The organism is Roseateles sp. P5_E8, from assembly GCF_054177665.1.
Window position 1 is genome coordinate 109,443 of record NZ_JBGCUM010000007.1, and the last position, 56,195, is coordinate 165,637.

General features: G+C 67.3%; 51 protein-coding genes (2 of these 51 cut by a window edge). 20 read left to right on the plus strand and 31 right to left on the minus strand.

Features of this window, described 5'->3' with window-relative positions:
* Both ACXRVZ_RS06180 and ACXRVZ_RS06185 read right to left on the minus strand, forming a co-directional pair.
* Positions 1-461: the 5' portion of a helical backbone metal receptor gene (locus ACXRVZ_RS06180; RefSeq protein ID WP_457418729.1), read on the minus strand. The gene continues 322 nt to the left of window position 1, outside the view; the window shows 461 of its 783 coding nt (coding positions 1-461); the start codon lies at positions 459-461; its stop codon lies beyond the left edge, outside the window.
* Positions 458-1,357: a hypothetical protein gene (locus ACXRVZ_RS06185; protein WP_457418731.1), complete on the minus strand. Its 900-nt coding sequence runs from the start codon at positions 1,355-1,357 to the stop codon at positions 458-460. Before ACXRVZ_RS06185 ends, ACXRVZ_RS06180 begins: the two co-directional genes overlap by 4 nt.
* A gap of 220 nt (positions 1,358-1,577) precedes the next feature.
* Here ACXRVZ_RS06185 and ACXRVZ_RS06190 point away from each other — a divergent pair, with 220 nt between their 5' ends.
* Positions 1,578-2,168, plus strand: a complete 591-nt coding sequence (locus ACXRVZ_RS06190; protein ID WP_457418733.1) for an RNA recognition motif domain-containing protein — start codon at positions 1,578-1,580, stop codon at positions 2,166-2,168.
* Between the two features lie 215 nt (positions 2,169-2,383).
* Here the strand turns inward: ACXRVZ_RS06190 and ACXRVZ_RS06195 are convergent, their stop codons facing one another.
* The 5 genes from ACXRVZ_RS06195 to ACXRVZ_RS06215 all read right to left on the minus strand — a co-directional run bounded on the left by ACXRVZ_RS06195 (position 2,384) and on the right by ACXRVZ_RS06215 (position 7,867).
* Positions 2,384-4,660, minus strand: a complete 2,277-nt coding sequence (locus ACXRVZ_RS06195; protein WP_458232244.1) for a DUF5916 domain-containing protein — start codon at positions 4,658-4,660, stop codon at positions 2,384-2,386.
* Between the two features lie 220 nt (positions 4,661-4,880).
* Complete coding sequence (locus ACXRVZ_RS06200) at positions 4,881-5,654, minus strand: SDR family oxidoreductase (RefSeq protein WP_457418737.1); 774 nt, start codon at positions 5,652-5,654, stop codon at positions 4,881-4,883.
* Positions 5,651-6,307, minus strand: coding sequence for an LPS export ABC transporter periplasmic protein LptC (gene lptC / locus ACXRVZ_RS06205; RefSeq protein ID WP_457418739.1), 657 nt, complete (start codon positions 6,305-6,307; stop codon positions 5,651-5,653). The genes ACXRVZ_RS06200 and lptC overlap by 4 nt, the downstream gene beginning before the upstream one ends.
* Entirely contained in the window at positions 6,304-6,879 is a 576-nt protein-coding gene (locus tag ACXRVZ_RS06210; RefSeq protein ID WP_457418741.1) for a KdsC family phosphatase, read from the minus strand. Before ACXRVZ_RS06210 ends, lptC begins: the two co-directional genes overlap by 4 nt.
* Before the next feature lies 1 nt (position 6,880).
* On the minus strand, positions 6,881-7,867 hold the full coding sequence (locus tag ACXRVZ_RS06215; RefSeq protein WP_457418743.1) for a KpsF/GutQ family sugar-phosphate isomerase: 987 nt from the start codon (positions 7,865-7,867) through the stop codon (positions 6,881-6,883).
* A 131-nt stretch (positions 7,868-7,998) separates the two neighbouring features.
* On the opposite strand from ACXRVZ_RS06215, the gene ACXRVZ_RS06220 reads away from it, so the two are divergent.
* The 7 genes from ACXRVZ_RS06220 (at position 7,999) to ACXRVZ_RS06250 (ending at position 17,114) form a co-directional block, all read left to right on the plus strand.
* Positions 7,999-8,703, plus strand: a complete 705-nt coding sequence (locus tag ACXRVZ_RS06220) for a phosphatase PAP2 family protein (protein WP_457418745.1) — start codon at positions 7,999-8,001, stop codon at positions 8,701-8,703.
* Positions 8,704-8,809: 106 nt separating this feature from the next.
* On the plus strand, positions 8,810-10,591 hold the full coding sequence (locus tag ACXRVZ_RS06225) for an FAD-dependent oxidoreductase (RefSeq protein ID WP_457418747.1): 1,782 nt from the start codon (positions 8,810-8,812) through the stop codon (positions 10,589-10,591).
* On the plus strand, positions 10,588-12,423 hold the full coding sequence (locus tag ACXRVZ_RS06230) for a 2-oxoacid:acceptor oxidoreductase subunit alpha (protein ID WP_457418749.1): 1,836 nt from the start codon (positions 10,588-10,590) through the stop codon (positions 12,421-12,423). Before ACXRVZ_RS06225 ends, ACXRVZ_RS06230 begins: the two co-directional genes overlap by 4 nt.
* Positions 12,420-13,472: a 2-oxoacid:ferredoxin oxidoreductase subunit beta gene (locus ACXRVZ_RS06235; protein ID WP_457418751.1), complete on the plus strand. Its 1,053-nt coding sequence runs from the start codon at positions 12,420-12,422 to the stop codon at positions 13,470-13,472. The genes ACXRVZ_RS06230 and ACXRVZ_RS06235 overlap by 4 nt, the downstream gene beginning before the upstream one ends.
* A 515-nt stretch (positions 13,473-13,987) precedes the next feature.
* Positions 13,988-14,947 carry a reverse transcriptase family protein gene (locus ACXRVZ_RS06240; protein WP_458232245.1) on the plus strand — a complete coding sequence of 320 codons (960 nt, stop codon included), beginning with the start codon at positions 13,988-13,990 and terminating at the stop codon, positions 14,945-14,947.
* A gap of 38 nt (positions 14,948-14,985) precedes the next feature.
* Positions 14,986-15,483: a hypothetical protein gene (locus tag ACXRVZ_RS06245; RefSeq protein WP_457418755.1), complete on the plus strand. Its 498-nt coding sequence runs from the start codon at positions 14,986-14,988 to the stop codon at positions 15,481-15,483.
* A 128-nt stretch (positions 15,484-15,611) separates the two neighbouring features.
* Positions 15,612-17,114: a sulfatase-like hydrolase/transferase gene (locus tag ACXRVZ_RS06250; RefSeq protein WP_457418757.1), complete on the plus strand. Its 1,503-nt coding sequence runs from the start codon at positions 15,612-15,614 to the stop codon at positions 17,112-17,114.
* A gap of 7 nt (positions 17,115-17,121) precedes the next feature.
* On the opposite strand, the gene ACXRVZ_RS06255 is transcribed toward ACXRVZ_RS06250, so the two are convergent.
* A complete protein-coding gene (locus tag ACXRVZ_RS06255) occupies positions 17,122-17,460 on the minus strand; it encodes a hypothetical protein (RefSeq protein ID WP_457418759.1) in 339 nt (112 codons plus the stop codon).
* A 96-nt stretch (positions 17,461-17,556) separates the two neighbouring features.
* Here ACXRVZ_RS06255 and ACXRVZ_RS06260 point away from each other — a divergent pair, with 96 nt between their 5' ends.
* Positions 17,557-19,956, plus strand: a complete 2,400-nt coding sequence (locus ACXRVZ_RS06260) for an ATP-binding cassette domain-containing protein (protein WP_457418761.1) — start codon at positions 17,557-17,559, stop codon at positions 19,954-19,956.
* Here ACXRVZ_RS06260 and ACXRVZ_RS06265 read toward each other — a convergent pair.
* Positions 19,953-20,948, minus strand: a complete 996-nt coding sequence (locus ACXRVZ_RS06265) for a formylglycine-generating enzyme family protein (RefSeq protein WP_457418763.1) — start codon at positions 20,946-20,948, stop codon at positions 19,953-19,955. The genes ACXRVZ_RS06260 and ACXRVZ_RS06265 overlap by 4 nt on opposite strands.
* A gap of 167 nt (positions 20,949-21,115) precedes the next feature.
* Here ACXRVZ_RS06265 and ACXRVZ_RS06270 point away from each other — a divergent pair, with 167 nt between their 5' ends.
* Complete coding sequence (locus ACXRVZ_RS06270) at positions 21,116-21,349, plus strand: hypothetical protein (RefSeq protein WP_457418765.1); 234 nt, start codon at positions 21,116-21,118, stop codon at positions 21,347-21,349.
* Positions 21,350-21,357: 8 nt separating this feature from the next.
* Here the strand turns inward: ACXRVZ_RS06270 and ACXRVZ_RS06275 are convergent, their stop codons facing one another.
* Positions 21,358-22,293 carry an NAD(P)-dependent oxidoreductase gene (locus ACXRVZ_RS06275; RefSeq protein ID WP_457418767.1) on the minus strand — a complete coding sequence of 312 codons (936 nt, stop codon included), beginning with the start codon at positions 22,291-22,293 and terminating at the stop codon, positions 21,358-21,360.
* 89 nt (positions 22,294-22,382) lie between these two features.
* Between ACXRVZ_RS06275 and ACXRVZ_RS06280 the strand changes: the two genes are divergently transcribed.
* Entirely contained in the window at positions 22,383-24,431 is a 2,049-nt protein-coding gene (locus ACXRVZ_RS06280) for a M13 family metallopeptidase (protein WP_457418769.1), read from the plus strand.
* Positions 24,432-24,474: 43 nt separating this feature from the next.
* Here ACXRVZ_RS06280 and ACXRVZ_RS06285 read toward each other — a convergent pair whose 3' ends face one another.
* The 5 genes from ACXRVZ_RS06285 to ACXRVZ_RS06305 form a co-directional block, all read right to left on the minus strand.
* Positions 24,475-24,789: a helix-turn-helix domain-containing protein gene (locus ACXRVZ_RS06285; protein ID WP_457418771.1), complete on the minus strand. Its 315-nt coding sequence runs from the start codon at positions 24,787-24,789 to the stop codon at positions 24,475-24,477.
* Positions 24,773-25,084: a type II toxin-antitoxin system RelE/ParE family toxin gene (locus tag ACXRVZ_RS06290; protein ID WP_457418773.1), complete on the minus strand. Its 312-nt coding sequence runs from the start codon at positions 25,082-25,084 to the stop codon at positions 24,773-24,775. Before ACXRVZ_RS06290 ends, ACXRVZ_RS06285 begins: the two co-directional genes overlap by 17 nt.
* Before the next feature lie 184 nt (positions 25,085-25,268).
* A complete protein-coding gene (locus tag ACXRVZ_RS06295; protein ID WP_457418775.1) occupies positions 25,269-25,550 on the minus strand; it encodes a hypothetical protein in 282 nt (93 codons plus the stop codon).
* A 137-nt stretch (positions 25,551-25,687) separates the two neighbouring features.
* Positions 25,688-26,848, minus strand: a complete 1,161-nt coding sequence (locus ACXRVZ_RS06300; protein ID WP_457418777.1) for a diguanylate cyclase domain-containing protein — start codon at positions 26,846-26,848, stop codon at positions 25,688-25,690.
* Positions 26,845-28,035, minus strand: a complete 1,191-nt coding sequence (locus ACXRVZ_RS06305; RefSeq protein WP_457418779.1) for a GGDEF domain-containing protein — start codon at positions 28,033-28,035, stop codon at positions 26,845-26,847. Before ACXRVZ_RS06305 ends, ACXRVZ_RS06300 begins: the two co-directional genes overlap by 4 nt.
* 52 nt (positions 28,036-28,087) lie before the next feature.
* On the opposite strand from ACXRVZ_RS06305, the gene ACXRVZ_RS06310 reads away from it, so the two are divergent.
* Positions 28,088-28,834, plus strand: a complete 747-nt coding sequence (locus ACXRVZ_RS06310; protein ID WP_457418781.1) for an SDR family oxidoreductase — start codon at positions 28,088-28,090, stop codon at positions 28,832-28,834.
* Positions 28,835-28,837: 3 nt separating this feature from the next.
* Here the strand turns inward: ACXRVZ_RS06310 and ACXRVZ_RS06315 are convergent, their stop codons facing one another.
* Both ACXRVZ_RS06315 and ACXRVZ_RS06320 read right to left on the minus strand, forming a co-directional pair.
* Positions 28,838-30,040: a S41 family peptidase gene (locus ACXRVZ_RS06315; protein ID WP_457418783.1), complete on the minus strand. Its 1,203-nt coding sequence runs from the start codon at positions 30,038-30,040 to the stop codon at positions 28,838-28,840.
* Between the two features lie 65 nt (positions 30,041-30,105).
* A complete protein-coding gene (locus ACXRVZ_RS06320; RefSeq protein WP_457418785.1) occupies positions 30,106-30,927 on the minus strand; it encodes a septal ring lytic transglycosylase RlpA family protein in 822 nt (273 codons plus the stop codon).
* Positions 30,928-31,027: 100 nt separating this feature from the next.
* Between ACXRVZ_RS06320 and ACXRVZ_RS06325 the strand changes: the two genes are divergently transcribed.
* Complete coding sequence (locus ACXRVZ_RS06325) at positions 31,028-31,726, plus strand: fumarylacetoacetate hydrolase family protein (protein WP_457418787.1); 699 nt, start codon at positions 31,028-31,030, stop codon at positions 31,724-31,726.
* Positions 31,726-32,589, plus strand: a complete 864-nt coding sequence (nadC, locus tag ACXRVZ_RS06330; RefSeq protein ID WP_457418789.1) for a carboxylating nicotinate-nucleotide diphosphorylase — start codon at positions 31,726-31,728, stop codon at positions 32,587-32,589. Before ACXRVZ_RS06325 ends, nadC begins: the two co-directional genes overlap by 1 nt.
* A gap of 149 nt (positions 32,590-32,738) precedes the next feature.
* On the opposite strand, the gene ACXRVZ_RS06335 is transcribed toward nadC, so the two are convergent.
* Genes ACXRVZ_RS06335 through ACXRVZ_RS06345 form a run of 3 tightly spaced genes read right to left on the minus strand, consistent with a single transcriptional unit; the run spans position 32,739 to position 36,301 of the window.
* Positions 32,739-33,476, minus strand: a complete 738-nt coding sequence (locus tag ACXRVZ_RS06335; RefSeq protein ID WP_457418791.1) for a peptidase — start codon at positions 33,474-33,476, stop codon at positions 32,739-32,741.
* Between the two features lie 49 nt (positions 33,477-33,525).
* Positions 33,526-35,259 carry an IlvD/Edd family dehydratase gene (locus tag ACXRVZ_RS06340; RefSeq protein ID WP_457418793.1) on the minus strand — a complete coding sequence of 578 codons (1,734 nt, stop codon included), beginning with the start codon at positions 35,257-35,259 and terminating at the stop codon, positions 33,526-33,528.
* A 34-nt stretch (positions 35,260-35,293) separates the two neighbouring features.
* Positions 35,294-36,301 carry an NAD-dependent epimerase/dehydratase family protein gene (locus tag ACXRVZ_RS06345; protein ID WP_458232246.1) on the minus strand — a complete coding sequence of 336 codons (1,008 nt, stop codon included), beginning with the start codon at positions 36,299-36,301 and terminating at the stop codon, positions 35,294-35,296.
* Positions 36,302-36,393: 92 nt separating this feature from the next.
* On the opposite strand from ACXRVZ_RS06345, the gene ACXRVZ_RS06350 reads away from it, so the two are divergent.
* Positions 36,394-37,284: a LysR family transcriptional regulator gene (locus tag ACXRVZ_RS06350; RefSeq protein ID WP_457418797.1), complete on the plus strand. Its 891-nt coding sequence runs from the start codon at positions 36,394-36,396 to the stop codon at positions 37,282-37,284.
* 9 nt (positions 37,285-37,293) lie between these two features.
* On the opposite strand, the gene ACXRVZ_RS06355 is transcribed toward ACXRVZ_RS06350, so the two are convergent.
* Positions 37,294-37,803: a DUF4142 domain-containing protein gene (locus tag ACXRVZ_RS06355; protein WP_457418799.1), complete on the minus strand. Its 510-nt coding sequence runs from the start codon at positions 37,801-37,803 to the stop codon at positions 37,294-37,296.
* A 192-nt stretch (positions 37,804-37,995) separates the two neighbouring features.
* Here ACXRVZ_RS06355 and ACXRVZ_RS06360 point away from each other — a divergent pair, with 192 nt between their 5' ends.
* A complete protein-coding gene (locus ACXRVZ_RS06360) occupies positions 37,996-38,517 on the plus strand; it encodes a pyridoxamine 5'-phosphate oxidase family protein (protein WP_457418801.1) in 522 nt (173 codons plus the stop codon).
* Positions 38,518-38,672: 155 nt separating this feature from the next.
* Here ACXRVZ_RS06360 and ACXRVZ_RS06365 read toward each other — a convergent pair whose 3' ends face one another.
* Together ACXRVZ_RS06365 and ACXRVZ_RS06370 are read right to left on the minus strand one after the other, a co-directional pair.
* Positions 38,673-41,966 (minus strand): ATP-binding protein, encoded by a 3,294-nt coding sequence (locus tag ACXRVZ_RS06365; RefSeq protein ID WP_457418802.1) that lies wholly within the window; start codon positions 41,964-41,966, stop codon positions 38,673-38,675.
* 185 nt (positions 41,967-42,151) lie between these two features.
* Entirely contained in the window at positions 42,152-42,769 is a 618-nt protein-coding gene (locus tag ACXRVZ_RS06370; RefSeq protein ID WP_457418804.1) for a Crp/Fnr family transcriptional regulator, read from the minus strand.
* Positions 42,770-43,471: 702 nt separating this feature from the next.
* On the opposite strand from ACXRVZ_RS06370, the gene ACXRVZ_RS06375 reads away from it, so the two are divergent.
* The 3 genes from ACXRVZ_RS06375 to ACXRVZ_RS06385 all read left to right on the plus strand — a co-directional run bounded on the left by ACXRVZ_RS06375 (position 43,472) and on the right by ACXRVZ_RS06385 (position 44,987).
* Positions 43,472-44,050 (plus strand): competence protein CoiA family protein, encoded by a 579-nt coding sequence (locus ACXRVZ_RS06375; RefSeq protein WP_457418806.1) that lies wholly within the window; start codon positions 43,472-43,474, stop codon positions 44,048-44,050.
* Positions 44,026-44,469 carry a hypothetical protein gene (locus ACXRVZ_RS06380; protein WP_457418808.1) on the plus strand — a complete coding sequence of 148 codons (444 nt, stop codon included), beginning with the start codon at positions 44,026-44,028 and terminating at the stop codon, positions 44,467-44,469. The genes ACXRVZ_RS06375 and ACXRVZ_RS06380 overlap by 25 nt, the downstream gene beginning before the upstream one ends.
* 284 nt (positions 44,470-44,753) lie before the next feature.
* A complete protein-coding gene (locus ACXRVZ_RS06385; protein WP_457418810.1) occupies positions 44,754-44,987 on the plus strand; it encodes an MbcA/ParS/Xre antitoxin family protein in 234 nt (77 codons plus the stop codon).
* A 1,103-nt stretch (positions 44,988-46,090) separates the two neighbouring features.
* Here ACXRVZ_RS06385 and ACXRVZ_RS06390 read toward each other — a convergent pair.
* The 8 genes from ACXRVZ_RS06390 to ACXRVZ_RS06425 form a co-directional block, all read right to left on the minus strand.
* Positions 46,091-46,381: a hypothetical protein gene (locus ACXRVZ_RS06390; RefSeq protein ID WP_458232247.1), complete on the minus strand. Its 291-nt coding sequence runs from the start codon at positions 46,379-46,381 to the stop codon at positions 46,091-46,093.
* A 30-nt stretch (positions 46,382-46,411) separates the two neighbouring features.
* Entirely contained in the window at positions 46,412-46,735 is a 324-nt protein-coding gene (locus ACXRVZ_RS06395) for a hypothetical protein (RefSeq protein WP_458232248.1), read from the minus strand.
* A gap of 67 nt (positions 46,736-46,802) precedes the next feature.
* A complete protein-coding gene (locus tag ACXRVZ_RS06400; protein ID WP_458232249.1) occupies positions 46,803-47,930 on the minus strand; it encodes a Fic family protein in 1,128 nt (375 codons plus the stop codon).
* Positions 47,931-48,020: 90 nt separating this feature from the next.
* Positions 48,021-48,581: a tetratricopeptide repeat protein gene (locus ACXRVZ_RS06405; protein WP_458232250.1), complete on the minus strand. Its 561-nt coding sequence runs from the start codon at positions 48,579-48,581 to the stop codon at positions 48,021-48,023.
* Positions 48,582-48,657: 76 nt separating this feature from the next.
* The gene (locus ACXRVZ_RS06410) at positions 48,658-49,053 is read right to left on the minus strand and encodes a hypothetical protein (protein WP_458232251.1); all 396 of its coding nucleotides are present in this window, start codon (positions 49,051-49,053) and stop codon (positions 48,658-48,660) included.
* Between the two features lie 77 nt (positions 49,054-49,130).
* On the minus strand, positions 49,131-49,511 hold the full coding sequence (locus ACXRVZ_RS06415) for a hypothetical protein (RefSeq protein WP_458232252.1): 381 nt from the start codon (positions 49,509-49,511) through the stop codon (positions 49,131-49,133).
* Between the two features lie 125 nt (positions 49,512-49,636).
* A complete protein-coding gene (locus ACXRVZ_RS06420; protein WP_458232253.1) occupies positions 49,637-50,014 on the minus strand; it encodes a lysozyme inhibitor LprI family protein in 378 nt (125 codons plus the stop codon).
* Positions 50,015-50,528: 514 nt separating this feature from the next.
* A complete protein-coding gene (locus ACXRVZ_RS06425) occupies positions 50,529-50,915 on the minus strand; it encodes a hypothetical protein (protein ID WP_458232254.1) in 387 nt (128 codons plus the stop codon).
* Between the two features lie 656 nt (positions 50,916-51,571).
* Between ACXRVZ_RS06425 and ACXRVZ_RS06430 the strand changes: the two genes are divergently transcribed.
* On the plus strand, positions 51,572-56,195 hold the 5' portion of the coding sequence (locus ACXRVZ_RS06430) for a DUF3320 domain-containing protein (RefSeq protein ID WP_458232255.1). It continues 2,075 nt past the right edge of the window; only the first 4,624 of its 6,699 coding nucleotides appear in the window; it begins with the start codon at positions 51,572-51,574; the stop codon falls past the right edge of the window.

Consider the following 56,195-nt stretch of genomic DNA (forward strand, 5'->3'; position numbering starts at 1 on the left):
GGCTCGCGCCAGATCAGGTAGAGCACGTTCTCGCCGGGCCAGGCCTGCTCGCGGCAGCGGGCCAGCGCAGCGCTGAACTCGGCCGACAGCGCTGCTGCGCGCTCGTTCACGCCGGGCTGGCCGGCAAAGGCGGCGCGCAGCTGCTCGAACAGCGCCAGGTTGTCCTCGGGCCGGCTCGGGTGGGTGACGATGACCTCGGGCACGAACTCCCCGAAACCTTGAAGGATGGCCTCGGCCGTCTCCCGCCGGTTCTCGTCGACGTTGACGACCACATGCGTCGGCGCCAGCCGCCGCAGCTTGGGGAGATTCACGTCCTTGGTGCCGCCGACCTTGGGCACGTCCCTTACCGCCTCGGCCGGGTGGATGCAGAAGCCCGTGCGGGCGACCAGGCAAGGCCCCAGCCCCAGCGCCACCAGCGTCTCCGTCGCGCTCGGCACAAGGGAAGCAATCCGTGGCGTCATTCGTGCTCGGTCAACGCCAGATACACCGCGCAGCAGCCACGCAGCCACACCAGCGTCGGCAGCACCAGCGCCAGCGCAAAGACGATGCCGCCGCCGATCAGCGCCGCCAAGCCCAGGTTGCCGCCTTCCAGCGCCATGCCGTTGGCGCCGAGGCCGCGCGGCCCCAGGCCCATGACGCCGGCCAGCAGCTGGCGCGCCGGCAGCTCGATGCCCGCACCCAGGATGGCGAGGCCCGCCAGCAGCTTGCCGCCGGTGACGACGACAAAGCTGACCGCAGCGGTCGTCAGCGCGACCAGCAGGTAGACGGCCGCCATCAGCAGGGCCGTTTCCGGCAGGCCGTGGCGCAGCCGCCCGCGCATGAAAGCCAGCACGCCGGTGCTGTGCCGCCCGGCCCAGACCGCCGGCCCGGCCAGCGGCCCGACCAGGACGACGACCACGAACGCCAGCCCGCCCAGCAGCAGCACGCCGGCCGGCAGCACCACTGCCAGCAGCGGCGCGCCCACCCAGGGCCAGCGCGTCGCCCACAGCAGCGCGGCCAGCACCGCCACGCCGGCGGCGGCCAGCGCCACGCAGGCCAGCAGGGCCAGCAGCACGCGGTGGCCGCTGCGCAGCGCATCGGCAAGGGCGTCTTGCGGGTCGCGCACCGGCAGGCCGCGGGCCTGGTCCATCAGCATCAGGCCGGTCGCGTTGACGCCGAAAAAGGCGACAGCCAGCGCCAGGCCCATCCACAGCGCGCTGAGCAGCTCCTCGCTGCGGGCGAGTGCCGACTGCGCCATCGCCAGCAGCAGGCCGGCCGCGCAGAAGCCCGCCAGCAGCGCATATAGGGCTCGGAGGTTGCGGGGCGCGTCAATGCTGGCGAGGACGCGGGCGAGGGCAGGCAGCAGGGGAAAAGTCATTGGGCCGGGATGGTAGCGATGACGCGAACATGAGAAACGGGACCCGCCAGGGTTTGTGCTAGCTCTGAAAAACAACACTGACCGGAGGGGCGCCGTGCAATCTTTACCTTCGCCACCATAATGATTCGCCTGTGTCTGGACGCCGCACCTCGCTGAATGGTTCACGATGGGTTGAAGCTCCACATGGTTTTTTTGGTTTTGAGTAGAGAAGGGCTTCCCCATGGGAAACAAGCTTTATGTGGGCAATCTGGCCTACAGCGTGCGTGACGAATCGTTGCAAGAGTCGTTCGGTCAGTTTGGTACGGTGACCTCCGCAAAGGTCATGATGGACCGCGAGACGGGCCGTTCCAAGGGTTTCGGTTTCGTCGAAATGGGTTCTGACGCTGAGGCTCAAGCAGCCATCAACGGCATGAACGGTCAGGCCCTCGAAGGCCGCGCGATCGTGGTCAACGAGGCTCGTCCTCGTGAAGAGCGTCCGGGCGGCTTCGGCGGTGGCGGCGGTGGCCGTTCCGGCGGTGGCGGCTTCGGCGGCGGCGGTGGCGGCAGCTACGGCGGCGGTGGTGGCTACGGCGGTGGTGGCGGTGGCCGCTCCGGCGGTGGCGGCGGCTACGGCGGCGGTGGCAGCACCGGCGGTGGTGGTGGTGGCTACGGCGGCGGCGGCGGTGGCCGTTCCGGCGGTGGTGGCGGCTACGGCGGTGGCGGCGGTGGCCGTTCCGGCGGTGGCGGCGGCTACGGCGGTGGTGGCGGCTACGGCGGCGGCGGCGGTGGCCGTTCCGGCGGTGGCGGCGGCTACGGTGGTGGCAGCTACTAAGTCCTGCTGACCCAGCACAAATGAACAAGGCGCCTTCGGGCGCCTTGTTTCGTTTTGCGGGCAACTGGCGGGCTGCTTGCGGCCCAGCGCCGGGCCGCTCCCAAGCCGGCCCGCCTTTGGCGATGCTGGCCGGTCAATCCGGCCAGCATCGACGCCCCCCAGGGGGACCGACCAGACACGCCCGCGTTCAGCGGGGCGCGACTGGGCGAGGGGCTTCAATACCCCAATGCGAGCTTGGCAAAGAGTTCGCGGCGGCGCAGTTGGCCGGGGCGCTCGCTGGCCCGGTTCAGGCCGACGCTGAGAATGCGCGACAGGCCGACGCGGTGCTGGAACATCAGCGCCAGTTGCCGGTCCCGGCTGTCGTCCGCAGCGAGGCTGGCGGCGGCGTCCAGGCGGCGCGTGAAGTGGGTCTGCTGGTGGATGAGGCGCAGCGAGTCGCGCGGGCTCAGGTGCAGCACGACCAGGCTCTGCGCGCTGCGGTCCGTGAAGGCGCGTTGCCCGTTCGGGGCGTCGACATAACCCAGGCCCAGGCGCTGCTCGAACTCCAGCCACAGCCCTGCCGGCAGCGGCGCCCGCAGCTTGGCTTCCAGTTGCGCCTGCAGGCCCAGGCCGACGCGGTCGGCTTCCACATCCAGGCGCCGGCCCCAGTCGACCTCGGCATTGACATAACTCAGCAGTTCACTGGGGTTGGATTCGAAGCCCAGCTGCAGCGTGCGCGTCTGGTGCAGCTGGCCGCCACTCCTGGCGCGGTGCTGGTCCAGGCCGACATGGCCCCAGACGCCGGTGTTGCGGGCTGCGGCGAACCAGAAGCCGGGCTGGAAGAGACGTTCCACGACCTGGCCAGCGGCGACGCCGAGCAGCGAGTCGGCCAGCGTGCGCGTCTCCTGGACCTTGAGCTGCAGCTCGCTGTCGTGCATGTCAACGCCGATCAGTTCGCGCGGGCCCATGCGCAGATAGCCGAAGGCCGAGGCGCGGCGCACGCCACTCTGGTTGACGAAGCCGTTGTCGTTGGCGAAGCGCGCGCTGATCTCCTCGACGTTGACGTTGGCGACCCAGTCGGCATCCTTGTGGCGCCAGCCCAGCCAGGCGCGGTGACCGCGCTGGCGCGAGAGGCGCAGCACCTGGCCGGCTTCGTCCAGCCCCAGCGTCGTGCCCGACAGCAGCAGGTGGCCGCGCCACTGGTCGCTGTCGCCCGCGCGCCAGACGCCGTCGCTGCCAACGACTTGGGTGGCGAGGCCGCTGCCGAAGTCGCGCTGCGACACCAGGCCGGCCAAGCCCAGGCTGCCCAGCTGCATGCGGCCGCGCGCAAAGCTGGCCTGAGAGCCCTCGGGCTGCAGGCCGCTGCGCGTGGCGAAGGCACCGGCCCGCAAGACCTGGCCCCCGCCGGCGTCGTGCAGGCTCAGCGCAGTGGCCTCGGCACCAGCGCCGCGCCAGGTGGCCCGCAGGCCCCAGTCGGGGTCGGTGATGGCGCGGGTGTAGAAGGCCGCGAGGCTGCGGTTCTCGCCGGTTTCGTCGGGCTGGGTCGGGCCGACGACGTCGGCGCTCTCCAGGAAGAAGGGGCGTTTCTCCGGCACGCTGAGGGCGAAGCGGGTGTTGCCGGCGAGCTGGGGTGCGTCCAGCTCGACCTGGGAGAAATCGGGGTTGAGCGTCGCGTCGATGACCCAGTCGGCGCGTGGCCGCCACTTGAACTCGGCACCGAGGCTGGCCTTGCGGCTGCGGCGCGTGCCGGCCTCGTCGCTGTCGCGCGTGGCGCGTAGCGTCAGCTCGGGGCGCAAGGCGATGAAGCTGCGCTCGCGCACCTGCTCCACCAGGTCGGCCAGGCCCTCCAGCGGCTGCAGCTCGGCGATGAAGCTGAGCGCGTCCTTCGTGAGCGCCGGCGCGCTGACGTCGAGCGTGCGGTCCTCGCGCGGGATGTTGCGCGCCACCATGACGCGCCAGGGCGCGCCGTCCGAGTGTGGGAACCTGAGCGCTGCAAGCGGCCAGCGCAGCTCGACGCTGTAGCCGTCGGACAGGCGCATGGCAGCGGCTTCGACGTCGAAGTCGGGCGCCGTGTCCTCGCTGTCTTCCTCGGCCGCGAACAGGCCGTCCTCGACGGCGCCGGCCGCGCTGATGCGCACGTATTGCGCGGTGCGGCGGTGGCCAACGGGGTCGATGAAGACGGAGACGAAGTCCTGGTCGGCCTTGACCTGGTCGCGCCGGGCCAGCGGCGCGCGGATGCGGCCCGGCTCGGGATYCCAGGCGCGGATGCCGAAGACCAGGGCGTCGCCGGTGACGACGACCTGCACGGTGGTGCGCCAGCGCGCGGGTTGCTTGTCGGCGGGCAGGAATTGCGCAAAGCGCTCGTAGACCGGGGCGCGCTGCCAGGCGTCGTCGGCGAGGCGGCCATCGATGGCGGGTGCGGCATCCCCGGAGGCGAGGCGCAACGCGGTGGGATTGGCCCAGACGGGCAGGGCCAGGGCGCACAGGCCCAGGCCGAGGAGAGGGAATCTCATGGCGGAAATCGAAGCGATGACGCCGCGGCCCGATGGGCTGTGCGGCGGGAGCATGTGAGCCCGCTCTGTTCGGGCTTGCGGGCTGGCGGGCGGCGCTGAAGCGGGTCAGCGCACGGGCACTAGCAGGGGTGAAGCACCTTGGCCATGATGTCCTCCTCAGTCGCCTGATGCGACGCTCGGTTCGAAGGCGCGCAGTTTAGCCACGGCGCGTGCGCGCTGGCTACTCGCTCGCGCGCTTCTTGCGCGGCCGGCTGGCCAGCAGCCGGTCATACAGCGCGTTAGGCAACAGGCGCAGCAGCTTGGCCACCACGCCCATCTGCCAGGGGATGACGCGGTAGCTGACCTGGGCGCGGATGGCACGCACGGCCTGGTCGGCGAAGTCGTCGACGGGCATCAGGAAGGGCATGCTGTAGCGGTTGCCGCGCGTCAGTGGCGTGTCGATGTAGCCGGGCAGCAGCGTGACGACCTTGACGCCGAAAGGCCGGCATTCGCCTCTGAGGCTTTCGCAGTAGGCGACGACGGCGGCCTTGCTGGCCGAGTAGGCGCCATGCCCCGGCAGGCCGCGGATGGCCGCCACGCTGGCCACGCCCACCAGCGTGCCCGAGCCGCGCTCGTTCATCGCCGCGACGAAGGGGTGAAAGGTGGCGGCCAGGCCGACGTTGTTGGTGGCAAAGGTGCGGCGCATCACGTCGAGATCGTCGAACTGGGCCGTGTCCATGCCGATGCTGATGCCGGCATTGGCGATGACGACATCGGGCAGGCCTTGCTGTGCGATGCAGTCGCGACCGGTGCGGGCCATGGCGTTGTCGTCGGCGACGTCGGCGCCGTAGACCTTGAAGCGCGCGGCGTCGAGCTTCTGCTCTGTGGCCCAGCGCTCAACCTCGGCGGTGCGGCGGGCCACCAGCGCCAGGCGGGCGCCGTCCTGGTAGTAGCGCAGCGCCAGCGCCTGGCCGATGCCGCTGGACGCGCCGGTGATGAAGACGAGTTCAGTCATTTCCTGGGTCGCGACGTGATCTGGCCCTGGGCCTTGCCGCTGAAGCTGACCTGGCCGGTCAGGTGCCGGTACTCGAAGTTCTGCGTGTTCATCGTCGTGCCGCCCTGGCGGATGGTCACGGGCAGGTGGGAGCGCAGGACCTCGCTGTTGGACAGGGCTTGCAGGAACTCGCCGCGCACTTCCATCAGGGCCGGGTCGTTCTCGCCGGCACCGGGCGGCAGGCGGCGCAGGCGCACGTCGCCCAGCAGCTGCATGTCGCTGCCGTCGCCGTTGCTGATGGCGCGTTTGGCTTCGGCGATGGCCAGGCTGCCGTCGGGCGACACGGCGCGCACGCGGGCCTGGTCGATCTCGACGGTGTCGGTATCGGGGTAGTGGCGCAGCTCGGCGCCGGCGATCTGCACATTGAGCCGGCCGTCGGCGCCGATGCGCTGGATCTCGAATTTAGCCATGCGGTAGTCGGGCTCATGGCGCGGCGCGGCGGGAGCGCCGGGGTCGTCCAGCAGCGGCGTGTTCTTCACCAGCCACCAAGTGCCGCTGGCCAGAAAAGCCATCAGCAGAAGCGGCAGGTAGTTGGACAGCAGGCTCTGAACGCGCCACAGCCAGGGCTGGGCGGGGCGGCGGCTTGGCGTCGGCGCGGGCAGGGCCGGAGTCAAGCAGCGCCCCCGTCGAGCGTGCGATGGTGGGCGTGCAGCAGGCGCTCGTAGTGGCCAGCGGCCATCAGCAGCAGATCGCAGAACTCGCGAGCCGCGCCGTAACCGGCCGGGGCGCGCGTGACGTGGTGGGCGATGGCCAGCACCTCGGCATGGGCGCCGGGCGGGGCGCAGGCAAAGCCGGCGCGGGCCAGCAACGGCAGGTCGGGCCAGTCGTCGCCGATGGCGGCAACCTCGCCCCAGCTGGCGCCGAGTTGGGCCAGCAGCGGTTCGGCGGCGGCGAGCTTGTCGCTGATGCCGTAGAGCGCATGGGTCAGGCCCAGGTCGGCGACGCGGCGGCGCACGGCGGGGCTGTCGCGGCCGGTGATGACGACCGGCGTGATGCCCACCTGCTGCAGCGACTTCAGACCGTGGCCGTCCAGCGTCGAGAAGGCCTTGAAGGCCTCGCCGCTGTCGCCGATGTAGATGCGGCCGTCGGTCAGCACGCCGTCGACGTCGAAGATCGCGAGCTTGACAGAAAGGCCGGTGCCTTGTGCCTTGACGAGGAGTTCTGGAGGAAAGGTCAGCGCGGCCATTTCAGATCACCTTGGCGCGCATCAGGTCGTTGATGCTGATGGCGCCGAGAAGGCGCTTGTCGGCGTCGGTGACGAGGACGACGGTGATGCGCGCGGCTTCCATCAGGTCGGCGGCGTCCACGGCCAGCGCGTCGGCGCCGACGGTGCGCGGCCTGGGGTGGGCAACCTCGGCGGCGGTCAGCGCGCGCAGGTCGCGGCCCTGCTCAACGAGGCGGCGCAGGTCGCCGTCGGTGAAGATGCCTTGCACGCGGTCGTCGGCATCGACGATGACCGCCATGCCCAGGGCCTTGGCCGACATCTCGCGCATCAGGTCGGTGAAGGGCGTGTCGGCCGCCACGCGGGGCAGGGCGTCGCCGCTGCGCATCAGGTCGCGCACATGCGTCAGCAGCTTGCGGCCCAGCGCGCCACCGGGGTGGGAGCGGGCAAAGTCCTCGGCCTTGAAGCCGCGCGCGTCAAGCAGCGCCACGGCCAGCGCGTCGCCCAGGGCCATCTGCGCCGTGGTGCTGGCGGTGGGGGCGAGTTGCAGCGGGCAGGCCTCCTCGGCCACGGCGCTGTCGAGCACGACCTCGGCATGGGCGGCCAGGCTGGACTCGGGCCGGCCGGTCATGGCGATGACCGGGATGTCCAGGCGCTTGAGCACCGGCAGGATGGCGTTCAGCTCATCGCTCTCGCCGGAGTTGGACAGGGCCAGCACGATGTCGCCGGCCGTCACCATGCCCAGGTCGCCATGCGCGGCCTCGGCGGGGTGGATGAACAGGGCCGGCGTGCCGGTGGAGGCCAGCGTGGCGGCGATCTTGCGGCCGACGTGGCCGCTCTTGCCCATGCCCATGACGGCCACGCGGCCCGTGCAGGCAAGGATGGCCTGCACGGCGCGGGCGAAGGATTCGCCCAGGCGGGGCGCCAGCTCGGCCAGGGCGCGGGCCTCGACCTCAAGCGCCTGGCGACCGATGCGGATGGCGCTCTCGGCAGCAAACTCGGAAGAACTCATGCGGGCAGTGTAGACAAGGGCCCCGGCGCGCCAGGGCTGGCGTGACATGCGGCCGTATTCGGGTCTATCCCGGGTCAAACGGCCAGCCAGATGCAAGCGAACCGCCCCGCGCGTCAGGACAATCCGGCGCCATGCAGCCCAGCCTTGCCCCACGTCTCGCGCGCGTCGCCTTGCCGGCCCGCGTCTGGGCCCTGGCCCTGGGCCTGGTGGCGCCGCTGGCCTGGGACGCCAGCGGCCTGGACCTGTGGGCCATGCGCCAGGTGGGCCACGCGGCGGGCTTTGCGCTGCGCGACAGTTTCTTCACCACCCAGGTGGTTCACCAGGGTGGCCGCATGCTGTCCTGGGCCGTGATGGCCTTCATCGTGCTCGTCAACCTGTGGCCCGCGCTGCTGCCCCGGCTGAGCCGGCGCGACCGCCTCAGCTGGCTGCTGATCACCCTGCTCTGCCTGGCCGTGGTGTCGCTCATCAAGCGCGCCAGCCTGACGAGCTGCCCCTGGGACCTGGCCGAGTTCGGCGGCACGGCGCACTACGTGTCGCACTGGGCCTTTGGCCTGCACGACGGCGGCGGCGGGCATTGCTTCCCGTCCGGCCATGCCAGTGCGGCCTTCGCATTCTTGAGCGGCGGCTGGGCGCTGGGGCGCGCCTACCCGCGCCTCGGCCGGGCCTGGCTGGTGGTCGTTGTCTCGCTCGGCGTCGTCTACGGGCTGGGCCAGATGCTGCGCGGTGCCCACTACCCCAGCCACACGATGTGGACGGCCTGGATCTGCTGGGCGCTGACGGTGGCGGCGACGTCCATCGGCCCCGGGCGGATTCGCCGAGGCGCTGTCACCGCCTGACACCAACTCCCGGGCGAGCACCGGGTTTGCAAAGGGTTTCCACGTTGATCTGCCGGGATCGCCAGTCCTAGACTGCCGCGACAAAAAGCAACACGGAGGAGACACCGTGCAGCGGACCGACATCTCGGACCCGGCCTATTTCCACAAGGTCGTCGATTGCCAGTGGGCCTGCCCCGCGCACACCCCCGTGCCGGAGTACATCCGCCTCATTGCCCAGGGGCGGCATGACGAGGCCTACTGGGTCAACTGGGTCAGCAACGTCTTCCCTGGCGTGCTGGGGCGGACCTGTGATCGGCCTTGCGAGCCGGCGTGTCGGCGCGGTCGCGTCGAGGAGAAGCAGGCGGCCAAGCCGGAGCCGGTGGCCATCTGCCGGCTGAAGAGGGTCGCGGCGGACAACAAGACGGACGAGTTCCGCGCCATGCTGCCCAAGCCGGCGGCGCGCAACGGCAAACGGGTGGCTTGCGTGGGCGCGGGGCCGGCCTCGCTGGCCGTGGCGCGAGACCTGGCACTGGAGGGCTATGCCGTCACCGTGTTCGACGGCGAGGCCAAGCCCGGCGGCTTCATCCGCACGCAGATCCCGCGCTTCCGGCTGCCCGAGCGCGTCATCGACGAGGAGTGCGGCTACATCCTCGGGCTGGGTGTGGAGTGGCGTTCGGGCCAGCGCATTGAATCGATGAAGGCGTTGCTGGCCGAGGGCTGGGATGCCGTCTTTGTCGGCTGCGGCGCGCCGCGCGGGCGCGACCTGGCGCTGCCGGGCCGGCAGGAGTCGGCGGCGCAGATCCACATCGGCATCGACTGGCTGGCCAGCGTGTCCTTCGGCCATGTGACGGCCGTGGCGCCGCGCGTCATCGTGCTGGGCGGCGGCAACACGGCGATGGACTGCTGCCGCTCGGCGCGTCGCCTGGGCGCGTCGTCGGTAACGGTCGCCGTGCGCAGCGGCTATGCGCAGATGAAGGCGTCGCCGTGGGAGAAGGAAGACGCCGAGCACGAGGGCATTCCCATCCTCGACTTCCATGTGCCGCTGGCCTTCGAGCATGTGGACGGCAAGTTGACCGGCATGCGCTTCAAGAAGGCACAGACCAGCGAGGAGATCGTCATCCCCTGCGACGAGGTGCTGATCGCCGTCGGCCAGGAGAACAGCTTCCCGTGGATAGAGCGCGACGCGGGCATTGCCTTCGGTGACGACGGCCTGCCGGTGCTGGATGCAAAGAGCTTTCAGTCCTCGCTGCCCCATGTCTTCTTCGGCGGCGACGCGGCCTTCGGCCCGAAGAACATCATCACCGCCGTCGCCCACGGTCATGAGGCCGCTGTCAGCATCGACCGCCTGCTGCACGGCGAGCCGGTCACGCAGCGCCCGCCACCACACGTCAACCTCGTGTCCCAGAAGATGGGCATCCACGAGTGGAGCTACGACAACGCCATCACCAACGACCTGCGCAGCAAGGTGCCGTGGACGGCGGCCAACATCGCGCTGGCCAGCATCAAGGTCGAGGTGGAACTGGGCTTCGATGCGGCCACCGCCTTCAAGGAGGCGCAGCGCTGCCTGAACTGCGACGTGCAGACGGTGTTCGCGCCCAAGCTCTGCATCGAGTGCGATGCCTGCGTGGACATCTGCCCGATGGACTGCATCACCTTCACCGACAACGGCGACGACCTGCGCGAGCGGCTGAACGCGCCGGCGCTGAACCTGATGCAGGACGTCTACGTCGAGGGTGGGCTGAAGACAGGCCGCATCATGGCCAAGGACGAGGACGTCTGCCTGCACTGCGGCCTGTGCGCCGAGCGCTGTCCGACCGGGGCCTGGGACATGCAGAAGTTCCTGCTCGTCACGGCCAAGGCGGGGGCTTCTTGCCGCGACCACACCAGCCGCAAGGAGGTGACGGTATGAGCCGCATCGAAGCCGTCAACGACTTCGTCGTCAAGTTCGCCAACGTCAACGGCTCGGGCTCGGCCTCGGCCAACGAGCTCTTCGCCCGCGCCATCCTGCGCATGGGCGTGCCGGTCAGCCCGCGCAACATCTTCCCGAGCAACATCCAGGGCCTGCCGACCTGGTACGAGGTGCGCGTCTGCGAGGCCGGCTGGCTGGGCCGGCGCGGCGGCGTGGACCTGATGGTGGCCATGAACCCGCAGACCTGGGCGCAAGACCTGGCCGAGATTCAGCCCGGCGGCTATCTGTTCTACGACTCGACCAAGCCGATGCCGGTCAGCGCATTCCGCCCGGACGTCCACGTCATCGGCATGCCCGCCACCGCCATCTGCAACGCGACCTACGACGTGCCGCGCGAGCGCACGCTGTTCAAGAACATCCTTGTGCTGGGGGCCTTGAGCGAGCTGATGGGCATCGAGGCGGCCGTCATCGAAAAGCTGTTTGCCGAGCAATACAAGGGCAAGGAGCGACTGCTGGACTCCAACGTCCGCGCGCTGCATGCGGGCCGCGAGTTCGCGCGGGATCACCTGTCCGTGCAGCCCTTCGGCCTGGCCGTGAAGCCGGCCAATGCGGTAGGCAACAAGGTCTTCCTGGAAGGCAATGCGGCGACGGCGCTGGGCTGTGTGTATGGCGGCGCTACGGTCTGCGCCTGGTATCCGATCACGCCGTCGTCGTCCGTCGCCGAGGCCTTCGAAAAATACGCGACCAAGTTCCGCACCGACCCGGAGACGGGCGAGAAGCGTTACGCCATCGTGCAGGCCGAGGACGAGATCGCCTCCATCGGCATCATCACCGGCGCCGGCTGGAACGGCGCGCGTGCGTTCACCTGCACGTCGGGGCCGGGCGTGTCGCTGATGACCGAGTTCCTGGGCCTGGCCTACTTCGCCGAGATCCCCTTCGTCGTCATCGACGTGCAGCGCGGCGGCCCCAGCACCGGCATGCCCACGCGCACGCAGCAGGCCGACCTGCTGAGCAGCGCCTACGCCTCGCACGGCGACACGCAACACGTGCTGCTGCTGCCCGAGGACCCGCACGAATGCTTCGAGTTCGCGGCCGTCTCGCTGGACCTGGCCGAGCGCCTGCAGACGCCCGTCTTCCTGATGAGCGACCTCGACATCGGCATGAACCAGCGCCTGTGCGCGCCGCTGGAGTGGGACGACACGCGCCGCTATGACCGCGGCAAGGTCATGAGCGCCGAGCAGCTCGAAGCCGGCAAGGAATTCGCCCGCTACAAGGACGTCGACGGCGACGGCATCCCCTGGCGCACGTTGCCCGGCACGCACGCGAGCAAGGGCGCCTACTTCACGCGCGGCACCACGCGCAACGAGGCCGCCATCTACTCCGAACGCGGCGAGGACTACCTGCGCAACGTCGAGCGGCTGCGCGCCAAGTTCGCCACCGCCGCGCTGCTGGCGCCGCAGCCACTGGTGCGCGCCGCCGCGCAGAAGACCAGCGTCGGCGTCCTCTACTTCGGCTCCACGGCGCCCGCCATGGACGAGGCGCTCGCCGCGCTGGCCGAGGCCGGCATCCACATCGACGCGATGCGCCTGCGCGCCTACCCGTTCCCGCCGTCGGTGGCGGAGTTCATCGCCGCGCACGACGCCGTCTTCGTCGTCGAGCAGAACCGCGATGCGCAGATGCGCCGCATGCTCGTCAACGAGCTGGAGGTGGCGCCCAAGCACCTCACGCCGGTGCTGCACTTCGACGGCACGCCCATCACGGCCCGCTTCATCACCGATGCGATCACGCGCCATGTGCACGCGCTGGCCACGGCCCCGAGGAGCACAACATGACCTACCTCGCGAAACCCAAGCTGCATCACCCCAGCCTGACCCGCAACGCCGTCGGCTACACGCGGCGCGACTACGAAGGCAAGGTCTCCACGCTGTGCGCCGGTTGCGGCCACGATTCCATCTCCAGCGCCATCGTGCAGGCTTGCTGGCAGCTGGACATCGAACCCCACCGCGTCGCCAAGTTGAGCGGCATCGGCTGCTCCAGCAAGACGCCCGACTACTTCCTCGGCGCCAGCCACGGCTTCAACACCGTGCATGGCCGCATGCCCAGCGTGCTGACAGGCGCCTACCTCGCCAACCGCGATCTGCTCTACCTGGGCGTGTCGGGCGATGGTGACTCCGCCTCCATCGGCCTGGGCCAGTTCGCCCACGCCATGCGGCGCGGCGTGCGCATGGTCTACATCGTCGAGAACAACGGCGTCTACGGCCTCACCAAGGGCCAGTTCAGCGCCACGGCCGACAAGGGCTCGGTTGCCAAGAAGGGCGCGACCAACAACGACGCCGCCATCGACCTCGCCGCGCTGGCCCTGCAGCTTGGCGCGACGTTCGTTGCGCGCAGTTTCTCGGGCGACAAGGCGCAACTCGTGCCGCTGATCGAAGGCGCCATCCGCCACGGTGGCGCGGCCTTCATCGACGTCATCAGCCCCTGCGTCGCCTTCAACAACCACGCCGGCTCGACGCGCAGTTATGACCATGTGCGCGAGCACAACGAGGCGCTCAACCGCATCGACTTCATTGACCTGGCGGCCGAGCAGGTCGCGCCGCCTGCGGCCGACGTCATTGACGTGCCGCAGGCCGACGGCAGCACGCTGCGGCTGAGAAAGATGGCGCCCGACTACGACCCCACCGACCGCCTCGGCGCGATGAATGCGATGCAGCGCTTTGCGGCGGGCGGCGAGATTGCGACCGGCCTGCTCTACGTCGACCCGACGGCCAAGGACTGGCATGCCGCGCAACGCACGGCGGCCCTGCCGCTCAACGGGCTTGGTGAAAAAGACCTCTGCCCGGGTGCCGCCGCGCTCGTGAGGATCAACGCGGGCTTGAGATAGTCGCCTATATCGACATCGCGGCCCGGGTCACCCCGGAGAGTGTTTTCCTGTATCGAAGTCCTGTGGTTGACGCCTAGTCTTGGAGCGCTTGGGCGCGCGTCTGCGTCGTTACCTAGAGGGACTTCGGTCCGAGGAGGTTGTTGAACCTCTGCCTGTTTTGCTCCTGAACTGGAGGAGCTGAAGAACCGCCGGGGGTGTGGACACCCCGTCGGAGCACGAGTAACCAGAGAGTTAGCTCGCCACGCTTCTGTCCTGGATTCGCAGCCGGTTGGAGCCTCCGATGGGGAGGCGCTGTGAGAAAGGATGCCTTCAATGGCCAAGCAGCAACGACGTCCGAGCCGTCGGCGAGTGTCGAAGGACAGCATTTGGGCAAGGCTGGAGTTGGTTCTGAGAACCGTCGCCAGCGTGGGCTGGCTCATCAAGACCTTTTGGGGGTCGTGGTGAGCGGGTTCTTCGCCGCCCTCTGGGCACTCCTACATCGCATGTCACAACGGTATCCGTCACAGCAGAGCCCCTTGTTTCGCCTGCAGAGCCGCAAGCGGTTGGCAGTCGATGTGATCGGCATGCCGCTCCCGAGCCTTGGGCGATTGGCGGCGGAGGCCGACGGCTATTTGCACTTCGTGCGCTTCACCAGCGGCAAGCAGCGCAACGTGGATGCGCCGAAGCCGCTGCTGCGCGAGGTGCAAGGTCGCCTGGCGACCTTGCTGAACCGCATCGAGGTCGGCGCCTATCTTCATTCAGGCCAGAAGCAGCGGTCCTATCTGAGCAACGCGATGACGCACCGCGACGCTTGCAAGGTGGTGAAGCTCGACATTCGCCATTTTTACCCGTCCATCACCCGCGACCGCATCTGGCGCTTCTTCGCTCAAACCCTGCAGTGCTCAGGAGATGTTGCGGCCCTGTTGGCGAGGCTGTGCACTCACCACGGCAGCGCGCCCATCGGCAGTCCCGTCAGCCAGGTGCTGGCATATCACGTCGTGCGGCCCATGCTGGACGAACTGCATCGCTTGGCGCTGCACCATGACCTTCGGTTCACCTGCTATGTCGATGATCTGAGCTTCTCCGGTGACGGCGCGGATCACGCCTTCCTGGCAGCCGCCAGTGCCGTTGTCGAGCGCCACGGCTTCTTGCCGCATGCGGCGGATTGCTATGCAGCGGGAGAGGACCGATTGGTCACTGGCGTGCTACTGACCTCCGCAGGGCCGCGCGTGCCCGGCCCTCAATTGGCCAGAGTGGATGAGGCGCGCCAGGCTTCCGCTAAGGCCGTGGGCGGAGCTGCCCGCTTGGATGCGCTGGCGCGACTGCTGGGTGCTCTCGCGTCGGCGGCCGCCATCGACGGCAGCTTTCTGGCAGAGCTGGCTCAGTGTCGACTTGAATGGCAGATGCTGAGAAAGCGCTTCAAGGCTGTCGGCGCGCGCACCGGGCCCACTCGCGGTAAGCCGCGCCTACATCCGCGGCGCCTCTACAGGGGCTGACCGTGCCGAAGAGGCCAGTCTGAGATGATCCGCGCGCCATGCGCCCACACCACCTCGCCCTCACCCTCGCCGCCCTCCTTGCCCTGACTGCCTGCGCCAGCTCCAGCCAGGACAAGGTTGCCGGTGCCGCCACCACACCGCTGAGCGACCTCAACGTCGTCCGCGCCGACATCCCCGAAGTGCTGAGGGCCGCCGCCGCTGCGCCCTACGCGCAGCCGGCCGATGTCAGCTGCCCGGCGTTGGCCGCCAGCATCCATGCGCTGGACGAATTGCTGGGCCCCGATCTCGATGCCCCAGCCGGCAAGAGCGGCGCCGGCTTGCTGGAGCGCGGCGAGGACGCCGCCACCGGCGCGCTGCAGCGCACGGCCGAGGGTGTCATCCCCTTCCGGGGCTGGATACGCAAGCTGAGTGGCGCCGAGCGTTACGCACGCCAGGTCAACGCGGCGATTACGGCCGGCGGCGTGCGACGCGGCTTCCTGCGCGGCCTGGCGGTGGCCAAGACCTGCGTGGCGACCACGCCGGCCAAAGCGGCCTGAATGGCCTGAGCGGCCTGAGCGGCCGAAGCGGCCCGAGCGCGGCGCGCTCACAGTCCTTTGCAGGCCGTCAACACTCAGCAAAACTTTGACGACGGTGCGGCAATGCGGCGTCGGCAGACTCGCCGCCGATGTCTGCCGCTCGCCTCTTCCCTCGCCCCTCCCCGCGCCTCACACCGCCCAGCGCCGCCGCCCTGGCGGTGCTGCTCTTCATGCTCTGGGCCATCGTCGGCACGAGCTGGTTCATGCGCCACTACTTCGGGCTGGTGACGCCCGACCAGGTGCTGTTCCATCTGCAGCACGGCGGCTTGGGCGAGGCGGATTCGCGCCTGTATTGGCGCGCGCTGCGCTGCCTGGCTGGCGTCGTCGGGTTGGCGCTGCTCAGCCTCCTGCTGCTGGGCCGCCTGCGGCGCCCGCACCGGCTGCCGTTGCTGGCGGCATTGGGCGTCGGTGCCGTGCTGTCGGTCCATGCCACCGTGTCCGATCCCTGCGTGCCCGAGGCCGATGGGGGTGACTACCTGGCCCGTCACTTCGTGGACCCTGGCCGCGTCACCTGGCAGGCGCCGGCCAGCAAGCCCGACGTGCTCGTCGTCTTCGTCGAGTCACTGGACCAGGGCTACACCCAGCCGCGCGACACGCAGGCGCCGCTGCTGCCGCAGCTGACCCGGCTGCAGGATGACGCGCAGACGCTGGGCCAGCTGCACAACCTCAGCGGCGCGAGTTGGACGCTGGGCGGCCTGTTCAGCGCGCTGTGCGGCGTGCCGCTGCAGCCGGTGGGCGTCATGAGCCGCCAGTCGTACGAGTACGCCAGCCACTTCTACGCGGGCGGGCACTGCCTGACGGATGTGCTCGCCGAGCAGGGCTGGCAGCTCAGCTTCTATGGTGGTGCGTCGCTGAAGTTCGCCGGCAAGGGGCATTTCCTGCAGGACCATGGCGTCGCGCGCCGCTTCGGCGCCGAGCAATGGCGGCAGGCGGGCCTGCCGGTGCCCACGCAGGGCTGGGGCCTGCTGGACAGCGACCTCGCCCGGCAGGCCTGGGCCGACATGCAGCGCCCGCGACGCGCTGATGAGGCGCGCATGAGCGTGGTGCTGACGGTTGACACCCACGGCCCCGCCGGCGCGCGCGACCGTGGCTGCGAGACCGCAAGCGCGCGGGCCGCCGACGAGGACGAGGACGACGTGCCCGTCGAGCTCATGCGCGGCGCACTGCGCTGCACCGACCGTGCCGTGGCGCAGCTGGTGCAGCGCTTCGTCGCGCAGCGCGACGGCCGGCCCAAGGTCGTGTGGGTCATGGGCGACCACCTGAACCCGGCGCCCTTGCTGAACGCGGACCTGCAGCCCGCAGTCGGCGGCCGCACCGTTTTCCACGCACTGGAGCGCTATGACGCCGACGGCCGCTTGCTCCCTGGCGCCGACCAGCAACGCGAGTTCACGCATGTCGACGTGCTGCCCACGCTGGCGGAGGCCATCGGCCTGCGCTGGGCGCCGCAGGCGCATCGGCTCGGCCTGGGCGTGTCGCTGCTGGCCGAGGACCGGCCCGCCACGCTGATCGAAAGCGAAGGCATGGCGCATGTCGACGGCCGGCTGTCGTGCCGGTCGCCGCTGTTCCAGCGGCTGTGGCTCAACGCGATCTGATCCGCGATCAGCGCGCCGTCTTCGGCCGGGGCCTTGCGCCTTCCTCGTCATCGACCCCCTCACCCTCGATGCCCTCCTCATCGGGCGATCCGATGATGCGGTCGACTCCGATGTCCGACGCCTCGGTCTCGTTCGATTCCTCGCTGGTGCCCTCGATGGGCGCGACGGCCTGGTCCCGGTTCAGCGTCACGTCGACCGGCTCGCCCGGGTCGGCGGTCGGCAGGCTGTCGGCGCCCAAGGTGTCGCTGCCGCTATCCGTGCTGTCCGAGGGCCCGAGCGCTTGCTCATCGGTGCCCTTGGGGCGGAGGGGCGCCTTGTCGGTGCCCACGAGGCTGCTGTGTCCCATGGCGGTCTCCTGGTGTGGATGAATGAATCCAGTCTGCGCCGCCAAGCAGTGGGGTGGCGTCGGACGACGGCTAGGCTGGCGTAGGACTTTGCGCTCATGGCTATCCTCACGGGCATGGCCACCAAGAAACCGCCCGCCGCGCCCCGGCCCGCAGCCGCCGCTGACCGCCACGACCTGATCCGCGTGCAGGGCGCACGCGAGAACAACCTCAAGGACATCAGCGTCGACATCCCCAAGCGTCGGCTGACGGTGTTCACCGGCGTGTCCGGCTCGGGCAAGAGTTCGCTCGTCTTCGGCACCATCGCGGCCGAGTCGCAGCGACTCATCAACGAGACCTACAGCGCCTTCGTGCAGGGCTTCATGCCCACGCTGGCGCGACCCGACGTGGACCTGCTGGACGGCATCACCACGGCCATCATCGTGGACCAGGAGCGCATGGGCGCCAACGCGCGCTCCACGGTGGGCACGGCGACGGACGCCAACGCCATGCTGCGCATCCTGTTCAGCCGCCTGGGCCAGCCGCACATCGGTCCGCCCAGCGCGTTTGCCTTCAATGTGCCGTCGGTCAAGGCCACCGGCGTCATCACCGTCGACAAGGGCGACGCCAGCCAGGCGGTGAAGCAGACGTTCACGCGCACCGGCGGCATGTGCCCGCGCTGCGAGGGCATGGGCGCGGTCAGCGACTTCGACCTGACGCAGCTCTACGACTCCGCCAAGTCGATCAACGAAGGCGCCATCACCATCCCTGGCTACAGCATGGACGGCTGGTCCGGCCGCATCTTCCGCGCCTGCGGCTTCTTCGACCCCGACAAGCCCATCGCCAAGTTCACCAAGCACGAGCTGCACGACCTGCTGCACAAGGAGCCGACCAAGATCAAGGTCTCCGGCATCAACCTGACCTACGCGGGGCTGATCCCGTCCATCCAGAAGTCCTTCCTGTCCAAGGACGTAGACGCGCTGCAGCCGCACATCCGCGCCTTCGTCGAGCGTGCCATCACCTTCACCACCTGCCCTGAGTGCGGCGGCTCGCGGCTTGGCGAGGCGGCGCGCTCGTCGCGCATCGCCAAGCTCAACATCGCCGACGTCTGCGCCATGCAGATCAGCGACCTGGCCGACTGGGTGCGCGGCCTGAAGGCAGCTAACGTCGCGCCGCTGCTGACAGCCTTGCAACACCTGCTTGACGCCTTCGTGGAGATCGGCCTGGGCTATCTGTCGCTGGACCGGCCCTCGGGCACGCTGTCCGGCGGCGAGGCGCAGCGCACGAAGATGATCCGCCACCTCGGCTCGGCACTGACCGACGTGACCTATGTCTTCGATGAGCCGACCATCGGCCTGCACCCGCACGACATCCAGCGCATGAACGAGTTGCTGCTGCGCCTGCGCGACAAGGGCAACACGGTGCTGGTCGTCGAGCACAAGCCCGAGGTCATCGCCATGGCCGACCATGTCATCGACCTCGGGCCGCGCGCCGGCTCGGGCGGCGGCGAGGTGGTCTACGAGGGCAGCGTGGCCGGCCTGCGCGCCAGCGGCACGCTGACCGGCCGCCACCTGGACGACCGCGCCGCGCTGAAGGCCGCCGTGCGCAAACCCAAGGGGGCGCTCAAGGTGCGCGGCGCCAGCACGCACAACCTTCAATCCGTCGACGTCGACATCCCGCTCGGCGTGCTCGTCGTCGTCACCGGCGTGGCCGGCTCGGGCAAGAGCTCGCTCATCCACGGCTCGGTCGCCAAGCTGGACGGCGTCGTCGCCATCGACCAGGCCGCCATCCGTGGCTCCCGGCGCAGCAACCCGGCAACGTACACAGGCCTGCTCGACCCCATCCGCAGCGCCTTCGCCAAGGCCAACGGGGTCAAGGCTGCTCTCTTCAGCGCCAACTCCGAAGGCGCCTGCCCGGCCTGCAACGGCGCGGGCGTCATCTTCACGGACCTCGGCCCCATGGCCACGGTGGCCACGACCTGCGAGGACTGCGAGGGCAAGCGCTTCCAGCCGGCGGTGCTGGAATACAAGCTGGCCGGGCGCGACATCAGCGAGGTGCTGGCCATGCCGGTCACCGAGGCCACCGCCTTCTTCGCCTCGGCAAAAGTCCCGGCGGCCCACGTCATTCTGGAGCGCCTGGCCGACGTCGGCCTGGGCTACCTCAGCCTCGGTCAGCCGCTAACCACGCTGTCAGGCGGCGAACGCCAGCGCTTGAAGCTCGCCACCCACATGGCCGAGAAGGGTGGCATCTACGTGCTGGACGAGCCGACGACCGGCCTGCACCTGGCCGACGTGGAACAGCTGCTGGCGCTGCTGGATCGCCTGGTCGATGCGGGCAAATCCGTCATCGTCATCGAGCACCACCAGGCCGTCATGGCCCATGCGGACTGGCTCATTGACCTCGGGCCGGGCGCGGGGCATGACGGCGGCCAGGTCGTGTTCGAGGGCACGCCGGCCGTGCTGGTGAAGAAGAAGTCGACGTTGACGGGCAAGCATCTCGCCGCTTACATCGCCAGTTAGGGAGCGGCTTCCCTCACCAGCCTTATGCCCACCAACGTGTAGCGCGTCTCCGGCGTGTTCCAGTTGCGGTAGGTGCAGCGCGAGTACAGCGACCAGCTGTGCCAGGAGCCGCCCCGGCGCACCTTGGTGTCGCCCGCCGCCGGGCCTGTCGGGTCGGCCGCGGGCGACTGCGCGTAGTAGTCCTCGCCATACCAGTCCGCCGTCCACTCCCAGGCATTGCCGTGCATGTCGAACAGGCCGAAGGCGTTGGGTGCGTAGGAGCCGACGGGCGCCGTGAAGGTGTGGCCGTCATGGCCGGCGAGCGCGCGGTCGCGCCATTGGGGCCAGAGCGCGGCGGTGTCGGCGTCAAAGGTGTTGCCCACGCGCACCAGTCCCTCGGGGTCGTTGCCGTGCTGGTAGCGGCCCTGCTGGCCGGCGCGGCAGGCGTATTCCCATTCCGCCTCGGTCGGCAGCCGGTAGCGGCGGCCCTCCTGGGCAGACAGCCAGCGGGCCATGGCCACGGCGTCGTGCCAGGTCACGTTGACGACCGGGTGGTCGTCGCCCTGAGGGAAGCCGGGGTTCTGCCAGGAGTAGACAGCCCGGCGCCCCTCGAAGGCGTCGTTACGCGGGCTGGTGGCGGGGTCGTAGGCGGGGTTGTAGCCATAGCCTCCGGTGCCGTCGGCGATGGACTCGGGCACGTGGCCCGAGCGCTGCAGGAAGGCCCTGAACTGGCCCACCGTGACCTCGTGCTGGCTCATCTCGAAGGGCCGCGTGATGCGCACGACATGCACCGGCGCCTCGTCGGTCAGCCGCTCGAAGCGGGAGGGGTCCAGCGCCGGGTAGGCGGCGCTCAGCGCGGCGACCGACTCGTCGCTGCCCATCCTGAACTCGCCCGCCGGCAGGCGCACGAAGCTGATGCCCAGCGAGTCGACCAGTGGCGCCGGGGGTGCCGCCGTCTGGAGCAGTGCAGCCAGCGAGAGCTTGAGTGCGAGAAGTTGGGGCATATGGGCCATTGGCGCACGGCTTTAGGGCGTGGAGCTTGCCCTGGGGTGTCAGGGGCAATCCTGCTTGCCGGCGAGCGCCTATAAGAGCCAAACTCGGAGTTCGCGCTGACGATGTCGCAGTCCCGGCGCGAATGGCGTCTGTTCGAACACACCCTTCTTTTCTGGTGCCGACCGTCATGAAGCCTCTGCCCCTGCCATTCCGCCTGCTGGAAGCGCTGGCCCCGCAGCGCGCGCCCATCGACCGAGGGGTCGAGCCCGTGTTGGGCTTCGACCATTTGCCGCCCATCGAGCCCACCGTGGCCCAGCCCTTGCGCCGCCGGGCCATCGAGCTGGAACTGGAGGAGGGCAGCCGCCGCCTCTACGTGCCCATGGTTGCCGAGGCCGAGGTCGTCGAGCGGCCGCGCCGCTAGCCCGCGGGTCAGATGGGCGTCGGCAAGGGCGCGCCCTGCCGCAGCGCCTCCACGTTGGCGATGAAGTTCTGCACCGTCGCGCCAATGGACTGCGGCGACCAGCCGGCCACATGCGGCGTCAGGATGACGTTGTCGAAGGCCAGCAATTCCTGCGGCGGCAGCGGCTCGCCGTCGTAGACATCCAGCGCCGCACCGGCGATACGGCCGGCCTGCAGCGCGGCCACGAGGGCCGCCGTGTCCACGCAGCTGCCACGGGCGATGTTGACGACATGGCCCCCGGCGCCCAGGGCCGCCAGCACCTCCGCGTTGACGATGTGCCGGGTTGCTGCACCGCCGGGCGTGGCCACGACGAGGTCGTCGGCCCAGGCGGCCAGACCGGCGGCGCTGTCGAAGTAGCTCGCCTCGCCCGCATCGGCCTTTGGTTGGCGGTTGTGATAGCCGATGCCCATGCCGAAAGCGGCCGCGCGCCGGGCGATCTTGCGGCCTATGCCACCCAGCCCGATTAGCCCCAAGCGCCGGCCGGTGAAGCTGGGGTAGAGCGGCAGAGCGTCGCGCCAGAGGCCGGCGCGCACGGCCAGGCCTTGCCGGGGCAGGGCGCGCACGCTGGCCAGCAGCAGGGCCAGCGCATGGTCGGCCACGCAATCGTCGTTGGTACCGGCGCCATTGCACAGCGCCACGCCGCGTGCGCGGGCGGCGGCCAGGTCCAGGTTCTCGTAACCGGCGCCCTGGGCGGCCAGCAGCTTCAGCTTGGGGCAGGCGGCGATCTCGGCGGCCGTGAAGCCGACCGAGCCGTTGGTCAGCACCAGCTCGATGTCGGCCGCATGGGCGGCCATTGCCGCGGCGCGCGAGGCCGCGTCCGTCGCTTCGATGACGCGAAAGCGCGCCAGCAGCGCGGCCTTGTGTTCGGCGGCAATCGGCACGAGCAGCAGCAGGGTGTCGTTCATGTGGCCATCATGCCGCGCCTGTCCTCTCTGACGAATGGCAGAGCCGCAGGGCGCGCCCACAATCGCCGCACTTCATACCGAGCTCCGCCATGAAACGACTGCTGCTCCCCGCTCTGCTCGCGGCCACGCTGGCCGCCCACGCGGCCGACGAGACACCGCTGGACACGCTGCCCTACACGCCCAGCCTGGACGTCACGGCCATGGACCGCAGTGCCGACCCCTGCGACGACCTCCACCGCTTTGCCTGTGGCGCCTGGAGCAAGGCCAACCCGATTCCCGCCGACCAGTCGCGCTGGTCCGTCTACGCCAAGATGGCCAACGAGAACCAGCGCTACCTGTGGGGCGTGCTGAACAAGCTGGGCGACACCGCGGCCGAGCGCAGCGCCAACCAGGCCAAGCTGGGCGACTACTTCGCCAGCTGCATGGGCGAGGGCGCCGTGCAGGCCGCAGGTCTCACCGGCCTGCAGCCGCTGCTGGACCGCATTGCCGCGCTGAAGGCCAAGGGCGACCTGCCCGGCCTGCTGGCCGAGCTGCAGCTTGCGGCCGGCAATGACCGGCTGTTCTTCGGCTTCAGCGCCGGCCAGGACTTTGCCGACGCGACGCGCCAGATCGCCTTCGCCTCGGCCGGCGGCCTGGGCCTGCCCGACCGCGACTACTACCTCAAGCGCGACGCGAAGACGCTGAAGATCCGCAACGCCTACGAGGCCCATGTGGCCCAGGTCTTCACGCTGCTGGGTGAGTCGCCCGCCGCCGCCCGGGCCGCCGCGCGCAGCGTGCTGGCCACCGAGACCGTGCTGGCCAAGGCGTCGCTGAGCAAGGTCGACAAGCGCGACCCCTACAAGACCTTCCACGTCGTCGACGCCGCCGGCCTGAAGGCGCTGCTGCCCGGCTTCGACTGGGCCAGCTACCAGGCCGCTTTAGGCACCGCGCCCTGGCACGCGCGCTACAACGTCACCGAGCCAGCCTTCTTCAAGGCCCTCGGCGCGCGCCTGCAGGCCATGAGCCTGGGCGACCTCAAGACTTATCTGCGCTGGCAGCTCGCCAGCAGCCTCAGCCCCGCGCTGAACGAACGCCTGGTGCAGGCCAACTTCGACTTCTACGGCCAGACGCTGACCGGCCAGCCCCAGATCAAGCCGCGCTGGAAGCGCTGCGTGCAGCTCGTCGACCTGCAGCTTGGCGAGGCGCTGGGCCAGGAGTTCGTGGCGCGCAACTTCACGTCCGAGCTGAAAGCCGCCACGGTGCAGATGACCGACGAGATCGAGGCCGCGATGGCCCGCTCCATCGACAGCCTGGCCTGGATGAGCGCCGAGACCAAGGCCAAGGCGCACGCCAAGCTCAAGACCATCGTCAACAAGGTCGGCTACCCCGAGCGCTGGCGCGACTACGCCGGCCTGGCCGTGCAGCGCGGCGACTTCCTCGGCAACGTCGTGCGCGGCAATGCCTTCGAGGCCAAGCGTCGCCTGGCCAAGATCGGCCAGCCGCTGGACCGCGGCGAATGGGGCATGACGCCTCAGACCGTCAACGCCTACTACGACGCGCAGATGAACGACATCAACTTCCCCGCCGGCGTGCTGCAGGCGCCGCTCTACGACCCCAAGCTCGATGAGGCGCCCAACTACGGCAACACCGGGGGCACCATTGGCCACGAGCTGACGCACGGCTTCGACGACGAAGGCCGCCAGTTCGATGCCCAGGGCAACCTGAAGAGCTGGTGGACGAAGAAGGACGGCCGCGAGTTCGAGAAGCGCGCCGCCTGCGTGGTCAATCAGTACGCCAAGTACACCGTCGTCGACGAGATCAAGATCAATTCCAAGCTGACGTTGGGCGAGGACCTGGCCGACCTTGGCGGCCTGGTGCTGGCGTGGGAAGCGTGGAAGGCGCACATGCAGGGCAAGCCCGGCGAGAGCCGCGACGGCCTGTCGCCCGAGCAGCGCTTCTTCGTCGGCTTTGCCCAATGGGACTGCGCCGACGCCCGCCCCGAGGCTATGCGCGTGCAGGCCAAGATCGACCCGCACTCGCCGGCCAAATGGCGCATCAACGGCGTCGTCGTCAACATGCCGGAGTTCGAGAAGGCGTTTGCGTGCAAGCCGGGCGCCAAGCTGGTGAAGGCGGCGGGGGAGCGGTGCAAGGTGTGGTGATTGGCGGCTGATGGTGCTTGCCTGTTGCCCGCCCCAAGCTTGGCTACGGCGCCGAAACTGCCAGGACTGCCTGTGGGTTGGTGCGGGCAATGGCCAGCAGCGTGCGTGCCGCGCCGCTCGGCTGCTTGCGCCCTTGTTCCCAGCCCTGCAGGGTGCGCACCGAAACCCCAAGCAGGTTGGCGAACTGGGACTGAGACAGCCCTGTGGCCTCTCGGGCCTGCGTCGCTGTAGACACCACGACCTTGCCCTTGCCGGCCTTCATGTCCTTGATGGACTGCAGGATCTCTGCGCCGATATCGCGCTTGGCCTCAAAGGCGGCGATCTCTGCTGCATTGAGCTTTTTAGATTTCGAGGGCACGGCGGATCTCCTTGAGTGTGCTGAGGGAGATGTTCTCTGACTCGGCCTTTGCGTACAGGGTGAGAAGGTAGACCTCGCCAGCCTCGTTGCGGGTGAGGTAGACGATTCTCACGCCACCAGATTTGCCAGCTCCTTCCCGCGCCCAGCGGACCTTGCGGACGCCACCTGAGCCGCGGATGACCGAGCCAGCCTCCGGGTCGAGCGCGATGAATACCGCAAACGCCGCACGTTCGTCTTCGTCCCAATATCGCGGCCACAGCTTCTGAAAGATGGGGCTTTCAACGACCGTCAGCATCGGCGAACTATACGCCTTAGGCGCATGGAGGCCAAGGGGGCTGTGACGCTGAACGTTCGGTTGAAAGGAGGCTAAGCCACATCGCGCTCAAGAAAAGTCAGGGCGGTTTCAATCAGTTCCAGCATCTTGGCGTAGCGCATCTGGCCGTGCATCAAGGGTTTCCCATTCATGGACACGTCGATGCTCACTCCCGACCAAGTGACGGGGAGTAACGACTTTTCGTATGGATTGAGTTGAAGACCAGATCATGCGCAAAGCAATTGCGAAGGATGCGCCAAAAGGAAAACCAGGGCTGCGCCTTGAGCATGTCGAGTTGTCCGGTTTCTTGGCAGTACAGCTTTGTGAGCGGAAATAGGTCGGTGAGGGCCGACCTGTACGCCAGCATGTAGAAATCTTCGGTTGCGATCTTCACCGCCTCAGCGCTGCGTGACCACAGACTTGCCGGCAACGTGTCGGCCCCTGCCATGGGGAGGGCCTGCTGCGGCGCACAGATCGATTGCTGCGAGGAACCTGGCCCACACCAATCAACGATTGGAGCAGGCCGAACGAGTAGATGTTGCTGGGCATGGGCAGCTACTTCCTCAAGGCAGCAGCCGGGCAACCCTAGGCCTGCACCACATTCCGCCCCTGCCCCTTCGCCCGATACATCGCCGCATCCGCCCGCGCCAGCACCGCGTCGCTGCTGGCGTCCCCGCGCTCGGCCTCGGTGATGCCGAAGCTGGCGCTCAGCGGCCAGTCCTGCTCCAGCCAGCGCAGCGGCGCGGCGTGCACCAGCGCGCGCATGCGCTCGGCTACCAGCGCGGCGCCGGCGATGTCGGTGTCGGGCAGCAGCACGCAGAACTCCTCGCCGCCCAGTCGACCGAAGCGGTCGACCGCGCGCAGGCAGGGTTGCAGCTCATGCACCATCAGGCGCAGCGCGGCGTCGCCGGCGGCGTGGCCCAGGCTGTCGTTGAGCTGCTTGAAGCGGTCCATGTCGATCATGACGAGGGCGTAGCCGCGGCCGCGCTTGAGCCAGGCGTGGGCCTGGTCCAGGGCGTGGTCGAAGGCGCGGCGGTTCAGCGTGTCGGTCAGCGGGTCGCGCTCCAGCAGGCGCTCGATGCGGCGGATCAGTCGCATCAGCACGAGGAAGGCCAGCGTGGCGTTCTGCAGCAGCGTCAGCACCAGGGCCGTCCACAGGAAGGCGATGTTGAACTCGGTGGGCACGCGCATGTCGGGCGTGCCGCCGGGGCGGATGAAGGTCTCCAGGCCGCGCGCCGCCATCAGCGCCGCGATGAGGAACAGCGGCAGCGCCAGCGCGGCCGGCGTGCGCCGGCCGTCGGCGGCGGCGCCCAGCTGGCGCCACACGGTCAGGCCGGCGGCCGCCGTCAGTGCCGCCCCCATGCCGTTGACGATGCGGGCCGGCCAGCGCAGGTCGCCGTCGTAGGGCAGGGCCAGCAGCACGAGCGCGGTGGCCGCGACGGCGACGGCCGCCGGCTGCCATGGCAGCCGGCGCGTGACGATGCCCGGCACGGCCACGCTCAGCAGTGCGAAGGAGGCCACGGCGAGCACGTCGCCGGGGCGGTAGGTCAGTGCGTCGGGCAGCACGCCGCGCAGCGCATGCAGCGTCAGCGACAGCGCGGCCGCGAGGTTGGCGCCGGCCATCGTCAGCGAGGCGCGCGGCGCGATGCGTGCAACCAGGGCCAGCGACAGCCACACCAGCGTTGCCACCGTGGAGACCAAGATGATGGCCGCCAGCAGCGTGAGCGTCTGCGCCGGCGTGATCATGGCGCGCCCTGCAGGTGCGTGGCGACGCAGACGCGGTTGCGGCCTTCGGCCTTGGCGCGGTAGAGCTCGCCGTCGGCGCGCACGAGGCCGACGTTGCCCTTGGGGTCGCCCGTCACCGGCAGAGCCACGCCGAAGCTGGCGGTCAGCGGCAACACCTGGCCCTGCCACAGCAGCGGCTGCGCCGCCAGCGCGGCGCGCAGCCGCTCGGTGACGGCGGCGGCGGTGGCCAGATCGGCGGGCGAGGCCAGCGGCAGCAGCGCGCAGAACTCCTCGCCGCCCAGCCGGCCCAGGCTGTCCACCGCGCGCAGGCTGGCCTGCCAGATGCCCACGCAGTGCTGCAGGGCGGCGTCGCCGGCGAGGTGGCCGTGGGCATCGTTGATGCGCTTGAAGTGGTCGATGTCGATCATGGCCAGCGCGAAGCCGTGGCCGCGCTGCAGCTGGGCCTGGGCGTTGTCCAGCGCCTGCTCAAAGGCGCGGCGGTTGAGCGCGCCGGTCAGCGGGTCGCGGTGGGTCAGGTGCTGGATGCGCGCGATGACGCGCCAGATCATCAGCGCGATGAGGCTGAGCGTGATGCTGGCCGTGACGATGAACCAGAGCACGGCGCGCTCGGCCGAGGGCAGCTCGCCGCCGCGCAGCAGGTGGCCATGCCAGGCCGGTTCCAGCAGCAGCTCGGCCGCGTGGGTCAGGCTCATCAGCGCGAGCAAGGCGAAGGGCAGCGTCATGAAGGTGGTGACGACGCGCGAGAGCTGGTCGCCCACGCCGCGCACCACCTCGCGTACGGCCAGCAAGGCCAGCACCGTCACGGCGGTCGCACCCGCCAGCTCGGCGGCCAGCCCTGAGCCGGCGGCCAAGCCGGCGGCGATGCCCAGCGCGCCCAGGCCGGCCACCCAGGCGATGTCGTGCGGGCGCTGGCGGCTGCGCAGCATGCGGCGCAGTGCCAGCAGCAGCAGCACGATGCAGCCCAGCAGCCCGAACTCGTGCGCGGCCTGGGGCAGCGGTTCCGGCCAGCTGGCGAGGCTGGCGCCGGCGTTCTGGGTCGCCAAGCGCAGCACATGGGCCGCCGCCATCAGCCGGCTTGCGCGCGGTGCGATGCGGAAGGCCTGGGCGAGCGTCACCCAGGCCAGCGCCGCCATCAAGTTGAAGAGGGCGCTGACCTGGAGGATGGTGGGGACGTCGAGGAATTCCATGCGGCTCGGGGTTAGGCGCAGCATCTTCGTCGACAAGGACACAATGCCGCGCATGTCGGCCTGGGTCTTGATCACCGGGGGTTCGCGTGGCATTGGCGCGGCCGCCGCATGGCGCTGCGCCGAGGCCGGCTGGGACGTGGCCATCAACTACGCGCAGGATAGCGTCGCCGCCGAGGCGCTCGCCGCCAGAGTGCACGCACTCGGTCGGCGCGTGTTGACCCTGCAGGCCGACGTTGCCGATGAGGCCCAGGTGGCCGCGATGTTCGAGCGCCTGGATGCCGAAGGTGGCCGGCTGGGCGGCCTGGTCAACAACGCCGGCATCGTCGCCCCGGCCGCGCGGCTGGAGGCCATGGCGCCCGAGCGCTGGCGCCGGCTGTTCGACGTCAACGTCATCGGCACGCTGCTGTGCTGCCAGCAGGCGGCGCGGCGCATGAGCACGGCGCGCGGCGGCGCGGGCGGAGCCATCGTCAACCTCAGCTCACGCGCGGCCGAGTTCGGCTCGGGCGGCATCTACGTGGACTACGCCGCCACCAAGGGCGCCGTCGACACGTTGACCAAGGGGCTGGCCCGCGAGCTGATCGGCGAGGGCATCCGCATCAACGGCGTGCGGCCCGGCATCATCGAGACCGACATCCACGCCAGCAGCGGCATGCTGGAGCGCGCCAGGGCGCAGGTGAACGACATCCCCATCCAGCGCATGGGCCGCGCCGAAGAGGTGGCGGAGGCGATTGCCTGGTTGCTGAGCGATGCGGCGAGCTACACGGTGGGTGCGCTGCTGGACGTGGGCGGTGGGCGCTGAGGCTCAGCCCGGCGCCAGCAGCGCACGGGCCCTGGGCAACGCGGGGTCCTGCTCGCTGCCGGCCAACTCCAACCGCTCGAGGTCGGGCAGGGCTTCGTCGGGCTGCAGGCCGCGGTCTTGCAGCAACTGGCCGCCTGGCGTGCGGTAGGCCGCCGTGGTCAGCTTGACGGCATTGCTGGCGCTCAGCCTGCGAACGGTCTGGATGCTGCCCCGGCCGAAGGTCTTGCTGCCCAGCAACCGGGCCCGGCCGTTGTCGCGCAGTGCGGCGGCAATGATCTCGGCCCCCGAGGCCGTGCCGCCGTCGACGAGCACGACCAGCGGCAGCGTCGCCAGCGCCTCGGGCCAGGCGTCCTGCCGGGCGCGAGAGTTCTTGCGGATGTCCGCGCGGTCTGCGGTGTAGGTGTGGTTGGCTTCGGGCAGGCGGCCTTCGGTGCGCGTGACGATGGCCTGGTCGGGCAGGAACATCGCGGCCACTTCGACGCTGGTTTCGAGCAGGCCGCCGGGCGAGTGCCGCAGGTCCAGCACCAGGCCCGTGAGCCGCCCGCCTCGCTGCAGTTCACGGAAGGCGTTGCGCAGCTCGACGGCGGTGTTGTCGCGCAGACCGCGCACGCGCAGGTAGCCGAGGTTGCCCGCCCAGCGCTGGCCGGTAACGGGCTTGAGCTGCACGGCCTCGCGCACCAGCTTCAGCGTGCGCGGGGCGGACTCGCCTGGCCGCCGGATCGTTAGCGTCAGCTCGCTGCCGGGGCTGCCTTTCAACCGTGCGTAAGCCTGGTTGAGGTCGGTTTCTTCCAGCGATTCGCCGTCGATGTCGAGGAGGTAGTCGCGCGGTTTGAGGCCTGCCCGCTCGGCGGGCGAGCCCTCGTGCGTCGAGACAATCGCCGGGAGGCCTGCGCGGTGCGCCAACTCGACGCCGATGCCCACCGCGTCCGTCTGACGTCGACCCACCAAGTCGCTCAGGGCCTCGGCGTCGAGGTAGACCGAGGCGCTGTCCAACTCCTTGAACATGCCTTTCGTGCAGGCGGCGATCAGCCGTTCACTGTCCACGGGGGTGACGTAGTCGGCGCGGATCAGTCCGAAGACCGCCGCCATGGTCTGCATCGCCTCCAGCGGCAGCGGCGAGAGCTTGGTGGACTGCGCCTGGACGGCTGACGTGGCTGCCAGCAGCAGTGCGAGGAGCTGGCGGTGCGTTGCAGGGAACTGGGCCATGTTGGAAGGGGTGGGAAGAAGAGAAGAAAAAAGAAAGAAGAAAGAAGAAAGAAGAAGGAAGGGGGTCAGCGCTTCTCGACCAGCGTCGATTCCACGCCGCTCTCCTCACGCAGCCTGGCCGCCGTCGCCCGCGCTTCCTCCACATTCGGGAAGGGCCCGGCGCGCAGCCGGTGCAGGCCGGCCTCGCGCACGACAGTCAGCAGCGGCAGCAGGCTGAGGTCGGCCTCGGCCACGCGCTGGCGCAGGCTGTCGGCGGCGTCGAGCTTGGCGAAGGCGCCGAACTGCAGCCAGTAGCGGGTGCCTGCGGTCGCGATGACGGTGGTGGTCTCGCGCTGCGGTGCGCCGGGTGGCGTGGCGGGCACGAAGACGGGTGGGGGTTCGTTCGCCGCCACGTTGTCCGGTTTTTGCCAGTTGCCCGCGCGGATCTCGGCATAGGTGATGCGCCTCACCTCCACGGGCGCGACGCCACGCAGCAAGTCGAGCTTGAGCGCTGCCGTGTAGCTGAGGTCGATGATGCGGCCCTTGTGGAACGGGCCGCGGTCGTTCACGCGGACGATGACCTCGCGGCCGTTGGCGGGGTTGCGCACGCGGGCGTAGCTGGGGATGGGCAGCGTGGGGTGGGCGGCCGTCATGGCGTACATGTTGTAGACCTCGCCGCTGGCCGTGGGTCGGCCGTGGAACTTGCGGCCGTACCAGGAGGCCAGGCCGCGGTCGGCGTAGGTGGTGTCGTTGGCGATGGGCTCGTAGCGCTCGCCCAGCACCTCATAGGGCTTGTTCGGGCCGCCGATGCGGATGGCCTCCAGGCGCGGCATGGCGTCGGGCACCTTGAGCAGTTCGGCCGGCGGGTTGGGCAGCGGGCCGTCGCGGTCGGTGCTTGTGGTCAGCACCGTGGGCTTCGATGCGCAGCCGCAGAGAACGGCCAGCGCGGCCAGCAGCAAAGCCAGCCCAGTATGCTTTGCCCCCTGTTCCCATCGTCGATGCCATGCCATGAGCAACTTCGTCTTTCCTCCAGTCGAGACCCCGAGCGCCGCCGTGCGCGGCACGGATGCCCGTTACGCGGTCAGCCGCATCTTCTGCGTCGGCCGCAACTATGCCGATCATGCCCGCGAGATGGGCGCCGACCCGACGCGCGAGCCGCCCTTCTATTTCACCAAACCCGCCACGGCGCTGACCGCGTCGGGCTCGACGGTGCCCTACCCGACCGAGACCAAGAACTATCACTACGAGATGGAGCTGGTCATCGCCATCGGTGCGCCGGTCTTCAAGGTGACGCCCGAGGCCGCCCGCGCCGCCATCTGGGGCTATGCCGCCGGCCTGGACATGACGCGCCGCGACCTGCAGGCCGTGGCCAAGGCGGGCGGTAAGCCCTGGGATACGGCCAAGGGTTTCGACCAGTCCGCCATCCTGACCGACATCGCCCGCGTGTCCGATGTGGGCCTGCTGGAGAAGGGTGCCATCACGCTGAGCGTGAACGGCGTCGAGAAGCAGCGCGGCGACCTGGCCGACATGATCTGGAGCCAGGCGGAGATCGTGTCCAACCTGTCGCACCTGTATCACCTGCATCCGGGCGACCTGATCTACACGGGCACGCCGGCCGGCGTCGGTGCGGTCGTCACGGGCGACGTGCTGGTGGGCCGGATCGAGGGCCTGGGTGAGATCACATTGACGGTGGGGCCGGCCGAGTGATGTTTGACGAAGAGACATTGGAAGGCGCTCGCGCGAGGAATATTCGCGAGGCGCTGGCCGAAGACATCGGCCGCTGCGACTGGACGGCCCAGCTCGTGCCCGCAGGCCGACGCGTGGCGGCACAGGTGCGCGTGCGTGAACAGGCCGTGCTGTGCGGCCGCGACTGGTTCGACGGCGTGTTCGCGGCGCTGGACGAGAGCAGCCGCATCGACTGGCTCTACGACGAAGGCGCGGTCATGACGGCCGACAGCATCGTCTGCCGCATCGAGGCCGATGGCCGCCTGCTGCTGAGCGCCGAGCGCCCGGCGCTGAACTTCCTGCAACTGCTGTCCGGCACGGCGACCATCACGCGCGCCCATGTCGACGCCGTGGCCGGCGCCAGCACCAACCCCAATGGCTGCGCCATCCTGGACACGCGCAAGACTATCCCCGGCCTGCGCCTGGCGCAGAAGTACGCGGTGCGCGTCGGCGGCGGGCAGAACCAGCGGCTGGCGCTGTATGCCGGCATCCTCATCAAGGAAAACCACATCGCCGCCGCCGGTGGCGTGGGTCAGGCCTTGCGCGCGGCACAGGCGCTGGACTCGGGCGTGGACATCCAGATCGAGGTCGAGACGATTGACCAGCTGCACGAGGCTCTGGATGCCGGTGCGGTCAGCGTGCTGCTGGACAACTTCAGCGAGGCGCAGATGCGCGAGGCCGTGGCGGTCAACACGGGCCTTGCGCTGCTGGAGGTCTCGGGCGGCGTCGCCCTCGATCAACTGCGCTGGATCGCCGCGACGGGCGTGGACCGCATCTCTATCGGCCGGCTGACCAAGGACGTGCGCGCGGTGGACTATTCCATGCGCGTGCTGGGTCCGGTTTGAATCGGACTGCTGGCCGAGCGCCGGGCCGCTCCCAAGCCGGCCTGCGAGCGATGTGCTTGGCGGTCAATCCGACAAGCATCGCTGTCCCCTAGGGGGACCGACCAGACTCGCTCGCGTTCAGCGCAGCGAGTTTGGGCGAGGGGCTCCATTCACTCGTCAAACCAGGGCTCGTTCGGCAGGTCGTCAAACACCTTGCGGAGGCCCGCGCTCCAGCCCATGCGCAGCGCCAGGAAATAGGGGTCGTCGCGGCCGATGCGGTGCGGTGGCTTCATGGCCATCTCGAACTGGTTGGCGCGCAGCATCAGCATGTCGATGGGCAGGCCCACCGACAGGTTGGACTGAATGGTCGAGTCGAAGCTGACGAGGGTGCACTTGGCGGCCTCGTCCAGCGGTGTCGTGTCGTAGCGGATGACCCTGTCGATGATGGGCTTGCCGTACTTGCTCTCGCCGATTTGGAAGTAGGGCGTGTCCTCCGTCGCCTCGATGAAGTTGCCCTGCGGGTAGACGTGAAAGAGGCGCGGGCCCTCGCCCAGGATCTGGCCGCCGATCAGCATGTTGGCGCCGAAGTCCACGCCGCCGCCGTAGTCGTGGCTGTCGCGGGCGACGATCTCCTTCAGCGTGCGGCCCAGCAGCGCAGCGGCGTCGTAAAGCGTCGGCACGTTGAGCAGGTGCTCGCCTTCGCCATTGAGGCGGTGGTTGAGCACGGACATGACGGATTGCGTCGTGGCCAGATTGCCCGCCGTCAGCACGACGATCTCGCGCTGGTGAGGGATCTGGAACTGGTACATCTTGCGAAAGCTCGCGATGTGGTCGACGCCCGCATTGGTGCGGGTGTCCGAGGCAAACAGCAGGCCGGCGCGCAGGCGCATGGCGACGCAATAGGTCATGGGGGCAGGTCCTCTACAGGCGACCGGCCGATTATGGCCAGCACCCTGCTCAGTGCGAGTCGCGCTCCACCACCGAGCCCGAGCTGCCGACGAGCAAATCGAGATCGGCGCCGAGGTGGGCCTGCTGCACATGGTCGATGTAGAGCTTCACATAACCCCGCGTTGCGACGGCGGCAGGCGGTGTCCAGGCGGCGCGGCGGCGGGCCAGCTCTTCGTCGCTCACCAGCAGCTGCAGGCGGCGCGCGGGCACGTCCAGCGCGACGAGGTCACCGTCCTGTACCAGCGCCAGCGTGCCGCCGGCCGCCGCCTCGGGCGCGACGTGCAGCACGACGGTGCCGTAGGCCGTGCCGCTCATGCGGCCGTCGGAGATGCGCACCATGTCCTGTACGCCTTGCTCGACGAGCTTGCGCGGCAGGTCCACATTGCCCACCTCGGGCATGCCGGGGTAGCCGCGCGGGCCCACGCCCTGCAGCACGATGACGCTGTCGGCGGTGATGGCCAGGTCGGGTTCGTCAATGCGGGCGTGGTAGTCCTCCATGCTGCTGAAGACGACCGCCGGGCCGGTGTGGCGCAGCAGGGCCGGTGTGGCGGCCGAGGGCTTGATGACGGCGCCCTGCTCGCACAGGTTGCCACGCAGCACGGCAATGCCGGCGGCCGGCTGCAGCGGCTCGGCCAACGGCCGGATGACGGTCGCGTCGTAGCACTGGGCGCTGCGGTAGTTCTCGTCCAGCGTCCGGCCGTTCACCGTCAGCAGGTCGCGGTGCAGCAGATCGCCCAGCTCCTTCATGACGACGGAGAGGCCGCCCGCGTAGAAGAAGTCCTCCATCAGCCGCTCGCCCGAGGGCTTGAGGTTGACGAGCAGCGGCACCTGGCTGCCGTGGCGGTCGAAGTCCTCCAGCGCCAGCGGCACGCCGATGCGGCCGGCGATCGCCAGCAGGTGCAGGATGAGGTTGGTGGAGCCGCCCACGGCGGCGTTGACGACGATGGCGTTCTCAAACGCCTGGCGCGTCAGCACCTTGTCCATCGTCAGGTCCTCGCGAACCATGTCAACGATGCGCCGGCCGCTCAGTTGCGCCATCAGCTTCTTGCGCGAATCGGCGGCCGGGATGGAGGCCATGCCAGGCAGCGTCATGCCCAGGGCCTCGGACATGACGGCCATCGTCGACGCCGTGCCCATGGTGTTGCAGTGGCCGGCGCTGCGCGCGCCGCAGACCTCGGCCTCGGTCAGGTCGGCCTCGTTGAACTCGCCGCTGTCGATCTTGGCCTTGACCTGCCAGTTGAAGGTGCCCGAACCGATCTCGCCGCCACGGAACTTGCCGTTCAGCATCGGCCCGCCGGACACGACCAACGCCGGCAGGCCGACGCTGCAGGCGCCCATCAAGAGCGACGGCGTGGTCTTGTCGCAACCCGTCATCAGCACGACGCCGTCCAGCGGGTTGGCGCGCAGCGACTCCTCCACATCCATGCTCGCCAGGTTGCGGAACAGCATGGTGGTGGGCTTCATGATGGTCTCGCCCAGCGACATGACCGGGAACTCCATCGGCACGCCGCCGGCTTCCAGGATGCCGCGCTTGACGTTCTCGGCCAGCTCGCGCAAGTGGCCGTTGCAGGGCGTCAGCTCGCTCCAGGTGTTGCAGATGCCGATGACTGGCCTGCCGCCGAAATAGTCGTTCGGGTAGCCCTGGTTGCGCAGCCAGGCGCGGTGCACAAAGCCCATCTTGTCGCGCCCGCCGAACCAGCCCTGGCTGCGCAGTTTCTTCTTCCCCGTCACGTCATCCGTCACCGTCGTCTCCTCATCAAGGAGGCAAATGGTAGCGCTATCCAGCCATGGCGGCCAGGCGCGGGGCAGCGGCAGGGGGCAGGCAACCCTGGCCTTGCAGCGAGGCCTCGATAGCGTCATCCAGCGGCGTGTGGGGCTCGTGGCCCAACGTGGCGAGCAGCTTGGCGTTGTCCATGCGCACAGGCTGCTGCCACAGGTAGCGCATCTCCTGCATCTCCTTGAAGGTGGCGACGAAAGGAGAGGCCAGCTTCAGCAGCCACCAGGGGAGGGCAGCGATGCGTGGCGCACGGCCATGGCGGGCGGCCACGCGCTGGATGGCCTCGGCCATCTCGCGGCCGCTGGCGTCCCAGTGGCCGGCCATGTGGAAGCTGGCAAAGGCGGGAAGCGCCTCGCGCTTGGCGAGCAGCTCGACCATGGTGCGCGCCACGTCGGGCAGGTAGGCCCATTGGTGGCCTGCGCCCGGCGCGGCGGGGTTGCTGATGCTCGTGATCGGCTTGCCCGGCTTGATGACGCCCTGCGAGAACCAGTTGTTGCCCGCCTTCGGTCCGAAGAAGTCGCCGGCCCGCACGACGATGACGCGCGCGCCGCGCTCGCTGGCCTTGCGCAGCCGCGCTTCCATCTCGACGCGTATGGCGCCCTTGCGTGTGACGGGGCGCTGAGGCGAGTCCTCGCGCAGCGGCGAAGCCAAGGCGTCGGGCCCGAAGTTGTAGACCGTGCCGGGCAGCACCAGCGTGGCCTGCTGGGCTGTGGCGGCGGCGATGGCGTTGTCCAGCATGGGCAGCACGAGGCGCTCCCAGTCGCGGTAGCCGGGCGGGTTGACGGCATGCACGATGACGCCGCAGCCCTGGGCGGCGCCGGCCACATCGGTTGCGTTCAGCGCGTCGCCGCGCAGCCAGTGGATGCCGTCGCGCGTCTCATGGGCGGCGCCCAGCCCGCGCTGAAGCGCCTTCACCACCCAGCCCGCATCGCGCAACTGGCGCGCCACCTCACCGCCGATGCCGCCACTCGCGCCGAGCACCAGAGCTGTTTTGTCGTTGCTGTTCATCGCTGTGTCCCAAGAGTTGATGAGGCGGATTCTGGGCAGCGGCGGTCTATTTGAGAATTGCCGAAGGTGAGTGTGCGGTTATACATTTATGCATGACGTCAACCTTGCCCTGGGAACTGCTGCACACGCTGCTGGGCGTGCTGCGCGAGGGCTCGCTGTCGGGCGCTGCGCGCGTGCTCGGCCTGACGCAGCCCACCGTTGGCCGCCACATCGCCGCGCTGGAAGAAGCGCTGGGCCAGCTCCTCTTCACGCGCTCGCCCACCGGCCTGCTGCCTACCGACACCGCACTGGCGCTGCGCGCCCATGCCGAGCAGATGGAGACCGCGGCCGCCGCGCTGCAACGGGCGGCCTCAAGCCGAGGCGACGAGTGCGTGGGCACAGTCCGCGTGACAGCCAGCGAGGTCATCGGCGTCGAGGTGCTGCCGCCCATCTTCGCGGCGCTGCGCGAGCGCCACCCCGGGCTGGTGCTGGAGCTGGCACTGGGCAGCCGCGTGCTGGACCTGCTGCGCCGCGAGGCCGACATCGCCGTGCGCATGACACCGCCCGAGCAGGGCCAGCTCATCGCGCGGCGCATCGGCAGCATCGAGCTCGGTCTGCACGCCCACCCGGACTATCTCGAGCGCCGTGGCCGGCCGGCCTCGTTGGCCGACATGCAGGGCCACACGCTGATCGGGTTCGACACCGTCACGCCCTTCATCCGCGCGGGTGCCAAGCGCATGGGCGGCATCAGCCGCGACAGCTTCGCGCTGCGCTGCGACTCCGACCTCGGCCAGCTTGCACTGATGCGCGCGGGTGCGGGCATCGGTGTCTGCCAGCTGGCGCTGGCGCGGCGCGAGCCAGTGCTGGAGCGCCTGCTGCCCGAGCAGTTCGCCTGGCCGCTGGAGACCTGGGTCGCCATGCACGAGGACCTGCGCCAGAGCGCTCCCTGCCGCCTCGTCTTCGACGCGCTGGTGGACGGGCTGACGCGCTACGTGGGCGGCTGAGCCACCGGCCTACTTCTTGGCCACGGTGGCGAGCGCATGGGCCATTTCCAGGTGATGCCGCAGGCCGGGCAGCGTCTTTTCCGCCCAGGCCTTGATCTCGGGGTCCTTGGCCTCGAGTGAGGCCTTCTCGAACAGCTCGATGGTGTCCTGGTGGGCCTTGATGCCGAAGTGCTTGGCGTAGCGCTCGTCGAACTTGTCGTTGTCGCCGGCGTCGATGAGTTTGATCTCGGCCTTCTGCGTGACCGAAGGGCCCTCGGGCAGCTTGACCTTCTTGGTCGCGGCCAGCGCCTTGAGCTCGTCGGCCACCTTGGTGTGGTCGGCAATCATGGCATCGGCAAAGGCCTTCACGTCGGCGTTCCGTGCCTTGGTCTGGGCCAGTTTGCTGGCCTCGATCTCGGCGGCACCGACGTGGGCGGCTGCCTTCAGGAAGGACGAGTCGGACCGCGCATGGGCTTGGGCGCCGAAGGTGGCGGCGGCCACCAACAGCGCGAGGCTGGCGAATCTGTGCAGGGGGTGCATGGCGGCTCCTAGGCTTCTGGGGTTGGCAATGCCAGTCTAGGCAGCGCCTCCCGCCGGGCCCGTCGTTCAGCGCCGAAGCCGCTGTAGGAGGGCAGGCCGGCCCCTTCCGACAGCTGCGCGTCCTGCAGGCCGACACCTGCCGCCGCCCGCGCTGCCTAGGCTTCAGGCTCTCAACGCCAGCAAGGAACAGACATGTCCAACGACGACCTCAGCACCGAACAAGACCTCAGCGGCCCGGCCGCCGCGCAGAAGATTGCCGACATGGTCAAGGCCGGCAACAGCTGCTTCTTCTGCACGCTGGGCATGTCGTTGCAGCTGCATGCGCGCCCCATGACCGTCACCGAGGTGGAGGACGGCGGCGTGCTGTGGTTCTTCACCGAGGTCGACAGCCTGAAGAACGTCGAGCTCGACCGCGACCCGCGCGTGACGCTGTTCTTCAAGGAGGGCGACAACAGCGGCCACCTGAAGCTCGACGGCAGCGCCACCCTGGTCACCGACCCGGCCACCATCCACCGCCTGTGGAGCCCGAAGATGCGCGCCTGGTTCACCGAGGGCGAGAACGACCCGCGCATCGGCCTGCTGCGCGTGGACCCGATCAGCGGCGAATACTGGGACAACCGCCACGGCGCCGCCATTGCCGGCATCAAGATGCTCTTCGGCGCCATCGTCGGCAAGCGCGTGGACGAGGGCGTGCACGGCAGCCTGGCGCTGTGAGGCTGCATCCCGCAGAAGCTGCGGAACTGCCGAACCTGGGCTGATCAACCGGTAAAGCCCAGCGCGGCCATGCCGCGTCGTCCCCGCGGCGCAACCCGACGACGAAGCGCGGGCAGGCGCGGGCCGGTTCAATGGTGACCAGAGGTGCGGGGCCGTCAGCTCAGTGGCACGTTCGCGTGGGCCGCCACGACGCCCCGGAAGACCGGCAGGGCCTGGATCAGCCGGCCGCAGTCGGCCGCGTCGGTGATCTCGTTCGCTCGCGCCAGCACGTCGGCATGCAGTTGCGCCAGCAGCGGCGCTGCGCGTGCATCGCCTGCGGCTTCAAGTGCCTGGTGGCAGAGCCAGCGCAGCAGCAGGGTCTCGAACGCCGGCCGGTCGGCCATGTCGCCGTTCAGTCGCGCCAGCAGCAGGCCCACGCTGCCCATCGCCGCCTCGGCACGGCCCAGGCGCATCTCGCAGAGCGCGGCGTAGGCCGACGCCACACAGGCTTCGAGCGATTCATCCAGGGTCTGGTGCACGGCCTGGGCCTGAGCGCACCACTGCAACGCAGCATGGGCGTCGCCTTGTTGCAGATGCCATGCACACAGGTACCGCAGCGTGGTCGCCTCGTAGAGTCGGTTGCCAATGGCGCGATAGAGCGTCAGGCCCTGCTCGAGCCAGTGCATCGCCGTAGCAAAGTCGCCCAGCGAGTTGGCGGCCACAGCCAGATAGGTTTGGGCCGTGGCGACACTGTTCGTGGCGCCCACAGATTCAGCCAGCATGCGCATGCGCTCGGCCAAGGTGATCGACTCGTCCCATCGCCCCAGGTCACCGGCGGCGATCGCAAGGCCGGAGAGCGCGCCGAGCTGCAGGCGCGGATGGCTCAGCGCCTCGCCGCGCGAAAGCACCGCCGTCAGCGCCAGCCGCGCGTTGTCGACGTGGCCCAGCGCGGTCGACACCATCGCCGAGACCGTCAGCAGCTGGCCCTCGGTCTCAGCCCGCAAATGCTCTGCCTCGATCCTGCCGGCCCACGGCAAGCCGATATCCAGGTGCCTCATGGCGCCCGGGTGATCCTGCCGCGCATGGTGCAACCAGGCGAGCAGGCCCTGTGCCATGGCAGCCCACTGAGCCGCGCCGCTGCGCTCTGCCAATTCAAAGGCCTGCCGGGACAGCCGCTCCGATGCGGCGGTGTCGCTGCGGCGGTCGGCCAGCAGGGCCATGCTGAAACACAGCCTGGCGTGGCGCGCGTCGTCGGGGTGGCGCTCGAGAATCGCAGCCATTTCCTCCAGGGCCGCGTCCTGGGCGGCGCGGTCGCCCAAGATGTCGGCGGTGTCATTCAGCCGACTTAGCAGTTCAATGCGGCGTGCGTGGTCAGCCTCGCCGAGCAAGGCCACGGCGCGGCGCAGATAGGACATCGCGGCCCGGTTCGCAAAGCGCTTGAGGGCCTCGATGGCCGCTTGGCCGAAGCAGTCCACCGCCAGCGCTGCGTCGCCGGCTCGCTCCGCGTGGTCGCCAGTCATGGCCAGGAACTCCGCACCGCGTCCCTGCGTGCGCTCGGTCAGCCAGCGCGCCACGGCGCCATGGCCCAGGCGGCGCTCGGCCTTGAGCAGCGTGTCGTAGGTCACCTGGTGCAGCAGGTGGTGGTCGAACTGGCGCTCGACCGTGTCGGTGAAGTCGCTCGTCTCGTGGGTCTTCACGAAGGCCGCGCGTTGCAGCGCGGGCAAGGCCTGTGCCGCCTTGCCATCAACGGCCGTCAGCGCGTCGTCCCAGAAGATGTGGCCGATGACGCTGGCCTGGCGGGCGGCCTGGCGCTCGCCGGTGGGCAGGGCGTCCAGACGCGCCTGCAGCAGCCCGACCAGCGTGCCGGGCAGGCGCACGTTCTGCAGCCGCTCGGTCTGCACCGTCCAATTCAACTCAACGGTGACGATCACTTCGTCGTCGATGAGCCGACGCACCAGCTCTTCCATGTAGTACGGGTTGCCCTCGGCCCGGCCGACGATGAGTTCGGTGAGCTTCGCAGGCACCTTGTCCACGCGCTGCAGAAGCGCCTGCGCCAGCTCGTCGCTCTGCGCAGCCGCCAGCGGTGTCAGCTGCACGATCGTGTCAGGCGTGCCCCAGTCGGGCCGGCGCGTCAGCAGCCCGGGCCGGCCGGTCATGATCAGCACCAGCGGCAGCTCGGCCGCATGGGCCAGCAGGTCCTGCAGCAGATCGAGCGAGCCGTCGTCGGCCCAGTGCAGGTCTTCGACGATCAGCACGGGGAAGGCTTGGCCCTTGGCCAGCCCCTGGAGGTAGCCGCGCAACGCCGCGAGTGCCTGGTCGCGCAGCGAGCGCGGGTCCAGGCCGCGCACATGCGGGCTGTCGCCGAAGTCCAGGCCCGAGAGTTGGCCGATGAGCTGGGCCTGCCGCTGGCCGCGTTCGTCGAACCAGGGGCTCAGGCCGTCCTCGACCTTGCCGCGCGCGACCTCGGCGCTGTCGGTATCGGCCACGCCGAACTGCACGGCCAGCAGGCTGCGCAGCAGCCCCCAGGGCCGCAGCATGCTGTCGGGCTGCGAGCGCACGGTGATCACACGGCAGTCTTCCAGCGCGGCCAGCCACTCGCGCAGCAGCCGGCTCTTGCCCAGGCCGGCGTCACCCAGGAGCGTCAGGGCCTGCAGCTGGCGCGTCTCGCGGGCCCACGCGAGGTCCTGCTGCAGGCGCAGCAATTCGGGCCCGCGCCCCACCATCGGCGTGCTCAGGCCCTGGAGTCCGCGCTCGACGCTGGCGCGGCTGCGGTCGAAGGCCGCATGCACCAGATAAGTCTTCATCAAATCTTCAACGCCCTTGACCTGCAGCGGCGGCTGCGGCTGGACGTCGAACAGCCCGCGGACCTGGTTGAAGGTGTCGTTGCTGATGCGCAGCCCGCCCGGCGGCGCGCTTTGCTCCATGCGTGCCGCGATGTTCACGGCCGCGCCCATCGCGGTGTTGTCGGCCTCGACCCCGCCACCGTGCGCCACGTCGCCCGTGTGGACGCCGACGCGCACCGCGAAGTCGGCGATGCCGTGAAGGCGCCGCGCGGCATCCGCCTGGTCACGTCCGGCGGCCAGGATGGCCAGGCCGGCGCGAACGGCGCGCTCGGCATCGTCCTCGCGCGCCTCGTCCATGCCGAACGCCGCCTTCAGGCCGTCGCCGGTGAAGCGCAACACCCGGCCCTGGTGGGCAGCGACGAGTTCGGCCATGCGGCGCAGGGCACCGCTCAGCACGGCCAGCGTGTCCTCGGCGTCCAGGCCCTGGGCCATGGCGGTGGAGCCGACGACGTCGGCAAAGAGCACCGTCAGTTGGCGCCGCTGCAGGCCGGTGGGCCGCTGCAGAGCGGCCAGGCGCTGGCGCAGCGGCGCCGTGGCCATCTCGACGACGCTGTCGCCCAGCGTGCCGCGCTGGCCCTCAAGTGCCGCAATGGCGGCGCGGCAGGCTTCGATGTCCTTGTCGCTCATGTTTTGCGCTGCGCGCAGCCTCCGCTAACCGCCCAACAGTGGAACGATGAATCAATTGTGCTTTGGCCGTTCACCAGTGAACCGAAACGTGCTTGCCGTCTCCTGTCTCACGAACATGCGCCCTCGCCGCTACCGCCAAGCCGTGGATTTACGCCTCGGTGTAGAGCGCCTCGTGCCGGCCGGGCTCACCAGCGCGGCGGCAACTTCTTGAGCAGCACGATGTGCTCGCGTGACACTTCGATGTAGCCGCCGCGCGCCAGGTCCTGCAGCAGTCGGTTGACCATCCCCTTGGACGCCCCCAGCCGTTCGGCAATGCGCGCCTGGCTCAACGGCCCCGGCACCACGCGCTGGCCGGCGTGGTCGACCGCCAGCGCGTCGAACAGGCCGACGAGCCGCCCGTAGACATCGACCGAGGCCAACCGGCCCACCGTGTGGGTCAGGGTGCGCACCCGCTGCACCAGGCGCTGGATCAGGTGCAAGGCGAGGTCGGGCCGCGAAGCCAGCACGCGTTCAACGTCGGCACGCGCCACGCGCGTGAGCTGCGCCCTGGTGATCACCTCCACCGTCGCGGCGCGCCGTTCACCACTGAGCATCAGCTCGCCGAAGAACTCTCCCGCCACCAGCGTGTTCAGCTCCATCGTGCGCCCGCCGTCGCCCGCCATCACGGCGCGCAACTCGCCCGAATGGATGATGTACATGCAGTCGGCCACCTCGCCTTCCTTGACCACGGAAGTGCCAGGCTCCCACGTGCGCGTCTCGCCCAGCTTGGCCAGTTCGCCCAGGATTTCGTCCGCTTGCTGCACCGTCGTCCCCCTTGTTCATCACCGCGCCAGATGCACGGTTGCGCGCTTCACTGTAGCGATGGCCAGCAATGCTGGCGTTAGCCCGAGCGCCGCCTGCGCCAGGTGAGCGTGCTGTTCTCGACCTCGTCGGCTCGGCGCAGCTCATCCAGCACCTGGAACCCGAAGACGTGCGCGCGCTGGCGCCGCTGGGCGACCCTCGCGCCGATGGCCTGCTGGCGTGCTCGTACAGCGCTTTGACTGCCCGGGCCCGACCTTTTCGCCGAGTACGTGCCACGCGACAGCCTCATGCAGAGCACCATGGTCGCCCGAGGCATCTGCGAGCACTGGGCTGCGGCCCGTGCTGCGTTGCCGGCATAAAAAAAGCACTGAGTGTGACTCGCTTCCATGATTGGCCGGGAGTTCGCCACAGCTCTGACAAATTCTTGGCCTATCTTTGCCTAGATACCCAATGGAAGGCTTGAATCCAGCCGCCGAATTGGGCTTTCAGGCCTCTTTTTCGCAAATGTCTGGCCATAAATAAAAGCGATCTTTCGATTTGGCCAGGAGTTAAATCCAGCTGGGACAAGAGGATATCTTCCCGGCGGGCGGATAGCGGGCAAAGATTGGCCCGGAGTTGGGCCGCCGGGCTGCGCCAATCAGGTTAGCTACTTCGTAGTTGCCCGGCGCTATGCCGGCGCAGGCGCAGGTATCCTGATTTGCGCCGTGTTCCGACTCAATCCGATCCTCCTCCCCTTCGGGCTCAACGCTGACGACCGGTTGGTGCACGCATCCGTTGCCGTGCGCGGCGAAGAGCATCGTTGCCCAGGCTGCGACGACCAACTCGACCTACACCGCGGCGCCAAGCTGCGGCCTCACTTTTCCCACCGAGGCGGCAAGGCCTGCTCGCCGGAGTCAACGGAGCATCAGGCCGCAAAGCGCCTGGCCCAGCAGATCCTGAACGACAACGCCAAGGCGGCTAGTTCTTTGGTGTCGATCAAGCTGAGCTGCGATTGGTGCAGCGCTGACTTTCCCTATGCCGTGCCGCCATCAGCGATTGATCGGGCGCGGGTCGAAGTGCCCGTAGGCACATACGTCTGCGACGTTGCAGGCGTGCGTGGCCCGGAGGGCGACGATGCCATCGCGCTGGTAGTTGAAATCTTCCATACCCACCTGGTGGGACAGAAGAAGGGGCTCGACCTCCAGCACCCATGGATAGAGCTGCGAGCCGCCGATGTTCTTGGTGACTTCGATCGCAACCCAGAAGGACCCTTCGCCTGGTGGCGAACAACCGGAGGCGCCTGAAGCCGGTGCGGTGCCCTGATTGCCGCGACTGGGGCAAGAAGGTGCACTCGGTGGCGGCCGCGCTCGGCATGCCCTGCGACGGGCTCGCCCGGCCTAGCGAGCTTGGCAAGGCGACCTACCTGTGCGCGCTGGACAACTGCTGGAACTGCAAGCAAGACACGCTGGTGTACTGGTGGGAAGGCGCGCCGTTCGCAGAGGAGACACCGCCCGCGCCGAGACCACCGTCGGTGCGCTTCAGGAACAGCAAGGCCTACGGCGGCAAGTATTGGATGAACAACTGCGCCCACTGTGGCGCTCCGCTTGGCGACAACTTCCTGTATCTGATGGGCCCCGCGCCGCTCGGGCAGATGCCGCAGCGGGACATCGAAGGCGCGCGAGGGCCGTCCCCGGTCGACCGTTTTATCGCCAAGATTCGCTAATCAGTCCGCCAAGCTATTCAAAGCGGGAATACTATTTCCCGGGGTGTTGATATACAAGCGAGCGACTTGTATAGTAACTCGCGCCTCTCGCGAATCCGGTGCCAAAAGAATACTGGCCACGTATGCGGTCATGAGATTTGAGCCGTCGATTTATATGTGTAATATGCGAGTGCAGCTTTGGTGCGCAGTCGATCGGTGCCTTCTAGGATCGCGCGGCCGCGTCGCCTCGGACGCCGTCGTCTTGCCACGAGCGGCTGCACACATGCAGATCTGGGACGCTCATCTTGAAGGTATCCGCACGAGCCAAGGCCACGCTTCTGAGCAAGCTGGGACAGATGATCGAAGACAGTGGCGGCGCCCGCGACGACGTCGCGCTGTCTGATTGGCTGGATACCTGGTTTGCTGAGCCGTTGCCTGAGTTCAATGGCGCGACACCGGCGCAGTTGATGGTCACCGAGGACGGACAGCAACGGGTAGAAGTCCTTCTTGAGCAGATGCGCGGCGGTCTTCCTGCCTAACCAGCTACCAGTGGGGTGACTTCCAGTGAAACGAGTGCGCATTGCCACAGGTAAGCACGTCGTCATCTCTCCTGAGTTGGCGGCGAAGGCGGTACGCGTGTTCGCTACAAGCCTCACGCGCGAGCAGGTTCTCGATCTCATGGCGACTGAGCCGCGCCACGCAGCCGGCCTGATGGCCGGTTCGAAAAAGCCGTTGGCTCTTTCGAAGCCGAGGGGCGGAAGCCTGACGGCCGACGCTCAAAGCCGGCAATCGGGGACAGAGAAGCGCGGCGGCCGCAGGTAGTGGGCATCACTCCGCAACGCAGAGCCCAGCTGCGACGCCTGCGTTGAAGTCGCAACTTGATATGAAGTCGCAACTTGACGGAGATGCATCCATGAATCTGTTGGCACCCATCGGATTCCCCGAGTCGCCATCAGAAGAAGAGAGAAGACAGGAGAGAGAAGAAAGAGACGAAGAAGACTGCCACGCTGCGCAGCTGGTCGATGCTGGAGGCGGTGGATGGGGAGATGCTGGCCGCCTCAGGCTGGTTGCTGCCGCTCGGCTTCATCAGTCGTGGGGCAGCAATGTGCCCGAAGCGGACGCCGGCACAGGCCTACCAAAGTTCCAGAAAGCTGCCGCTCAACGTTCGCGCTGCAGCGGGCGGCGTAGCCGTCCGCTGCAGCAAAAGGTTAGAGCTCATCACGGTCCGACGAGCCCGGCAGTCGGGCGTACCTCTGCAAGCTTGCCGCCCAGAGGAAGCACCGCCACTCGCCAGCGTCTCTGCACAACCGCGCCGGACTGGTGAGAACAAATTAGAAATTCAGTTTTGTCGCGGACGTTGTTCGTCCCCCGTGACCGATTTGCATTGAAGTCCGAGGGCAATCAGGCGATTCTCTGCGTCCTTCATACTCATCCCGATTGCGACCTCACGCCCAACCAGCACACAGAATGCCTCTTGGTCGACTGGCAAATCGGAGGCAGAGGAAACGAAGGCCAGAAACGCCACGGACAAGGCCGTGGTGCGATGGAATGCCTTCATGAGCTCTACGGTTGAGCTGAGCGGCGCGCGCGCCGACAACTGGGTTTGGCACTTTATGTTCCACGCGTCCGCTCCAGCGATTTGTTAGACCTCAACAAGCTGCACCTCGCCTTCAAACTCACCGGTCAAGCTTCGCGCGAACTGCAACGCGTACTCAACCGATTCGACTTTGTGGCTTGCCGTGAGGATATATCTTGTGTCGTCGCTACCGTCACCAACTACGCATTCGTCGATGATGTCTTCGGTTAGCTCAGCTTCGTGGCCCACAACCCCCACGTATTTCACCCCATCGCCAATGAAGGCCTCCACCAGCGCGTCTATACCTTTCGGAACGCCAGTCGTACAGTGAAGGACGATCTTGGGCAGATATGGCACGCCAGTCCCAGTTGAGGTCTACGTTTGAGCTCAGCCACGGCCGGAGGCCGTCGGCTGGAGCGAGTGGTTAGATTTCGGGCCGAAGACGCGTTTATGCCAATACATCTTTGGCGAGGTGAACCATTCCTCGTTCTGCGCGTTCTTGAACTGCGCAAGCTGTGCCAAGGGTATGTTGTAGCGCCAAAAGAGCGCCAAGAGGTCACGTAGTGACTCTTCCGAGATTCGCTTGGATCGAATGAGCAACGTGTCCTGCTCCCAATTGATCACAGATCGAATCTCTCGGGCCCAATGGAATAGATGCTTTTCGTCGAGCTGAGAGCCGAAGCGCACACCAGAGCAGTCGAGGTAGACCATCGAGAAATCTAACGTTTGAATTAAGCGGACCGCCGAAGGCGGGTCCGCTTGAAGGAAGGGTTAGGCATCACTTGAGCGCAGCCGAGATGCGCGCCTCTAGGGCACCTAGGTCGCCCGAGTCGGCCGCGCGAAGGGCGGCATAGTAGATCGAGGGATCATCGGTGAACTCAGCGGTAACGCTTTGATTGAGCAGCTCTCGTGAAGCTTGATCAAGGAGGAGCCTAGCCAATCTGCCGTTGGCGTCCAAGAAGGGGTGAATCTTGAGGAAGCCGTGATGAAACTTCGCCAGAGCCGCGACTACCTCTTGTCTGGAGGCGGCAGTCAAATGCGCATGCTGTTCACGCCACCAGGCAAAGAGCGACTGAGCACGCCCAACGACTTCCTCCGGTGGGACGGGTACAAACGTGGCTGTTCCTGGGTTCGAGCCTGCCGGGCCAACCCATACGTTCACGCCGCGAAGGCGACCGCGAGTTGCCTCGGGCAGCCCGTCTCCTTCAGTGACCACGTGGTGCAGCCAACATACAGTGCTAAGCGAAAGCACAGAGGTTGGAAGTTCGATGCTTTCGGTTGGAGCTTGCTGGAGGTGGGAGCGCTGTTCAACTAGCGCGAAGCCGATCGCATTTGTTCTCGCAAGCACAAGGTCAAGCTTCTCTTCGAGCGTACGGTACTGAGCTTCGCGGCGAGCCTCGTGATCGACCAGTCGTCGGACGACATCCTGGTTCATTGAACTCCAGAACGCCCACTGCTCTTCCTCTGTCATTGGGATTCTGAGGTATTCCAGTCGGATTCCACACCCCTTGGGGGCATCCAAAAGCCCGCGAATTCGCTCCAGGTGATAGATCTCGGTCGGGGCTTGTCCCACCTGTTCTAGTAAGGCTTGGCGCTGGCCTAGCGTGAGTCGTTGGTTGACGAAGAATGCGAACCCAGTTGCGCCATTCTTTGCGACTCCCTTGAAGTCATCCTCAAACTTCGACTCTACGGCGCGAAACGAAGGCTCCGTTGTCGGAAAGTAAGCTGCCGCAACCCAGAGCTCACTACTCCTTCGACAGAGTAGATCCTTTGTGCCGTCCGGGCCGCCTAGCGGGTGCTGAGGATCTACAGATTGAAACCCTTCGAGATGGAGTAGCGCACAGACCAGCCGTTCAGCCTGTGTTTGGCCGAAGCGCCAGTCCTTTAGAGTAGCTTCCGTAGTCATATGTCACCGATAGTACTTGTGATGCCTAACGTTTTCGCTTAGCGGGCGGCGTAGCCGTCCGCTGCAGCAAAAGGTTAGGTCTCATCGCACTCACTTACGTGGACTCGATTCTTCTTCGTCCATGCTCATCAAGGCCTGTTGAGCTCGCAAATTGCCTTCTATCGCTAGCGCGAAGTAGCATTTCCTTGCCTCCGCCCGGTCCTGCTTAACGCCAATGCCAGTGCGGTAGAAGTGGCCCAGTGTGAGTCGCCCTTGAAAATGACCTTGCGCGGTTGCCTTTTCTGCCCAATAGAAGGCCAGACTGTCATTCTTGGGAACGCCTTCTCCTTTGAAATACATGAAGGCCAAATTCGCCTGTGACACGGCCAGCCCGGCGTTTGCCGCCTGTGAGTACCAATGCGCGGATTTCTCTGAGTCCTGCGGGACGCCTTGGCCCATGCCGTAGATGACTCCTAGCATGTTCTGAGCGCTCGCGTTCCCAGCTACTGCAAGCGAGAGAAGCTCATTGAAGGGTTTCCTTTCCACCAGTTCGATAGCTGAGCGAGCTTCACCGTTTCGCTCGACTAAAGGCGCATCACACGCGCCCGCTGCTGCCATCGACGGACTTAGGAGCATCACGCCGTATAGAAATCCAGCAAAGAAACGATGCATGAGCTGGGACCTAACGTGCGCGCTCAGCGGGTGGCGAAGCCGTCCGCTGGAGAAAAAGGTTAGAAATCGGCATTCGCTACTCCGCCTCCGCTCTGACGATATTGGCGAAGACTATCGGCTCTACGGTGCCGTCCTTGAAGGTCCACACGGCGCGAGCAACCCCATTTAAGGCGGTACCGATGACTGGCTTCAGTTCGCAGCGATCTGAACTACCGGCGCCCTGCTTGACTTGGAGCGACTGGCCTTGGCCCAGCGTGTAAGTTGCCTTAAATGGAGGCCCGCCCGATACACCGACTGAAACGGCCGTTCCCGAGAATTCCAATGGTGCAAGCGACTCGAAACTGACCTGAATGCCCGCGCTCACAACAGTGACCTTTTTGATCCAACAAGGGAAGACGTCAGCGACGGCCATCGACGGGGCAACAGATGCCAGGACAGCAACTGCCATACCGCGAAGAGAAAGCATGATCATGCGATTACTAACGTTAGCGGTAAGCGGACCAGCCAGCGTAGCTGGCGCAGGTCCGCTTGACCAAAAGGTTAGAGCGCTTACCGAGGAATTGCATTGAGACATTCAACGAAGGATGGAATGGCTGAATACGCCTCACGGGCGACGTGAAGCTCATCATCGGTGTACCCGGAGACGGCAGGCGGCTGACGGACGCGCTGCACGAGATCCTCGGGACAGAAAAGGAATCTGCCGGCTTGCCCATGGACGAGCGTCCACCTGATGAGACCCGCGTTCTGCGCGATGGCACCACGAATCAGGTCTTCGGTCTCACTTGCGCTCTCCGGGTGAACGTGGAAGGAAAGAAAGAAAAAGACATGCCGGTCGCCGGATGCTGTTTCTCTGCTGGCCATCCACCAGCCGCGGCGTGCGGGCGGGCAGATTGCGTCCAGTAGTTCCGCGATGTGGTTGTCCGTCGCCATGCCTGTAGCGCTCTAACGTCGGAGTTGACCAGCACGCACCGGCATTGCGCCGCGCGACACAGGCTTGTCCACCCGCGTTGCGGCGCAATGCCGGTGCGTGTCCGCGTCGAACGACCTGTTAGCTCTCACCTTGCCACCCACTTGATGCGCTCACGGGTTCGAGCCACCTTGCATGCCTCCGCCACGGGGCTTGCGTAGTCTGGCGAAGTGCTCATGCCGTCCCTTAGCGCTTCGTACCAACACTCCCGGTCGCGAAGCTGGCGCCACACACGGTTGCTTGCCCGAAATGCCGTTACCGCATCGGTGGCGTACTCTGGGCCGTTTCCTTTCTCCAGCCGCTCGCGCAGCCTGGTCTCAACAGCGCTTTCTGTCGACGCGAGCAACCGCTCCAGCGGCACCAGCAACTTGCGACAGCCTTCCGTGGAAGTGCCACCGCCGGGACATTCGTCAGCGAGCGCATTCATCGTGAGAAGCGCGGCAGTGAGGACAACGGTGTGGCGCATCGTGAGAGCTAACTATTAGTTTATCCAGCACGCCGTGCTGGTTAACTCCGAGAACTGATGCTTAACCAAGTCGGTCACGGTCACGGTAAGTCCTTGTTCGGTATAGAGAAATTCTTTGACGCGCCGGATATCACCCCATTAAATTCATGTGAAAAGCGGCAGCGATGGGCGCGACTGTGCCAGCGGCTCGAACCGGCCGCAACGGTGGAAATTGCCGCTGGTGACTTTGCAAGAGATGCAGCCCCGCGGCCGTGTCGGTTTCCGCCTACCAGCGCCCGCGAGAGCCGGCTTCTTGGCTAAAACCAGGCCTCCGAGTCGGCCGCGCCGACCGGCAGCAACCTCTGCCGTGCTGTCCTCCGCGTCGGTCGCGAGCTTTGGCTTTGGGCACACAGCTGTCGCCAGCCGCATCAGTGGCTACGACCGAACTCCGTTGGCTTTGTCAGTTCCTAAACCGTGCTAACAGTCGTTATCCGACTGGCAACACGCACTGACGGAATTAATATCCTCGCATTTACTATCGTCCTTTAATCGATACGATTTCGTAAAACGCCGGTCCCTCGAAATTAAGCTTTTTCGTTTGCACAGCGAAGACTCGGCCTTGATAAACGACCTCAAAATGTTCGTCTGGGAAGTGGCGAGCATTTGGACAGTTTGTATCGGTAAGCTTAACCAGATCGTTGCTTTCCAGCTTTTCACTGACCGGGAAAATTTCAACCGGATGTTTTTTGCATTCCCCCATTACGCGGGTTTGGGCTGCGTTTGCAATAGCCGGGTTTTGGGTGGTTTTATTTTCGCCATTCCGTGCAATAAGGAGCAGCGCAAACAAGACGGCAACGATTATCAATGCATACTTCTTCTTTGAAATTACCACGTATCCTCCTGATTTGTGTTCTTCATCCAAGGCGGAGAGAGAGGCTGATTAGTTTGATGCTAGCTTGGCCTCATGATGGAAAACCGCTGTCTCCCGTCGCTCGAGTCCGGCACGAGTCCGGCACGAGTCTGGCGGCAGGCATGCCGAGCCGCCATCGGAGTAGCACCAACAAGCTTGGAACAAAAGACAGCTCACAGCTTTAGCCGTGGTTCGGCGAGCTTCCGCTATGGGCACGAAGCTGCCATGATGACGATCAGGGATGTGCCCTAAGCCGTAATTGTTTGGGTGGCAGGAGAGGCGGGCTGCCGAGACCCAGCTGCCGCCGCGCCGGCCCGCTTTTCGGTGAACGTGCGCGTTACCACTCCCAGCACGTCACGTTGCGAGGGTAGGTCTTGCACTACGCTAGTTCCGGCGCCCCTCGCAAGGCGGATGACCTTGGGCCCAAGTCCGTCCACTGACGCGCCGGTCGCGCTACCGTGCCAATGTGCTGTTTGGCTTCGTCCGTGAGGCCGCCGCCACGAGTCAATCAGCTCGTAGGTAAGGTCTTTCGTTCGATGCGGGTTTTCGCCATGGGTGCCGCGTTTCCCCGTGTCAAGATACACCTCGAAACAAGCGGAAGGTTAGGTTTTCCGGCTTGAGGGGGGGCTCGCAAGCCCTGAGTCGAAAAAACGACCTGAGGGGCAGCAATGTCCGAAGACATCGAGACCACCCGGGCCTTCCTGGTCCCGGAAGCCGTCAATGCCATTGAAGGCGAGCATGCATCGGAAGCTTCACAGCCTGCCGAGCCGCCGCCGGAGTTGGCGATAGAGGTCACCGTCGCCTCTAAGCTCAGCCTGGCGGATTTCCAGAACGCCGTGCCGCTTCTGCGCGAGCTGGTGCTGGCCAGCACCCTGCCAACCGACACCTCTCAGTTGGAGCTGTCGCTGACCTCAACGCCGGCCTTCGTGAGGCCGAAGACATGGAGGCTCGACGCAATCCGCGCCGGTGAACGCTACCGGATCAAGGATCTAGACGTCCAGCTCGATGGGCCTTTGCTTACGCGTCTGACGGAGGCAGAAACTGCAACTGTGACGCTTACGGTCCGCGCCGCGGGAGCCGCCGGCGAGGCCATCTCCGAATCTTATAAGCCGGTCGAGCTGCTCCCACGAAACCAGTGGGGTGGCCTGTCGCACGTCCCAGACATGGTGGCAGCCTTCGTCCAGCCCAACGACCCTGCCGTCGACCGCGTGCTCAAGAGGACCGCCGAGTTGCTTCGCGAGCATGGCAAGGACCCGGCGCTAGATGGCTATGCGAAGGGAGGCGCCAAGCGAGCTTGGGAGCTCGCCGGCGCAGTCTGGAGCGCTGTCGTGGCCATGAAGCTCGACTACGCACTCCCGCCCGCCAGCTTCGAGCACAAGGGCCAGAAGATTCGAGGTGCAACCCAGATCGCCGACTCTGGCCTAGGTACGTGCATGGACCTCGCTCTACTGTTCTGCTCGGCRCTGGAGCAGATAGGCCTGAACCCGCTGGTTGTTTTCACGCGAGGACATGCCTTTGCGGCAGTGTGGCTAAAGCCTGAAGAGTTTTCGACAACGGTCGTGGATGATGTGACGGCGCTTCGCAAGCGCCTGAAGCTCAAAGAGCTGGTTCTTTTCGAGACCACACTGGTCACCCACCGTCCAGCCGTGGCCTTCAGTCGTGCTGCGGATGTTGGCGCGGACCTGATTGCCGAGGGTAAGGACGACACCTTCGAACTCGCGGTCGACATCCGACGAGCTCGCCTTCAGCGCATCAAGCCGCTGTCCAACCCTGAACTCGTCCAAGCACCGACTCCGACAGACATCGTGGCAGACGACACGGTGACCCTTGAGGACGCGCCTGACCTGCCTGAGGACGATGCCCGCAACGTCGACGAGGCGACGCTTGACCCAAAGGATCGGCTGGCCAGATGGCAGCGAAAGCTGCTCGACCTGTCTCTGAGAAACAACCTCCTCAACTTCAAGGCAAACAAGAAGGCGCTGAAGCTGGACGCGCCGGACCCGGGTCTGCTGGAGGACCTGATGTCCGACGGAAAGGAGGTGAAGCTTCTGCCGCGTCCTGACCTGATGGATGGTGGCGACCCCCGAAGTCAGGCGATTCACGAGAGCCGCGACAGGGAGAACGTACGTCGCCAGTTCGCTCTCGACGCATTGAACCGGCGCGAGRTGTACATCGAGCTCGCCAAGGATGAGCTCGAGGCGCGGATGGTCGAGCTATACCGCACGGCCAGGACAACGCTGCAGGAGGGCGGTGCGAATACGCTGTACCTCGCACTTGGCTTCTTGACTTGGAACCGCGCGGATAAGGAGGACGTGAAATACCGTGCGCCCCTAATCCTGATACCAGTAGCGCTCAACCGGCGGAGCGTCCGGTCAGGCTTCACGATGACGCTGCATGACGATGAGCCGCGCTTCAACCCCACGCTCATTGAGATGCTCCGCCAGGACTTCCAGCTGAACCTGGGCATCGCCGACGGTGAGCTGCCGCGCGATGAGGCCGGCCTGGACATCCAAAAAATCTGGAAGTCTGTTTCCGCTGCGGTGAAGGACATCAGGGGCTGGGAGGTATCCGAAGAGGTGGTCCTGTCCACTTTCTCGTTTGCGAAATACCTGATGTGGGTTGACCTCGTGCAGCGCACAGACCAGCTTCGCCAGAACCCGGTGGTGAAGCACCTTATCGACACGCCTCGAGACCCTTACCCGAGTTCAACAACGTTCCCCAGTCCCAAGTCACTCGATAGGGACTACGGCCCCGAGAAGACCTTCTGCCCGCTACCTTCCGACTCGTCGCAGCTCTCGGCCGTGATGGCCGCAGCCCGAGGCAAGGATTTCGTTCTAATCGGCCCGCCTGGCACAGGCAAGAGCCAGACCATTTCGAACCTCATCGCTCAATGTTTGGCTGAGGGCAAGCGAGTTCTGTTCGTCTCCGAAAAGATCGCGGCGCTAGACGTCGTCTACCGCCGCCTCCGCGAGGTCGGACTTGGTGAGTTCTGCCTTGAGCTCCACTCAAGCAAGGCCCGCAAGGCTGACGTCCTCGCTCAGCTCAAGAGCTCATGGGAGGCGCGCGGCGAAGTGGATTCGGCTGCTTGGCAACAAGAGGCAGACCGCCTGAAGCGTATCCGGGATGAGCTGAACGTCTACGTCGAGCGCCTCCATCACAAGCATCCAAACGGAAGGTCCATCTACGACGCTATCGGTGCTGTGGTCGATGGCGCCGATGTGCCGACCTTGCCGCTGTCATGGGCGTCCCACGCTGCCCACTCGAAGGGCGACACCGAGCTTCTGCGAGAAGTGGTGGACCGCCTGGAGGTGAACGCCGCTGCGGTGGGTGCGGATGCGCTCACAAAAGGCCCGCTGTTGGACATCGGTTATGCGGACTGGTCACCAAGCTGGCAGCAGGGGCTCATCGAAGCGGCTAGGCAGGTCTTGCCTGTGTGCGATGAGGTTTTGGTCGCCTCCGAGCGCTTCAGGGCCGCTACTCGGCTGCCTCAGGGCCCGCTGACGCGTCGGGCGCGAGTCGCCACAGCGTCGCTTGCGCGATGCCTGCCGCATGCGGCGGGACGTGAATGGAGATTTGCGTTTGCACCCGACGCAAGGCTGACCGTTGCGCGTCTCATTGAGGGCAACGGCTTGCTTCAAAAGCATGCAGAGCTGTCAGGGCAGCTGTCGAGCGGCTGGGACCCTGCTGTTCGAGGAAGCGCGATCAAGGCCGCTGGGCTGTTGAAGCAGCGCCGTGAAATACATGGCAGCTTGCCTGCGCCGTGGTCTCCATTTGCGCGCGAAACCCTGCGCAAGGGCACGAACCTGCTCCAAGAGCTACATGGGCTTGAGCAGGGGCTCTCCGTGCGCTATTCAGATGCGGTTGAGCAGCTGAACGTGTACCAACTGAGCCGCGACTACGCGAAGGCTGCGAAATCGTTCTGGCCGGTCTCTTGGTTGGGCATGCGCAAGGTGAATCAGCAGGTCGAAGCGGTCGTCGCCGGCGATGGCGAGCCAAAAGTGTCGGACGACCTTGCGAAGCTCATCGCCATTCGCGAGAAGCGCACGGAGATTGAGAAGCTCGACGCGGCCGAGGAGCTCGAAGGCGTGTGGCGTGGCTTGAAGTCCCGGGCAGACGTGCTGAAGGCTGCTGCAACCCTGCAGGACGTGTTGAAGGTGGCGCGCGCAAATGGTCGCTGGGTGCTGGATGGCCTCGAGCCCCTCAACGCTGGGCGTGGAGGCGATGGCCTCGCGGCTGCGGTCAAGAAGCTGGAGCAGATCGCACTGTTGGACGCGCAGATGGCCGAGCTGGGCGGCCTTGAGAGCTCGACCGACCGCCTCTGGGCGGGGTTGGACACGGACATCGCTGCGCTTGAGGAGGCGATTGCGTTCACGGCGGCGTTGCCGGACCTGCGCTCGGCTGGAGCGATGCCAGCATCCTTCGACCAGGTAGCCCAGGGTGCGTGCGGCGAGCGGTTGGCAAAGGACCATGCGACGTTGAAGGAGCGGGCAGCTCAGGAAGCCAAGCTTGCCAGCTTGGACGACCTCAAGACGTTGTGTTCAGGCACCTGGAAGAGCCTTAAGACTGACCAAGAGGAGGTAGCCAAGGCGGTCTCCTTCCAGCGCTCCATCGCGGCAGCGGTGTCGAATCTGGCGGCGGGCCCCGAGGACGTAGCCGAGGTGTGCAGGGTACTTGAGCAGCTCGTCACAGAAGGGAACGCGCTTCTGGATGTCGACGGCCCCGTAGCGGCGGCGGGCAATTCGTATCTTGAGGCGCTCGGCAGGCTTCAGCCCGCAATTGACCTCCTAGCAAGCCGGGGGGCTTTCACGGCTGAGGCCGAGTCCGGCTACAGCGATGCTGAGGTGCATCAGCTCAAGGGGCGCAGCGAGGCAATCATCGTTTCAGAGCACAAGCTGAACGCATGGTGCGCCTGGCGGAAGGTCAGCCATCAAGCCATGGCACTTGGCCTCATTCCAATCGTCGCGGGGCTCGCCAATGGAGCCGTGGCGCCTGGGAACGTGCGCCGTGCCTTTGAGACCAACTACTGCCGCTGGTGGTTGAACGCTGTCGTAGATAGTGAGCACGTCATCCGCACCTTCGTGTCCGCCGAGCATGAGCGTCGCATTTTGGATTTCAGGGCGCTCGACAAGCGCTTCACCGAGCTGACGAAGTCCTGGTTGCGGGCAAACCTGTGCAAGGGACTGCCTGCATCAGACGACGTGACCAGAAGCTCCGAATGGGGCTTCTTGAAGCACGAAATTACCAAGAAGCGTGCCCATAAACCACTGCGTGAGCTCATCAGCAACATCCCTA

Bases quoted from the DNA above. Each gene is read 5' to 3' on its own strand.
- ACXRVZ_RS06185 (WP_457418731.1), bottom strand. From the start codon at position 1,357: ATGACTTTTCCCCTGCTGCCTGCCCTCGCCCGCGTCCTCGCCAGCATT.
- ACXRVZ_RS06190 (WP_457418733.1), top strand. From the start codon at position 1,578: ATGGGAAACAAGCTTTATGTGGGCAATCTGGCCTACAGCGTGCGTGAC.
- ACXRVZ_RS06200 (WP_457418737.1), bottom strand. From the start codon at position 5,654: ATGACTGAACTCGTCTTCATCACCGGCGCGTCCAGCGGCATCGGCCAG.
- ACXRVZ_RS06210 (WP_457418741.1), bottom strand. From the start codon at position 6,879: ATGGCCGCGCTGACCTTTCCTCCAGAACTCCTCGTCAAGGCACAAGGC.
- ACXRVZ_RS06215 (WP_457418743.1), bottom strand. From the start codon at position 7,867: ATGAGTTCTTCCGAGTTTGCTGCCGAGAGCGCCATCCGCATCGGTCGC.
- ACXRVZ_RS06220 (WP_457418745.1), top strand. From the start codon at position 7,999: ATGCAGCCCAGCCTTGCCCCACGTCTCGCGCGCGTCGCCTTGCCGGCC.
- ACXRVZ_RS06230 (WP_457418749.1), top strand. From the start codon at position 10,588: ATGAGCCGCATCGAAGCCGTCAACGACTTCGTCGTCAAGTTCGCCAAC.
- ACXRVZ_RS06235 (WP_457418751.1), top strand. From the start codon at position 12,420: ATGACCTACCTCGCGAAACCCAAGCTGCATCACCCCAGCCTGACCCGC.
- ACXRVZ_RS06245 (WP_457418755.1), top strand. From the start codon at position 14,986: ATGCGCCCACACCACCTCGCCCTCACCCTCGCCGCCCTCCTTGCCCTG.
- ACXRVZ_RS06250 (WP_457418757.1), top strand. From the start codon at position 15,612: ATGTCTGCCGCTCGCCTCTTCCCTCGCCCCTCCCCGCGCCTCACACCG.
- ACXRVZ_RS06255 (WP_457418759.1), bottom strand. From the start codon at position 17,460: ATGGGACACAGCAGCCTCGTGGGCACCGACAAGGCGCCCCTCCGCCCC.
- ACXRVZ_RS06260 (WP_457418761.1), top strand. From the start codon at position 17,557: ATGGCTATCCTCACGGGCATGGCCACCAAGAAACCGCCCGCCGCGCCC.
- ACXRVZ_RS06265 (WP_457418763.1), bottom strand. From the start codon at position 20,948: ATGGCCCATATGCCCCAACTTCTCGCACTCAAGCTCTCGCTGGCTGCA.
- ACXRVZ_RS06270 (WP_457418765.1), top strand. From the start codon at position 21,116: ATGAAGCCTCTGCCCCTGCCATTCCGCCTGCTGGAAGCGCTGGCCCCG.
- ACXRVZ_RS06275 (WP_457418767.1), bottom strand. From the start codon at position 22,293: ATGAACGACACCCTGCTGCTGCTCGTGCCGATTGCCGCCGAACACAAG.
- ACXRVZ_RS06280 (WP_457418769.1), top strand. From the start codon at position 22,383: ATGAAACGACTGCTGCTCCCCGCTCTGCTCGCGGCCACGCTGGCCGCC.
- ACXRVZ_RS06290 (WP_457418773.1), bottom strand. From the start codon at position 25,084: ATGCTGACGGTCGTTGAAAGCCCCATCTTTCAGAAGCTGTGGCCGCGA.
- ACXRVZ_RS06295 (WP_457418775.1), bottom strand. From the start codon at position 25,550: ATGGCAGGGGCCGACACGTTGCCGGCAAGTCTGTGGTCACGCAGCGCT.
- ACXRVZ_RS06300 (WP_457418777.1), bottom strand. From the start codon at position 26,848: ATGATCACGCCGGCGCAGACGCTCACGCTGCTGGCGGCCATCATCTTG.
- ACXRVZ_RS06305 (WP_457418779.1), bottom strand. From the start codon at position 28,035: ATGGAATTCCTCGACGTCCCCACCATCCTCCAGGTCAGCGCCCTCTTC.
- ACXRVZ_RS06310 (WP_457418781.1), top strand. From the start codon at position 28,088: ATGTCGGCCTGGGTCTTGATCACCGGGGGTTCGCGTGGCATTGGCGCG.
- ACXRVZ_RS06315 (WP_457418783.1), bottom strand. From the start codon at position 30,040: ATGGCCCAGTTCCCTGCAACGCACCGCCAGCTCCTCGCACTGCTGCTG.
- ACXRVZ_RS06325 (WP_457418787.1), top strand. From the start codon at position 31,028: ATGAGCAACTTCGTCTTTCCTCCAGTCGAGACCCCGAGCGCCGCCGTG.
- nadC (WP_457418789.1), top strand. From the start codon at position 31,726: ATGTTTGACGAAGAGACATTGGAAGGCGCTCGCGCGAGGAATATTCGC.
- ACXRVZ_RS06335 (WP_457418791.1), bottom strand. From the start codon at position 33,476: ATGACCTATTGCGTCGCCATGCGCCTGCGCGCCGGCCTGCTGTTTGCC.
- ACXRVZ_RS06345 (WP_458232246.1), bottom strand. From the start codon at position 36,301: ATGAACAGCAACGACAAAACAGCTCTGGTGCTCGGCGCGAGTGGCGGC.
- ACXRVZ_RS06350 (WP_457418797.1), top strand. From the start codon at position 36,394: ATGACGTCAACCTTGCCCTGGGAACTGCTGCACACGCTGCTGGGCGTG.
- ACXRVZ_RS06355 (WP_457418799.1), bottom strand. From the start codon at position 37,803: ATGCACCCCCTGCACAGATTCGCCAGCCTCGCGCTGTTGGTGGCCGCC.
- ACXRVZ_RS06360 (WP_457418801.1), top strand. From the start codon at position 37,996: ATGTCCAACGACGACCTCAGCACCGAACAAGACCTCAGCGGCCCGGCC.
- ACXRVZ_RS06365 (WP_457418802.1), bottom strand. From the start codon at position 41,966: ATGAGCGACAAGGACATCGAAGCCTGCCGCGCCGCCATTGCGGCACTT.
- ACXRVZ_RS06395 (WP_458232248.1), bottom strand. From the start codon at position 46,735: ATGGTCTACCTCGACTGCTCTGGTGTGCGCTTCGGCTCTCAGCTCGAC.
- ACXRVZ_RS06400 (WP_458232249.1), bottom strand. From the start codon at position 47,930: ATGACTACGGAAGCTACTCTAAAGGACTGGCGCTTCGGCCAAACACAG.
- ACXRVZ_RS06405 (WP_458232250.1), bottom strand. From the start codon at position 48,581: ATGCATCGTTTCTTTGCTGGATTTCTATACGGCGTGATGCTCCTAAGT.
- ACXRVZ_RS06410 (WP_458232251.1), bottom strand. From the start codon at position 49,053: ATGATCATGCTTTCTCTTCGCGGTATGGCAGTTGCTGTCCTGGCATCT.
- ACXRVZ_RS06415 (WP_458232252.1), bottom strand. From the start codon at position 49,511: ATGGCGACGGACAACCACATCGCGGAACTACTGGACGCAATCTGCCCG.
- ACXRVZ_RS06420 (WP_458232253.1), bottom strand. From the start codon at position 50,014: ATGCGCCACACCGTTGTCCTCACTGCCGCGCTTCTCACGATGAATGCG.